The organism is Brachybacterium sp. GCM10030252 (assembly GCF_042666535.1).
GTDB lineage: Bacteria > Actinomycetota > Actinomycetes > Actinomycetales > Dermabacteraceae > Brachybacterium.
The window spans coordinates 1-54,294 of sequence record NZ_JBHTDM010000029.1; the positions used below are offsets into that span (position 1 = coordinate 1).

Sequence of the window (54,294 nt, forward strand, 5' to 3'; positions counted from 1 at the left end):
CTCGAGTACTCGACCCCGATCGAGGTTGAGGCCGCCTACGCTGAGTCCCGGGAGCCCTCACCGGCCCCCGCATAGAAAGCGGAACGGAAGCCAGGGCGCTTCACTTCCGTGCCTAAGAACACCGCCGCCACGTCCACGACTCCCGCCACGTCCACGACTCCCGCCACGTCCACGACTCCCGCCGCGTCCACGACGGCCGCCACGACCCGCGCTCCGGCTCCCGGAGAGACGCCCCAGCGCGCCCTGCGCCTGGGCGTGGCCGGCCCCGTCGGCACCGGCAAGAGCTCGCTGATCGCGACCATCTGCCGCGCCCTGGCCGATGAGATCCGCATCGGTGTGATCACCAATGACATCTACACCGACGAGGACGCCCGCTTCCTCCGCTCCGCCGGCGTCCTCGATCCCGACCGCATCCGGGCCGTGGAGACCGGCGCCTGCCCGCACACCGCGATCCGCGACGACGTCACCATGAACCTCACCGCCGTCGAGGACCTCGAACGCGACTTCGCCCCGCTCGACCTGGTTCTCGTCGAATCCGGCGGTGACAACCTCACCGCCACGTTCTCCCCGGCACTGGTCGACGCCCAGATCTTCGTGCTCGATGTGGCCGGAGGCGGCGACGTGGCCCGCAAGGGCGGTCCCGGCATCGGCCGCGCGGATCTGCTCGTGGTCAACAAAGTCGACCTCGCGCCGCACGTCGGCGTGGACGTCGAGCAGATGATCGCCGATGCCACCGAAGCCCGCGAGGGCGGGCCCGTTCTGGCCGTCTCCCGCCAGCTCGAGGACACCGTCGCCGCCCTGAAGGCGTGGGTCCTCGAGGTGCTCGCCGCCCAGCGCTCCGGCACCCACGAGCCGCAGGACCCGGGCCCGATGGCCCCGCACTTCCACGCCGATGCGGACGGCGGAGTGCTCCATTCGCATGAGGACGGCGATCACGACCATGCCCATGCAGGCGACAGCGCCGGCGGCGGGCACGACCACGCCCACCCGGCCGAGCGAGCCGGATATGACGGGGCTGTGACGAGCGAGGCGGAAGGCAGCGCACCGGCTCCGACTGCCTCCGCATGACGCGGATCTGTATCGAGCCCTCGGGTGGCGGAGCGGTCCGGCTCGACCTGGAAGCCGGCCTGTTGCAGCCGCGGCTCGTCACCCGGGGCCCGAACTCGGCGCATGTGGCCCTCGTCGCGGCCGGAGCGATGCTCCTCGGCGGCGATCATGTGACTGTGGACGTGCACGTCGGAGCTGGATGCGCCCTGGAAATCGAGGACGTCGGCGGCACCGTCGCCTACGAGAGCCGCGGTTCCCGCAGCCGTTTCGACGTGCGCATCGTCGTGGAGGACGGCGGCTCGCTGATCTGGCGGGCGCACCCCTTCGTCGTCACCGACAGCGCCGAGGTAGACCGCGACACCACCATCGCCCTGGGGGAGAACGCGTGGCTGCTGCTGCGCGAGACGCTCGTGCTGGGCCGCACGGGAGAGCAAGGTGGCGAGCTCGTGGCGCGCATGCACGCTCGCACTGCCCTGGGCGCGCCCCTGCTGCTCGAGGACCTGGCGCTGTCCGGGACAGAGCCGCGGGCCGGAGTGCTGGGCGAACATCGGGTGCTCGACAGCGCGATCCTGCTGGGGCGGCGGCCGGAGTCCGGAGCGCAGGGCAATGCAGCCGTAGCCGCGCCGACCATTCTCGAACTCGACGCGCCCGGCGCGATCGCGCGGGCGGTGGCGGACCGAGCGCACAGCACCGGGGTGGAGGCGCAGTTCGAGGCGTGGGCGCTGTGAGCCCTCTGGGGTCAGCTTGAATTCACGAGGCCCTCGCTGATCCGCAGCGCGTTCGCCAGGATCGTGAGCACGGGGTTCACCCCGCCGTTGGTCACGTGCGTCGACCCATCGGCGATCACGATGTTCTCGTGCCCCCATACTCGGCCTTCTGGCGTGACGACCGAAGTAGCCGGATCCGTGCCCATGCGACATGTGCCGGCCTGATGCTGACCGCCGCTCGGAGGAGTCGGGCCTTCGAGTGTCGGCATCGGGCGAACTTCGGCTGCGCCGGCCGAGCGCAACCACGCCGTGGCGCGGTCGCTCAAGAGATCACGACCGCGAAGATCTTCCGGGTGCAGGCTCCCCTCGAGTCGCACGATGGATCGTCCGATGCGATCCGTTCGCGCCCGATCGAGAGTCACCCGTGACTGGCTCATAGTGACCTCTTGGACAGGGCCCATGACTCGGGCGAACCGCAGCATGGCCCGTTCCATGGCGGGCGAGCCCAGCGCAGTGTCCGCATTTATCAGCCCGGTCTCGTAGAGATAGCGTTGTGTGCTCGCAGGCGTCGGGACGAACTCATTGGCGAGGATTCCGCCGCCGACGACGCCATCATTTCCGTGACGGAAATCAGATGTCGAGATGACAGGGCCGGGGCCGCGGAGATCGACGACCTCCTCGGCGAACAGGGCCGATGCCCCGCCGTAGGCGTGGCCCTGCAGATGCCGCCCTACCTGGTCGGAGTGATTACCCAGGCCCGTAGGGTGATAATCGTCAGCACTGTCCAGCAGCAGCCGTGCGGTCTCGATAGCCCCGGCCGCGAGCACGACCGATCCGGTGGCAATCGTTCGCCGCCAGATCCGACCGTCGCGCTCGCCGACGAGGTCGACGCCGTGCGCCTGCCCGTCGCGCCCGACGAGGATCCGGGATGCCTGGGTGTCAGGCAGGAGAATGGCGTTCCCGGTCTGGAGCGCCGCGGGCAGGGTGGTGTTATGGCTGCCGGCTCTCGCCCCGACCGGGCAGTCGAATCCGACGCACTGAGAGCACTGGATACAGGCCGCGCGCCCGCCGTACGGCCGAGTGTTGATCAACAGGGGCACCGGCTGGGTGCTGACACCGAGGCGTTGGGCAGCCCGTTCGAGCCGGGTACTGATCGGGGATGCGGGAAGCGGTCCCATCGGCAGAGGTGCGCTGCGCGGCCCGTCCCACGGATCCCGAGATGGGCCCCCACTGACGCCGAGCTCCTGTTCGATGCGGGTGTAGTAGGGCTCGAGGTCGCGGTAGGTGATCGGCCAGTCGGCCAGGCTGCTGCCGTCGGGGACGCCGTAAGTCGAGGCCATGGTGAAATCCCGAGGAGTGAAGCGCCAGGCTTGCGCGCCGTACACGCGGGTACCACCGCCGATGGTGATGGCGTTGTTGTTCCACAGCGGGTCCGAGGCGCGTACGGTGCGCAGCTGATCGGAGGGGAAGACCACCTGACGCTCCTCGGAGGTCCGCCCGGGGCCGGAATTGGGGAATTGACCGGATGCGGCCCGCGGCGTGTGCAGGTGCTCGGTCAGGAGCGAGGAACGCTCAGGCAGCGTCCCGCGCTCGATGATGAGAACGCGCCATCCGGCCTCAGCAAGCGTCTTCGCAGCTATTCCGCCCCCCGCGCCGGAGCCTACGACGATCACGTCGTACTGGTCCTCGAGATCCTCCGGGCCCGCGAGACTCCGTGGCGAGATCTGCAGCGGTTCGAGTTGGGCGGGACGGGGTGCGGTCCACTCTCGGACGTGGGGGGCCAGCGTCGGTCCGACACGCTCGATGCTGAGTCCGTGCTCGTACAGCGCATCGCCGATGGCCGCGCGCACGGCGGTTTCCGAGGTGCTGGGATCGCCGCCGGACGCGAGGATCGACTGCCGCATGGCCGGCGCATCCTCGGCGCCGAGGTCGAGGATGCGAGTGGCGAGGTGATCGATGAGCGAGTCGCGGGCGACCGCGGGGTCCAGGGCTCCTGCGACGAGGCGGCGTACGGCGGGGAAGAGGTCACTGTCCGGCAAGCGAGCCTCCGATGCCGCCGACGCTGAAGTAGCGATTCAGGAACGCGAAGACCAAGACCGGGGGAACCATCATCACCACGGCGCTAGCCATCACCGGTCCCCAGTCGGTGGCGTTCTGCTGGAAGAAGGTCTGCAGTCCGATGGGCAGGGTGAAGTTCTCATCGGAGCGGAGGAAGACCAGGGCGATTAGATAGTCGTTCCAGGCGAGTAGGAAGGAGTAGATAGCCGTGGAGAGTACCCCCGGTAGTGAATTGCGCAGGATGATCCGCACGAATCCTCCCAACACGGAGCAGCCATCGATCCAAGCCGCCTCCTCGAGGGAATCAGGAATCGAGTCGAAATATGCAGCCATCATCCACGTCGCCACAGTCAGCGACGAGGCCACGTAGATCACGGTGATCCCGGACAGTGAATCGACCATGCGCAACTGCGTGAACACCATGAACAGCGGGATCACGAAGATCACCACAGGCAGTGACTGGACGACGAAGATACCCAGGGAGAACACCGAGACGGCGCGGGATCGGCCTCGGGAGATGACGTACCCGGCCGGGGCGGCGACGACCACCGAGATCAGAGTCGCGGCCAACGTCGAGAGCAGGCTGTTACGGAGCCAGATCGGAAGGTTCGTTCCGGTCAGGACGTGGCGGAACGATTCCAGCGTGGGCCCTTGAGTGGCCGACGAGACCAGTGGGCGGAATGCCAGACCGACCACCACCAGGATGGGGATCAGACAGATCAGGGCGATGATCGCCAGGACGATCGGACGCCAAAGATCGGAGCGCCGGGTCGATGGCCGTACGTGCACGGCGGGGGAGACGGTGGCCATGGTCAATCGGCCTTTCGGATGCTGCGGAACAGAGCCAGGGAGATGCCGATCAGGGCGGCGGTCATGATGAATGCGACGGCGACGCCGTATCCGGGCTGGAAGGACTGGAACACGGACTGGTACGCGAGGACGACCAATGAGGTCGTCGCTCCGACGGGTCCTCCGCCGGTGAGCAGGAAGATCGTCGGGAAGTCGTTGATGGTGAACATCGACATCAGTACCCAGCTGATGTACGTCGACTTCGCCGTCAGCGGCAGCGTGATGTATCGCAGTGCGGAGACGCGTCCAGCGCCGTCGACCCGCGCCGCCTCGTAGACGGTCCCGTCGATCCCTTCGAGTGCGGCGGACATCATGAGAAACATGAAGGGAAAGCTGATCCAGATCTTGAACAGACAGACGATGATGACCGCCATCGTCGGATCAGCCAGGAAGAGCACGTCGGGCATGCCGAGCGCCGCGAAAAAACGGGGAAGCGGGCTCGAGGCGGTCGCGACGAGCCAGTTCCAGCTCATCGAGGTGACAACGACAGGCACCACCCACGGCAGGAGGAAGGCGACTTTGAGCGCGGTCCGGCCGCGGAACGGCCGGCGGAAGGCCAGAGCAAGGGCGTACCCCACCACCCAGCTGCCCAGCACGCCGCACAGTGTGAACAGGATCGTGAAGCGGACGGCCTTCCAGAAGGTCGCATCGCTCAGCACGGTCGCATAGTTCTTGAGGCCAACGAAGGGCCCCTGGGCGATCAGTGAGCCGTCGTGGAGGGACTGCTGCGCCGCGTAGAGCACGGGGTAGGCGTTGACGGCCACCATGAGGACCAGGGCGGGGGCGGCGAGGGCGGTCATCGTGAGGGCACGCTGGTGTCCTCTCATCGAGCGACTCCTGACATCGGTTCCGGGCACGACGTGGTCAGACGAGCTTCTCGAGCTCGCCCTGCAGCGTTTCGAGCATTTGCTTCGAGCTCTGCTCTCCCTGAACCACCCGCTGCACGAAGGCTGCGGCAGCTTCGCCGCCATCGACCGAGTTCAGCGCTCCGAACGCGGCAGGTGCCTTCGCGCCGAGCGTCTTGCCGACCGGCTGCCACTCCTCGATGGCGACCACCGCGTTCGGATTCGAGGCGATCTTCTCGTTCGCCGCGAGCCGCTCGGTCACGGGCAGATCGATCATGACGTCCTGCAGCCAGAACTCGTCGGTTTGCGTGGCCCACCAGGCGGCGAACTGATCACTGGAGGTCTGGTCGGGAGTGTTCTCGTACAGCATGATTGCGTTGATGTAATAGATGGTGCCCTGCGAGCCGTTGGTGCTCGTCAGAGGGCTCATCACCTTCAGGTCCGAGGAGACGGGGTCCTTCATGACCTTGTCGAAGCCGGTCTGTCCGAAGCCCATCGCGATGCGGCCGTCCGCCCAGTCGGAATCGAGATTGTCCGAGGTGTAGCTAGCGGCGCGGGGGTCGATGATCCCTTCGCCGACCATCTCGAGCACGAAGTCCAGGGCCTCGATGTTCTCGTCGCTGTCGGCATTCGGCTCGCCGTCCTCGGTGAACAGACCGCCGCCATTGTTGATGAAGAGTCCGAAGATGCTGTGCTGGGCGTCGGTGGCGCTACTGCTGGCGGCCATGCCGAAGCCGATCTTCCCTGCGGCCTTGAGCTTCTTGCCAGTGTCGAGGTATTCCTGCCAGGTCGTAGGGACGTCGGCTCCGGCCTCCTCGAGCATGGACTCCCGGTACCACAGCACTCGCAGGTCCAGGCCCCAGGGGATCCCGGCGTAGCCGTCGTCGGTCTTCATCGCCTCCAGCAGGCCCGGCAGGAAGTCGGCTTTACCCTGCTCATCAAGGATCGAGACCGCTCCATCGGCCGGGACGACGGCGCCGTCCTCCATGAAGTTGAAGGGCTGGAATGCTGCACCGGTCGAGACTGCGGGGCCGGTACCCGAGGCCACCGCGGAGGTGAAAGTCTGATACCAGTTGGCCCAGGGGATCGACTGGTACGTCGCCCCTAGAGCTTCCCCTTCCGGCGTGTAGCCGGCGGCGAGCTCCTTGGCGACGGCGGTGTAGTCGCTTCCGGTTCCCCAGACCATGTCCCAGAAGACCAAGTTCTCGCCGGATGACGTGGGGGACCCGCTTCCTGAGCCACAGGCGGCGAGTGCTGCGCCGGCGGTGAGGGCGGTGGTGCCGGTCAGCAGCGATCGGCGGGTGATGGGGTGGTGGCGGTGCGTGGACATGTTCGCTCGTCTCCTTTGATGGCGGAACACCGGGCGCTGCGAACGCTGCGCAACCGGTTGCGTAAACTGTAGGAGGCGTGGGTCACGTCATCAAGAGACGGCGGGGGATGGAGCCGAGACGGGGTGGATTCAGTCCGTCGAGGCGCGGGCGTGCAGGATGGGATCGGCCGGAGGAGTGGACGTGCCGGGCTCGTCGGAGTAGACCTTGGCGAGCAGCCCGCGCGTCCACAGACGGCCGAGCCCGGCGATGTCGTGCTGGAGCGACGTGAGGGTCGGATCGCTCAGCAGGCAGAGGTCCGAGCCGAGCCATGAGACCACCGAGACATCTCGGGGGACCGCGCGACCGGCAAGGCGCAGCTGGGCGATGGTCTCGATCGCGGCCAGCTCGTTGTCGACGACCACCGCGGTGAGGTCGTGGGCGTCCTGCATCGACACCGCTTCTTGTGCGATGTCCGTGGGACCGTGAGAGGTGCAGGCGGTGGTCACGGTGTCGAATCGGGTTCGCCAGGCGTCGAGCGCGTCCAGGCGACGCCGGGTGGCGACGAACTGAGCCGGCCCGCCGATCCAGCCGATCCGGCGGTGCCCCTTCTCCAGCAGGTGGCTCATGATCTCCCGGACCCCGGTCGACTCGTAGTCGGCCGCGCCGGCGGCCGCATTCGCGTCGGAGGGCTCAAAGTCGACCAGATCGGCCACCGTGGACATCGGGATGTCGCGCTCACGGAGAAAGGCGGTGCGGGGATCGTCGATCTCGAGATCGGGGAGCAGGATGCCGTCGACACGTCGCTCAGCGTGCCACTGCGAGTACACCTGCAGCTCGTCCTCCATGGTGTCTACGAGCTTGAGCACCAGGTTGTACGGCGTGCGGGACAGCTCCATCTGGACGCCGATCAACTGATCCATGGCGAACGGGTCCACGGTCGAGGACTTCGGGGTCCGCCGCATCACCCATCCGATCGCACCGGATTGGGCACGCGAGAGGGACCGGGCCGTGGAGTTCGGCCGCCATCCGAGTTCGTGGGCGAGATCGAGCACGCGGCTTCGCGTCTCCTCCGAGACACCCGGCTTCCCGGACAGAGCTCTGGAGACAGCTGACTTGTTGACACCCGCCTCCCGTGCGAGGTCGGCGATGGTGACGCGATTTTGCGGCATACCCCAGTATGTCTGTGCACACGGCATGGCCGACGCAGGCGTCGAAGGCAGCGGGGAGCGGCCGACAGTTACGCTTCGGGATGCCCTGACCACTCATGCGCACGTGCTGAGACAAAGGAGTCACCGATGACTGCCTCTTCCCCCGCCCCGGGCCACGACGGCCCGCCCCCGGCGCGGTTCGTCCGCGGCGACCCGTACCACCTCGATCACTCGGAGGTGAAGGATCCGCCGACGGGCTGGATCGCTTCCTCGAAGTTCTTCGGCCCGGGCCTGATCGTCTCGGCGTCCGTGGTCGGCGCCGGCGAGCTGATCACGGCCACCTCCCTCGGTGCCGAGGCCGGGTTCGTGCTGCTGTGGCTGGTATTCATCTCGACCATCGTCAAGGTGGCGGTGCAGGTGGAGATGGCTCGCTACGCGATCGTCACCGGTGAGGGCGCGATGGAGGGCTACAACCGCGTCCCGCCCCGGTTCGGCCGCATCAGCTGGGTCTTCGCGATGTGGGCGCTGATGGCGATCAGCAAACTGGTCCAGACCGGCGGACTCATCGGCGGCATGGCCGCGGCCCTGTCGATCCTGCTGCCGCTGGGCTTCGGCCCCCTCTCACCGGCGGCCATGACGATCTGGGGCATCGTGGTCACCGCCGCCGCGATCGCCACGTTGATCGCAAACCGCTACGGGCTGATCGAGAACGTCGCCACCTTCCTGACCATGGCGTTCGTGGTGGTCACGATCTTCGTGGTGATCGGCCTGCCCTTCAGCGAGTTCGCCTACAGCGGGGGCGACCTCGCCTCCGGCTTCAGCTTCCAGCTGCCGCTCGGCGCACTCGGCATCGCCATGACCATGTTCGGCCTGACCGGCGTCGCCTCCGAGGAGATCACCGCCTACACCTACTGGTGCCTGGAGAAGGGCTACGCCCGCTGGTCCGGCCCCAACGACGGCTCCGAGGCCTACCGCCGCCGCGCCAACGGCTGGATCGCCGTGATGCAGAAGGACGCCATCGTCTCCTGGGTCATCTACACCGTCTCCACGGCGGCGTTCTACATCCTCGGCGCGGCCGTGCTGAACCCGCAGGGCCTCGTGCCCGAGGGCAACGAGATGATCCGCACCCTCTCGGAGACGTTCAGCGGCGTCTTCGGCGAGACCGGCCGGATCGTCTTCCTCATCGGCGCCCTCGCGGCGCTCGGCTCGACGATCTGGGCGGCGATCCCCTCCTGGTCGCGGTCCTGGACCAACGCGCTGTCCATCGTGGGCGTCTTCGACTGGACCGACAGCCGACGACGCAACTGGTGGATGCGGTTCTTCATCGCCGCCCTGCCGACGGTGTGGCTGCTGACCTTCCTGTGGATCAACGAACCGCTGGTGATGATCATGGTCGGCGGTATCGCCGGGGGCATCTTCCTGGCCGCGGTGGCCGTCTCCGCGCTGTACCTGCGCGGACGCATCGAGCCCGTGCTGCGCGGTGGCGGGTTCATCAAGGTGGCCCTGATCGTCAGTGCGGTCGCGATCATCGCCCTGGGGATCTACTCCGCGGTGACCACGGTGGTGGGGTGAGCTGCGGACTGCTGAACCTGGCTGAGCCGGTCGACCACCTCGCGCAACGACGCGTCATCCCCGACATTGCCGGCGAAGACGACGAACGGCAGCCCTGCGATGTCGCCGTCGACGCTTTCCCACAGAGAGACGATGCCGGGCAGCATCGGTCCGCGAACCAGAGCGCGCTTGATACCGAGTCCCTGGGTGGCGACATCGGACGAGGTGATGCCGCCCTTGGCGATGATGAACGACGGGGGGCAGAGCTCCACGACGCGCTGCGTGAATCTCACGAGGGCGGCAGAAACTCGGCGCGCGATTCGCAGCGAATCATCCTCATCTATCCCGCGGATGACATCGCGGGACGTGCTCACCACCACGTGGCCTTGGTGCAATCCGTCTACGGCCGCGGCCACGGCGGCATCGACGGCGTCATCCAATGAGGAGGCGAGCAGGGCGCGCACATCGATCTCCACGTCCCGGCAATCACCTCGGGCTGTGAGCACGGCGAGCTGTCGCGTCGTCATGGGCACATGGGATCCGACAACTATCATCCCACCCCGCCCACTCGGTGCGTTGGCTGCCGTAATCTCTTCAAGCTCGGAAAGGCCGAGCGGCTCCGCGACGGGCTGCGCGATGAGCGCACGCACGAACGGGGGGCCGACTCGGTAGACGAAAGTAGCGCCGGCTGCGCGCCGCTTATGAAGCGCAGCAGCGAGAACCTGCATGTCGGCTTCAGTCACCACGTCGGCCGTGACCCATCGTCCACCAGTGAGATCAGCCAGGGCCTCGACAACCGCGGCCACTCCGTCCCGGATGGTCGGCAGGGAAAGGTGCACGACATCGTCCTCACGAATCGCTCCACCCGATTTCTCCTCCACCCAGGCGCGGAGCTCCGAGTTGCGGTATCCGAAGGTTGCGTCCTGCGCGAAGGGAGTGCTCGCCGCTGGAGTCGCTGACCCGTCGCTTGAGCAGACGTAATGGATCCCGTCGATGGTCACTCGTCCGGCATCGGGAAAGGCCGGCAGGACGATCACCGCATCGGGAGAGTGCGGTGAGGAGGCGGAGTCGGCGAGCGCCTCGTCGATCACATCGATATCCAGCGGAAAGTGCCCACGGAGAGTCGAGTCGGTTCGGGAGACCACTTCGATATCAAGGCCTGCCGCCGATGCGGTCGTCGCGGCAGTGGTGACGACGTCACGCATGACGGACGCCGCGGCGCGAGGTTCCAGGCTGCGCGCGTTCGTCTGCACGTAGATCGCGGGGCAGCCAGTCTCGAACGCCCAGAGGAAATCCTCGGCCTTCCACCTGGTGAGAACTGGGAGCCCTCGCACCGACTGGGTGCCGGTGGGATCGTCATCCAGGACGATCCACCGGATGGGGGGAGCGGACGTCAGCTCTCTGGCTACATCTCGTTCTGAGAGCGCAGCGGGAGCGGGCTTGTCGCGGACGAGGTCGTCGAGTGTGGTTGTCATATGCGTCTCCGAGAAGTTGTCGATACGGGGAGAAGAGCTCAGAAGATGAGGTCCAACACCAGGCAACTGACCAACCCGATGACGGACATGGTGGATTGAGCCAGGGTGTAAACCTGCAGCGCACCGCGGGTGGTAAGGCTGAGCATCTGCTTGAAGATCCAGAACGTGTTGTCGGTGACATGCCCGCCCAGACCGGCTCCCGTTCCCGCAGCGAAGAGTACGAGGATTAGCGGTGCCCCCATGGAGGCGACGATCGGTCCGACGAGCGCGGCCGCTGTGATGGCCGAGACGGAGCCCGAACCTTGTGCGAGTCGGAAGAGAGCCGCGATTATCCAGGTGAGCAGGATGGGCAAAGAAGCATTGGCCGAGAACAACGAGCTGAGCATGTCGCCGACGCCGACTTCCGAGATGATCAGCCCCAGGGACCCGGCAACGCCGTTGAACAACAGGATCGAGCCCGAGATCTGGGCACCTCGAGTGAGGATTCCGTCGACTTCGTGCCGTCCCATCTGTGGCCACACCATCACGATGCCCACAAGGAGACCGATCATCAGCGCCACCACGGGTTCCCCGAGGAAGGTGACGGCGTTGTCCTCCATGCCGGTGGCGACGGCAATGGTGCGAGTGATGATCAGGACGAGGGGAATGATCACCGGAAGCAGGGCCATGACGAGCGGGTATCGATGCTCGACGTGGTGGGATGACGAGGCGTCGGTGGCCCCGGAATCCTCATGCACGGTGCTGTCGTCGCCGCCAGGTGTATCCACGGAGATGGCACCGGACCCGTTCTTCGTCTGCGGCTCGCGTGAGGCGTCATCCGCCAACCCCGACTCGGAGCGGGAGCCGGAGGCCGGGTGCACGGCACCGACCCCGGCGGATTCTGCCCCGACGTGCGCCTCCGCGAAGCTCTCCATGTCTCGCGCCGGATTCCAGGTGTACGTCATGATCGTCGAGTGCAGCGCCACGCTCGTGCAGATCAGGAAGATCCCGTACGGGACGCCGAGAGCGATCACCATGCCCACGTCCAGTGAGAGCGAGCTCGCCATGGCGAGCGCGACCGCACCGGGAACCACCATGTGGAGACCGACCTGCAGCCCGATCGCCAGGGCCCCGGCAAGCGGAGCGACTGACTTCCCGGTCCGCTTTGCGATCGTGTCTGCGATGGGCGCAAGGATCACCAGAGCGACATCGAAATAGATCGACGGGAAGATGATTCCCGAGGACAGGCCGAGGACATATTTGGAGCCTCGGGGGCCGACAACGCTCAGTAGGGCGTCCACGACGCGGACCATGGTGCCGTTCGCGGTAAGGATCGTACCGATGAAAACGCCGAAACCGATGATGAGCCCGATCTCGGCCATGAGGTTCCCGAAACCGGTGTTGACGGCCGCAACGGTCTCGGAGAACCCGAGTCCGCCCGCGATCCCCAGATAGAGGGCGCCGACGATGAGGGAGACGACGGGATTGATCTTGGCTTTGGCGATGAGGACGATGATGCCGACAACGGCGATTACCAGGTGTACGAGGATGATGGTGTCCATGGGACAGTCCTGTCTTCGGACGACGATGTTCGAAAAGACGTGCGCAGAGGTCACGGCCTGCCCGGCGTACGGGCGGCCGCCTCGGCGGATCTAGTATTGGTCGCGCTTCGTTGCGCGAACGAGCTCAGGCCCGGCCGCGGAAGAAGTCGGAGATGTGGGCAACGACCAGGGCGGACGCCCGCTGCCCATCGCGGTCGCGAATCGCAGCGAGAATCGCCCGGTGCTCCTGCCGTACGTCCTCCGCGCGGTGTCGCCAATCTGGCAGCGCGTTATACGCATCAATGATCTGCGAGTGCACGGCGTGACGGAGGATCTGCATGAAGTCGCGAGTTAGGGAGTTGCCGGCCGAGCGGGCGATGGTCGCGTGGAACTCGACGTCGAGACGGTTGAACTCTCGAACCGCGATGTCGGGGACATCCATGGCCTGAAGGATGGCATCGAGTTCTTCGATCGTCTGCTCGTCAGTGACAGATGCGGCTCGGAGGCAACTCCAGGATTCCAGCGCCATTCGGGTCTCGACGATGTCGTCGTAGGAGTACTGGCCAAGCGCGAGCTGCAACTCGAGGACATCGCCCATCGAGCTGCGGGGGCTGCCCGTGATCACGGCACCACTGCCTCGCCCCCCACCGACCCGTACGTCGATGATGCCCTGCGACTCGAGAATCCGCAGTGCTTCCCGCAAAGAGGCCCGAGAGCAGCCGAGCTGTTCGGCGAAGTCCCGCTCATTCGGCAAGTGCATCCCTGCGGTGAGCCGGCCATCGAGGATCCGTTGGCGGATCTGGTCGACGACCTGTTCATAGGTGCGCGTGCGGGTGACGGAGGACCATCCTTCAGTCTCAGACATGAGTCCTCCTTACGGCGTAGGGGCGTCCGGGCCAGCGGATGACCGGCAAGAGACGTCGATCTAGGCTGCCATCGTACGGAACTCCCCTTCCAGCTCCCTGCGCAGGGTCACGGCAGCTGTGTTCTCGTCGACTTCTACGTCATCCCATGTGACGATGTCGCCCTGCGCGACCGGGCGCACCACCCTTGCTCCGTGTGAGAGGCCGAGCGGGAGTGCGCCTACCGCAAGAGAGCGACGAGCAGGGGCAAGCTTCCCGAAGACGGTGTATCCGCCTTCACCGTCCAGGGTGTCGCCAGGGGACACCGGTTTCTTCGTCGTCGTCACGACGTCCCCGCGAAAACCGGTGGGGTGGCCGGTCGGCTCGCCGCGCAGAACGGCGGAGGCGATGCTGACACCGAGTTCGAGCCCGATCATGTGGTACGGGCGGTAGAGCGAGCCGTATCGGCCTGATTCGTCCGTGTGAAGCCCATATTCTGCGAAGCACTGGACTGCGTAGTCGGTTCGTGCCTCGAACGTGACGTAGACACCCCACCGCAGGTGCCGCTCGATCTCTGTGCCGTCCCGATTCATCGATGAGGCGATCTCGACTGTGCCACGCCGCGAGAGGCTGCCGCCCCGTGCCCGTTCACGAAACACCGTCGGCAAGTCGTCGATACCGGCCGGAGGGAAGAGTAGGCCCTCATTTTGCGGTTCGAGGCCCGTGCCGTTGGCGACAGCGGCCATCTCGATTGCAGACTTCGTGCCATCGAGGAAGGAGTTGAACATCTTGGGGTTATAGTCGCCGCTGGCGAGCTGCTCCTCGGTAAAGCCGTAGTAATTCCATACGGTGTCAGGTGTTGACGCGTTGTACTCCGGCAGATACTTCGTGCCTTTCCCGGCAGCCACGATGTCGAAGCCGACGGTCCGGCCCCAGTCGACCATCTCGGCGATCAGAGCAGGTTGATCACCGTAGGCCATGGAATACACGACGCCTGCCGCCTCGGCGCGGCGCTGGAGGAGCGGACCGAGCATGCTGTCCGCCTCCACGTTGACCATGATGACGTGCTTGCCGTGATCGATGGCCGTCAGTGCGTGATGGGTTCCCACGAGGGGATTGCCCGTGATCTCCAGGATCACCTCCACTGAAGGATGGGCAATGAGGGCTTCGCTGGATTCGAGCAAGCAGGTGTTTCCCGCCTTCGCCGCGGCATCGAGCGTCGGCGCCCCGAACCGCTCTTCGTGCCATCCGGTGCGCACCATCGCCGCGCGCGCTTTCTCGAGGTCCAGATCCGCGACCCCGACGACATGGAATCCGTCGGAGGTCGCGGCTTGGGTGAGGAACATCGAGGCGAACTTGCCGGCGCCGATGACCCCGACCCGTATCGGACCGTCAACTTCCCGGCGTTTCTGTAGCAGCGTATAGAGGTTCATGATCAGGGCCTCCTGGGCGTCGTTGGCGGGAGATCGGTGGTCATATGGTCTGACCATCAGTCCGAAGGTACGGGCAGGTCGCGATGGCGTCAAGTACGAGGAAGGTTTCTCGTCGGGGTCAGGACCGCTTTCAGTCCAGGAGGTGGCCGGGTCCCCTTCGCGCGGCGCGCAACGCCCTATGGGCGAGTGCTGAGCCGGCCTGCATCGCGCTGGTCGAGCTCGAAATCCTCGAGCACGTCGAGGATGTGCGCGTTCATGCGCTTCTCGAGGTCGTCTGGGTTCTCCGCGACCAGATCGATGACCTCCTGGTGACGTGGAGCGGCTACGTTCCTACGAGCCCTCTCAGCGCCGGCGAACATGATCGACATTCGGACCACGCCAGAGATCTGCTCCCAGGACTGCAGCAACGATTCGTTCCCGGAGACCCGGCACAGCGTGCGGTGGAACTCGACGTCGGCCTCGAGGCTCGCATGCAGCGACTCGCCCTCAGCTGCGCGCATTGCCTCGAGGGCGCGTTCCAGCTCGGACAGCGCGGTGACCTTTTCCGAGCGGGGCAACTCGGCAGCCGTCCGGGCGGCAAGGGTTTCCAGCGCGGCGCGGACTCGGAAGGCGTCGCGCACGGTTCGGGCATCGAGCGAGCGGACGTGGAGTCTGCCGCGCCCGTCCGTTACAGCCAGGCCTTCCTGCTCCAGCTGACGCAGCGCCTCCCGGAGGGTGCCGCGACTGATCCCCAACTCCTTCGCGAGGCGCACCTCGGCGAGGTGCATGCCGGGTTCGAAAGTGCCCATCACGATCGCCTCGCGCAGCGCTACCAGCGCCTGCGAGCGGAGGTTGCTGACCTGGAGCGGGGGGAGCCCGGTTGAGTGGGAAGTCATCTCCGCATTGAACCGCGATTCAAGCAGATGTGGCAACTGTTGACAGTAGAACAGTAGGACCGTACCGTCCTCGTCACGGCGGATCGCCGCCGACGCACCCCGGACAGTGGAGTCCCCAGAGGAGTCAGAGTTGCCCCTTCATCCGCACGTGGTCTGTTCGACCATCAGCTTTCGCCGGCAGCCCTTGGATCGCGCGCTGTCCGTCATTAGCGAGCTCGGATTCGCGGAGGTCGATCTCGGAGCGCTACCGGGCGTGTGCGACCACGTGCCCTACGACCTCACGGGCGAAGCCGTCGGGAGGGTCGCCGAGACCTTTCAGCGCTTCGGGTCGACAGTCCGCTCGATCAACGCCGACATCGGGGATCTCAATCGTGCGCTCGACGAGGGAGAGCGCGCGGGTCGCGAGGCGCACCTGTGTCGTCTGCTCGAACTCGCCGACTCCGTCGGCGCGCAGGCGATCGTGCTGCCGTGCGGCTCTCAGGGCCAGGAACCCCTCGATGGCCTGAGGGCAGATGTCTCGCGCGTCGCCAGTGCCCTGCGGTGGGCGGCACAGATCGCCTACGGCCGTGGCGTCCAGATCTGGGTCGAGGCCCAGCACTCAGGCCGGCTCTGCCACAGCCGCGAGCGCGCCGACCTCCTTCTGACCGAGCTCGAGGACAGCGACGTCCGCACCGTTCTCGATGTCAGCCATGTTGTCGCCGCTGGGGATGACATTCCCAGCTGGATCGAGCGCTGGGGACACCGCATCGCCCACGTCCACCTCCGTGATGCACGCCCTGGAGACATCCACCTGACACCCGGCAACGGCGATGTGGATTTCCCTGCCGCGATCGCAGCGCTCAAGAGCGCCGGATACGCGGGCGCCTACTCCCTCGAACTGGAGACCGCCGACGTGGCGGAAGAAGACCGACCGGCGGCGGCCCTGCGCGCCGGCACTTTCATCTCCTCCCTTCTCTGACCGCACCCGCACGAACGGAACTGACTCCATGGATCTCTCACCTGCCACTCCGCGCACCGCCGTCGTCACCGGCGCCGGCTCTCCGCGAGGCCTCGGGCGAGCCGCAGCCCGCCGGTATGCCCGCGAAGGGTGGGCGGTCGTCGTCGCCGACCTCGACGCCGAAGCTGCCGCGGGCACAGCTGCCGACATCTCCGAAGAATTCGGGACGCCGGTTCTGGCGCACCAGGTGGATGTCGCTGCGGCCGACTCGGTCGATGCGCTGCACGCGGCAGTTCACGCTGCGGACCTGCCGCCTGTCGGCGCCGTGGCGACGATCGCCGGTGTCGCGTCCCCGACGCCCTTCCTCGAAGTCACTCCCGAACTGTGGGAACACGTCTTCGCTGTGAACTCGACCGGGACCTTCCTCACGGTGCGCGCATTCGTACCGGACATGATCGACGGTGGCTATGGCCGAGTGGTGACGATGTCCTCGGTCTCGGCTCAGCAGGGAGGCGGGGTCTTCTCGAAGACCCCGTACTCCGCTGCGAAAGCTGCGGTACTGGGCTTTACGCGGTCTCTCGCCCGCGAACTCGCTCCCTACGGGATCACCTGCAATGCCGTCTCACCCGGAGCAGCAGACACCGACATCCGCGCAGGAGCGACCGACGAGAACCGCGAAGCAGCGTTGTCCGCTTCGATCCCCCTGGGCCGGCAGGCCGCGCCCGACGACATCGCAGCCCTGATCGTCTTCCTCTCGAGCGAGGACGCCTCGTACATCACGGGCACCACCCAGAACATCAACGGCGGCGCGTACATCGCGTGAGTGCCCCCGCACGTCGTGCGTGGCGGAAACCGAAGGAGGTACCGGCATGGACCGCATCTTCAGGGTCGGGACGAAAACCCTCGACGTGGTCGAAAGGGTGGTGATGATCGCTGCCCTCGTCGCCCTGGGAGGGATCGTGCTCACGGTCTTCTGGCAGGTGGTCGCCCGATATCTGATCTCTCAGTCGACTGCCTGGGCGCCAGAGCTCGCCCAGACGGCCTTCGTCTGGACCGCGCTGCTCGCGATACCGCTGGGAGTGCGCCGTGGTCGGCACATGCTCGTGGACATCTGGCGCGGGCGCTCCGTACGAGTGCAGAAGATCGTCTCTGCCCTCGCGTCGGCGGTGGTGATCGGCATCTGCGCCACGCTCGTCCTCTACAGCCTGGAGATGCTCGCCACGTCGTTCCAGCGCGACCTGCCCAGCCTCGGCATCTCCTCGGGATGGCAGATGCTCGCCGTGCCCGTCGGCTTCGGTCTCTGCATCCCCTTCCAGCTCGAAGTCCTCCTACGCCAGCTCGTCACATCGGCCGCCAGCCCGGCGGACCGCCTCGAGCAGACTCTCTGAATCGGGAAGGAACAAAAGGCCATGGGTGGAATGCTTCTGGGCTCCTTCGGTACAGGAATCCTTGCCCGCGTACCAGTCGGCTTCGCATTGGCCGGAGCCTCACTGCTCACGCTGTACCTGATGACCGGTAACAACATGGCCATCGGTGCACAGCGCATCGTGGCCGGTATCACGCCATACCCTCTGTTGGCCGTGCCCCTGTTCATCCTCGCCGGCGGACTGATGAACGTGGGCGGGATCTCCAAGCGGCTGCTCGGACTCGCCGACGCCATCGTCGGTCGATTCACCGGCGGCCTGGCACAGACGAACGTGCTGTCCTCCGTGTTCTTCGGCGGACTCTCCGGCTCATCGGTCGCCGACGTCTCCTCTCTGGGCCGGATCCTCATCCCGGCGATGAAGGAACGCAACTACACCGGCGCGTACGCCGCCGGAGTGACGGCGGCCTCCGCCATCGTCGCCCCGATCCTTCCGCCCAGCATCACTCTCATCCTCTACGGAGTCGTCACCGGCACGTCGATCGGGCAGCTCTTCTTCGCGGGTCTGATCCCGGCTGTCATATACATGGCGGTGCTCATGACCACGGTGTACGTGACGGTGAAGCGGCGAGGATTCGATCTGGAGTCGAGCCGGACCATTGACCCGACCGAGATCGGCCGAACCCCGAAAGAGGACATCCCCGCCTTCTTCCCGGCGCTCTTGCATGCCATCCCCGCTCTGATGCTGCCCGTGCTGATTCTCGTCGGGATCCGCGGTGGCATCTTCACCCCGACGGAGGCGGCAGCGGTCGCGGTGGCCTATGCCCTGATTGTCGGCGCCTTCGTCTACCGCGAACTGACCCCCTCGAAGATCGTCCAGGCGATGAAGGACTCCATCGGCCTCATCGGACTGATCCTGCTCGTGATGGCCTCCGCCCAGCTGTACTCGTGGGCGCTGACCTCGGGAGGGGTGCCGCAAGCGGTAGCGGGTGCACTGCTGGAGCTCTCTGACAGCCCCATCGTCTTTCTCCTCCTGATCAACGTGCTCCTACTGGTCGTCGGGATGTTCATCGAGGCCAACGCCGCCATCATCATCCTGATCCCGATCCTGTACCCGGTCGCGATGGAGCTCGGCATCGACCCGTTGCACCTGGGGATCGTGATCGTCGTGAACATGGGGCTCGGGCTGGTGACGCCTCCGGTGGGCCTCAATCTCATGCTCGCCTCCGAAATCGCCGAGGTCGACATCTTCCAGGGCGCCAAGGGTGTCTGGCCCTTCTTCGCCTCCGGCGTGGTGTTCCTACTGCTTCTGACCTATGTCCCCGTACTGAGCACCTGGTTGCCCAGCGTCACGTTCTGACCCAGCGGCGGGCAATCCCGCCCGTCGCACCGCCTCCTATTCGATGGAGTGTTCAACGATGATTACTCGCCGACAGACTCTCAACGGCATGGCAGCGCTCGGAGCGTCCTCGCTCGCCCTCGCGGGGTGCTCTGGACTGCGCCCCAGCAATAGCAACGGTGGATCCGACGGCAGTGGGGCCGGATCCCAGACCCTCGTGCTCGGGCACGCCGGATCGGAGACGGACCCCCGCCAACAGGGTTCGGAGCAGATCAAGGAGCTGATCGAGGAACGAACCGACGGTCGGCTGACGGTGGAGATCCACGCGAACTCCACCCTGGGCTCCTGGGAGGACATGATCGAGGGCCTTCAGCTGGGCACGACCCACATCGTGATCGAGTCGATCCTTGCCCTGGAGTCGTATACGGAGCTCGCCGCCGTCGAGACCACGCCGTTCCTCTACGAGTCCGACGAGCAGTTCTTCGAGGTCTGGAACGGGGCGCTCGGCGATGAGATCAAGACGGCGCTCACAGAAGAGACGGGCTTCGAGCTCCTCGGGAACATGTTCCGCGGTGCACGGAACCTCACCGTGAATCAAGAGGTCTCCACACTCGATGACCTCGCGGGCCTCACGATCCGCACCCCCTCGACCCAGACCATGGTGGAGACGTGGGAGCTGCTCGGCGCACGCGCCGAGGCGATGCCCTGGGACGAGGTGTACTCCGCCCTCGAGCAGGGCGTCATCGACGGCCAGGAGAACCCTTTGGACGTCGCGACCTTCAACTCCCTCTACGAAGTGCAGTCCCACCTCACGCTGACTGAGCACATGTACGCCAACTATCACTTCCTGATGTGGGGCGATACCCTCGCCGGCTTCTCCGAGGAGGATCAGCAGATCATCCGGGAAGCAGCCGATGAGGTCGGCACCACCTACACCGAGCGCACTGTCACCAACCTCGAGGAGTACCGCACCACGCTGGAGGAGGAGGGGATGACGATCGTCGAGCTCGAGGACCGGGAGGCGTGGGTCGCCCAGGTCGAGCCGCTCATCGAGGGGATGCCCGATCAGGTCACCACCTGGGTGGAGCAGATCCGGAGCGGCGCGTGAGCACGTCGATCGACACGGGCCCACGCGCCGGCACGGACACTGAGATGAGCGTCGTCGTCGTCGGGCTCGGCGCCATGGGCCTGCCCATGGCGCAGAACCTGGCACTGGCCGGATTCGACGTCACCGGTGTCGAACCGTCCCCGTCCAAGCGGGAGGCGGCCCGTGAGTTCCCGGTCGTCGACACGCTCGCGGACGCTCCGGCCGCAGAGGCCGTTCTGGTCATGGTCGCCACCGCGGAGCAGCTCACGGACGTGGTGGATGACGTGGCGGGTACTGCCCTGTCGAAGAGCACCTGGATCATCGCCGCGACCGTCGGCCCCGATGCCGCCCGCGCCGAGGCCGAACGTCTCCGGTGTGCCGGCGTGCGCGTTGTCGACGCTCCGGTAACCGGGGGTGTCGCCGGGGCGCGGACCGGCACGCTGATGATCTTCGTATCTGGTGCCGACGAGGACGTGCGCCGCGTCAGGTCCGTTCTGTGCGCTCTCGGCACCCCGGAGCCAGTAGGGGCCCAGGTCGGGGACGGGCAGGTGACGAAGATGGTCAACCAGCATCTGTGCACGATCCACCTCGCCGCCGCCGCGGAGGCACTGTCCCTCGCTGGGCGGCTAGGGCTCGACCGGGCCCGGACGCTCGACCTGCTCGGCCGCGGCGGTGCCGCCTCCTGGATGCTTGCCGATCGAGGCCCCCGGATGCTCTCGCCCGCGTCGATCGCCAACTCGACCGTGGACATTTTCGTCAAGGATGCCCGACTGGTCCAGGAGACGGCGGCACGTGCCGGCGCGCCGGTTCCCCTGCTCGACAGCGCCGGGAGCCGCTTCACGGTGGCGGCCGAGCGGGGGCTCGGGTCGGCGGATGACGCACAGATCATCACGCTCTACGACGGCGACGGCGATCACGGGGTCGAGGACTGATGAGCGCGAAAGGAGGAGTTCGGAGCATTCCAGAGGCGCACGTGCCTCCCAATATTTCCGTACCGCCTTAGCCCGGTCCTCCCGCTTGATCTCACGGGGCCTCTCGGGCGGCGCCGAACAACGACATCCACTACTGATACAGAGCGCGCTCCACCTGGCAAGGGCGGACGCCTCGATCTGAAAGGCACACCTATGAATCTGCACGAACTCCTGCGCGGACGGCAGGATGCGGGCGATCCCATCAAGATCGGCCTCATCGGAGCAGGCCGCTTCGGCACCATGTTCCTCTCCCAGGTACGCAACACCCCGGGCATGCACGTGGTCGGCATCGCCGACATCAACACCGAGCGCGCCCACGGGGCACTGGACCTGGTGGACTGGCCGAGCGATGCCGTGGCAGGCAGCGTCGAGGAGGCCCTGTCCGGCGGCGGCACCGCCGTGGTCGGCGACGCGGGGGCACTCCTCGATGTCGATCTCGATGTCATCGTCGAAGCGACCGGAAACCCGATCGTCGGCACCGACCACGCGTTGCGGGCGATCCGCGGCGGCAAGCACATCATCATGGTGACGGTCGAAGCTGACGCTCTGTGCGGCCCTGCGCTGGCCGCTGAGGCCAAGAAGGCCGGTGTCGTCTATTCCCTCGCCTATGGCGACCAGCCGGCGTTGATCTGGGAACTCGTGGACTGGGCACGCACCTCCGGCTTCACCGTGACCGCCGCGGGCAAGGGCGCCAAGTACCTTCCGCACTACCACCAGATGAATCCGGACAACGTCTGGGAGAACTGGGAGTTCTCGAAGGAGCTCACGGACTCGGGCCAGTTGAATCCCTATATGCACACCTCCTTCCGCGACGGCACCAAGGCCGCGATCGAGATGGCGGCCGTCGCCAACGCCGCCTCCCTCTTCCCCTCCGACGACGGTTTGACCTTCACGCCCGGAGATGTCGAGCAGATCGCCACGATCTGTCGCCCCGAGGCCGATGGCGGGGTGCTCCGACGCAATGGCTCCGTGGACGTGATGAGCTCGGTGACCCGGGACGGAGAATGGATCGAGCACAACACGCAGGAGGGCGTTTTCGTAGTGGTCGAAGCGACCAACGACTACGTCTCGAGCTGCTTCACCGAGTATCCGTGGCATCCGGACCCCTCCGGCCGCTACGCGGCGCTCTACCGTCCGTACCACTACGTGGGCCTGGAGCTCGGAATCTCGATCGCCAACGCCGTGCTCCGCGGTGTCGCTACCGGCAGCCCAGCAGGATTCTGCGCCGACGTCGTCGCGACCGCCAAGAAGGACCTCACCGCCGGCGATGTGCTGGACGGTGAGGGAGGATATTGCGTGTACGGGAAGCTGATCTCCGCGGAGACCTCGGTCGCTCGAGGGGCGCTTCCCGTCGCCCTCGCCCACCATGTCCCGCTGACTCGAGACGTAGCGGCCGGCGAGACCGTCACCTGGGACGATGTGGAGATGCCCGCCGGCATGGAGACGATTCTCGAGATGCGGAAAGCAACCGTTGACCTGTTGAAGAAGGCGAGCGACCCCGCGCTCGTCTGACCAGAGACCGCTGGTATCGGGGAAGCCCGCCGGTGGGGCGCAGCGGCCGATTCGGCGGCTGCGCCCCGACCGGGCGAGGCGCGACCAATCACTGCGAGCCGTGGGCAGGAGGCTCTGTGAGGCTCACGAACTCCGCGCATGAGCGGCCAGGCGACGTCTCCGAAGGAGGAACCATGGAGCATCCGGACGTGTCCGTGGTCGGTCTCGGCCCGATGGGGCATCCGATCGCGCACAATCTCTTGGCCGCACACAGAACGGTGGCGGTGTGGAACCGCACCCAGAGTCGCGGGGACGACCTCGTCGCGGCCGGCGCTCAGCGGGCCAAGACCCTTGAGGAGGCCGCTGCTCCGGTCATTCTGTCGGTCCTGCCGGATGTCCATCACCTGCGTGGGCTGCTCACGCCGTCGGTCAAAGCCGCGTGGGCGCGAGCGGGGGCTCGTCTGGTCGTGCTCTCGACCACTGGGCCGGACCAGCTCACGGCGCTGGCGGCGGAGCTCGACGTCGACGGGATCCGTGTCGTCGACGCGCCTGTCTCGGGCGGCGTCGCTGGCGCCAAGGCGGGTCGACTGTCGATCATGGTCGGCGGCGCCGCGGACGATGTGACCGCCGTGCGTGGTGCACTGGAGAGCATCGGGGAAACAGTCGTGCACCTCGGGCCACTGGGCAGCGGGGCCACGGCGAAGCTGTGCAATCAGGTGGTGGTCGCCGGCACTCTTGCCTCACTCGGCGAGGCACTCGGGTTGGCTCGGCGCAGCGGGCTGGACGTCGAAGCACTGCTTCCCCTGCTCGAGGGCGGGCTGGCGCGGAGTGAGGTCCTCGCCCAGAAGAAGCACAACCTCATCGCCCGCGACTATCCCTTGGGCGGATCGACCGCGAACCAGGTCAAGGATCTGCTGTACGCCGCGGAGGCTGCGGGCAGCGTGGAGCTGCGGGCGCGGTTGATCCCGGTGCTGATGGGGATGTTCGAGGATGCCGTGCAGGCGGGGCACGGCGAAGCGGACCATGCCGCGGTCCAGGAGGTGTTCCTCAACGCGGACGAGTGACAGGGTGTCGCGATGCAGGGGCGCCCCGAGCCCAGGCGCACCTCGGCGGGAGCGACGGCGCACGGGCGGTGGGCCGGGCGCCGCGGCGGACTATCCGGCGTGCTGCACTCAGGCTCGGGTTCGGGAGGACTGGACCCAGGTCCGCCTCGCCTCTGGTCGGGGAGCAGGATCCGCTCAGCGCTGTTGAACCTGCACACCTCGCATCGCACTGTGTGCACCCTGCACATCGCCCGGCTCCTCGAGAGTTCCTAACGTGTCCGGCAACCCCACTCGAGGAGAGCTGATGGCACGATCGGAACACGTCGACGATTACGCGCTCTCGCGCGTCCCCACTGCGGCGCGAAAGCACTGGTTCGGTATCGCGGTCCAGCGCTTCGGGCAGGTCTCGGCCCTCTCGCAGTTCCTGCTCGGCGCGACGCTGGGCTACTCGATGACGTTCATGGACGCCTTCTGGTCGATCCTCTTCGGCTCGCTCGTCGTCGAGGTGATCATGGCGATGGTGGGCATCGTCGCCATGAAGGAGGGCCTGAACACGGCACTGCTGGCACGGTGGACGGGCTTCGGCGAGGTCGGTGCTTCCCTCGTGGGCCTCGCGGTGGGAATCAGCCTGATCGGCTGGTTCGGCATCCAGTCGGCGATCTCGGCGGATTCGCTGAACACCTTGATGCCCGACCTGCTGCCCGTGTGGATCTGGAGCGTGGTCGTGGGTCTCGCCGTCACGGCCATCTGCGCATTCGGCTTCGTGGGTATGCAGTGGATCGCCAATGTCACCGTGCCGCTGTTTCTGCTGCTGGTGGGCTGGTCCGTGACCTCCCAGCTGTGGAAGCACGATCTCGGTGAGCTCGTGACCGGCGCTCCGGCCGGGCCTTCGATGTCGGTCGTCTCCGGATCTGCCCTCGTCGCTGGCGGCATCATGGTCGGCGCCATCATCACCGGCGACATGACCCGCTTCAACCGCTCCGGCGCGGACGTCATCAAACAGACCGTCGTGGGCACCAGCGCTGGTGAGTTCGGTATCGGACTGGCCGGCGTGCTGCTGGCGCATGCCGCGCGCACCGGCGACGTGGTCGCGATAATCACGACCTCGGTGGGTTTCGTGGGCCTGCTGATCGTCATCACCGGCACGCTGAAGATCAATGACTGGAATCTCTACTCCTCCGCCCTGGGCTTGGTGAACTTCGTATCGACCACGTTCCGGGTGAAGTTGAATCGGATGTGGACGACGATCGTGCTCGGCGTCGTCGGCACGATCCTCGGTGCCGCCGGAATCCTCGGTCAGTTCGAGTCGTTCCTCAGCTTGCTGGGCGTGGCCTTTCCGCCGATCGCCGGGATCATGGTGGCCGAGTACTTCGTCGTGAAGAAGTGGCGACCGGAACTGGAGGCATCCCGCTCCAGCGGCCTTCTGCCCGAGTTCGCGCCTCGCATAGTGCCCGCCACGCTCGTCATCTGGGCGGTCTCGGCGGTGATCGGCTACGTCGCCACCTGGGGAATCCCACCCGTGCTCAGCCTGCTGCTGGCGATGGTGCTGTACAGCATCGCGGGCAGGTTCGGCTGGGTACGCGGGGTCGGCACCGTCAAGACCCCTGGCACCCAGCCCCAGACCGTCGCGCCCTGACGCCTCTCTCACCGGACTACCCGAAGGACGAATCCTTATGCACATCGGAATCGACGTCGGCGGTACGAACACCGACGCCGTCCTCATGGACGGCACCACCACGCTGGTGGGCGTCAAGCACTCGACCACGGCAGATGTCACCACCGGCATCGTCCAGGCCATCGAGGCGATCCGCGCGCAGCACGCTTTCGACGGCGCCGACATCGACGCGGTCATGATCGGCACTACGCACTTCATCAACGCCCTGGTCGAGGCCAAGCGCCTGGCGCCCACGGCCGTCCTGCGCCTGGGCCTGCCCGCCACCCGCGCCCTGCCGCCGCTGGTGGACTGGCCCGAGGAGTTGACCGACGCGCTTCACGCCCGCCCCTATCTCGCTCACGGCGGCTACGAGTTCGACGGGCGCCCCATCTCCCCGCTGGACCCGGAGGAGCTCGCCGCTCACGCCCGCGACATGGCCGCCCACGGCATTCGCTCGGTGGCGATCTCCAGCGTGTTCAGCCCCGTCAACCACGACCTCGAGGAGCGGGCCGCCGGGATCATCCGCCAGGAGCTCGGCGAGGACGTCGCCATCTCCCTCAGCCACGAGATCGGCCGCATCGGTCTGCTGGAGCGCGAGAACGCCACGATCATCAACGCCGCCCTGCGGGAGCTCGCCGGCGAGATCGTCGACGGACTCACCGCAGCGGTGCGGGCCAACGGCATCCAAGCCCCGATCTACCTCAGCCAGAACGACGGCACGCTCATGGACGAGGATTTCGTACGCCGCTACCCGGTGGCGACGTTCGCCTCCGGCCCCACCAACTCGATGCGCGGCGCCGCGGCTACCAGCGGCCTGACCACGTGCGCGGTCATCGACGTCGGCGGCACCACGGCCGACGTCGGGCTGCTGATCGGCGGCTTCCCCCGCGAGACCGCCAACGAGGTCAAGGTCGCCGGCATCCGCACCAACTTCCGCATGCCCGACGTGCTCTCGATCGGTATCGGCGGCGGCAGCATCGTCGACGTCGAGACCGCCGAGGTGGGGCCCGAATCGGTGGGCTACCGCCTCACCACGGAAGCGCTGGTGTTCGGCGGCTCCACCCTGACCGCGACGGACATCGCCGTGGCCGCAGGACGCGCCGAGGTCGGCGACCCCGCCCTGGTCGCGCACCTCGACCCGGCACTGGTCGAGCGCGTCCTGGCACGGATCGCCGAGCGCGTCGCCGAGGCGATCGACCGCATGCGCACCTCGCCCGCACCGCTCCCGGTCGTCGTGGTGGGAGGCGGCTCGGTACTGCTGCCGGATGAGCTGCCGATCTTCGGCGCCGTCCACCGGCCCGAGAACTTCTCCGTGGCCAACGCGATCGGCGCCTCCATCGCACAGGTCGGCGGCGAGATCGACTCGGTCACCTCCATCGCCGCGGGCACCCGCGAGGAGACCATAGCGGCGGTGAAGCAGGAGGCCACGGAGAAGGCGGTCGCCGCCGGGGCCCGCCCCGAGACCGTCTCGATCGTCGACTTCGACGAGGTTCCGATCCCGTACCTGCCCGGCAACGCCACTCGGCTGCGCGTCAAAGCCGTCGGCGACCTCGAGATGAGGGCTCGATGACCGGCAGCATCGCAATCGCGGACATCGACGACCTCGCGCGCGGCGCCGCGGTCCTCGGCGCCGGCGGCGGGGGTGACCCCTACATCGGCGCCCTACTGGCCAAGCAGGCCATCACACGCAACGGACCGGTCACCATGATCGCGCCCACGGACCTGCCCGACGATGCCGTCGTCGCGACCGTGGCCATGATGGGCGCCCCCACCGTGATGGTCGAGAAGCTGCCCAGTCTCGATGAAGTCATGGGTCCGCTGCGCGCTATGTCCGACTATCTCGGCAAGACGGTCACGCACGTGGCCTGCGCCGAGGTGGGCGGGGTCAACTCCACGATCCCCATCGCCGCCGCGGCCGCGCTGGACCTGCCGCTGTTGGACGCCGACGGGATGGGCCGTGCCTTCCCGGAACTGCAGATGGTGCTGCCGACCCTCTATGGCGTGGCCGCCTCCCCGCTGGCCTTCGCCGACGAGAAGGGCAACGTGGGGGTGCTGCAGACGGTCGACAACATCTGGACCGAACGTCTGGCGCGCGTAGCCGCTGTGGAGATGGGCAGCTCCATCATGATCGCCGGGTTCCCGATGCCTGGGCACACGGCCCGTGAGGCCATGGTGGCCGGCTCGCTGTCTCAGTGCCGCTCCGTCGGCGCCGCCATCCGCATCGCTCGCGACGAGAAGGCCGACCCGGTCGCCCGTGCCGCGGGGGTCCTCGGCGGCCGCGAGCTGTTCGCCGGCAAGGTCATCGACGTCGAGCGCGCCACCACCGCCGGCTTCGCCCGCGGCACCGCTCGTCTGGAGGGCGAGGGCACCCTGACTCTGCGCTTCCAGAACGAGCACCTCATCGCCGAGCTCGACGGCACCACGCTGGCCACCACCCCGGATCTGCTGATCGTGCTCGAGCACGACACCGGTGAACCGGTGACCACCGAGGCGTTGCGCTACGGCCAGCGGGTACGGGTGATCGCCGCTCCGGCTGACGAACGCTGGCACTCCGCGGAGGGTCTGGGGATGGTGGGCCCGGCCTACTTCGGCTACGACCTACCCGCCCACCGCTTCGACGGCACCATCTCGGAAGGATCGGAGGCAGTGGCATGAGCTGGACCCTGACCGCAGCGGACCTGCCCGACCTCGCCCGCGGCGCGACACTGCTGGGCACCGGAGGCGGCGGCGACCCCTACATCGGCTCCAAGCTGGTCGAGCGGGTCCTCGGCCACGGCGAGATCACAGTGCTGGACCCCGAGGACCTCGACGACGACGCCTTCGTCATCCCCACCGCTCAGATGGGCGCGCCCACCGTGATGGTCGAGAAGATCCCCGCCGGGACCGAGCCCACGCTGGCCCTGCGCACCCTCGAATCGCATCTGGACCGGACAGCGGATGCGACCATGCCGATCGAGTGCGGCGGAATAAACTCGATGATCCCCTTCGTCGTCGCCGCCGAGACCAGTCTGCCCGTGGTCGACGCCGACGGCATGGGGCGCGCCTTCCCCGAGCTGTCGATGGAGACCTTCGCGGTCTACGGTGTGCACGGCTCGCCGCTGGCCCTCGCGGGGGAGCGCGGCGAGACGGTCGTGATCGATACGGCTGAAGACGACCGGCAGATGGAGTGGCTGGCGCGTGGCGTCACGATTCGCCTGGGCGGCGTCGGACACATCGCCGAATACGCCATGTCCGGAGCTGACGTGCGCCGCACCGCCGTGCCCCGCACGATCTCCATGGCTCTCGCCCTGGGGCGCGCGATCCGGCAGGCGCGGGAGCAGAAACGCTCTCCGTTCGACGCGATCGCCGACGTCCTCGCGTCCACCCTCTATTCGCACGTGCGTGAACTCTTCGTCGGCAAGGTCACCGACGTCGAGCGTCGTACCACGGAGGGCTTCGCCCGTGGTCGCGCCCACATCGAGACTCTCGATGGGGCCGGTGAGCCGCTCGAGATCGCCTTCCAGAACGAGAATCTCACCGCCCATCGGGGCGCGGAACTGCTGGCGATCGTGCCGGATCTGATCTGCGTGGTCGACCACGAGTCGGCCGAGCCGATCACTACCGAGGGGCTGCGCTACGGCCGGCGGGTGCGGGTGCTGGGCATTTCCACGCCCGAGCTGATGCGCACCCCGGAGGCGCTGGCCGCCTTCGGCCCGTCGGCATTCGGGCTCGAGGAGGACTTCGCGCCGGTCGAACGGCTCTGAGGCCACGAGCCCGGGCGCCCGGCGCTCATAGACTGACGGTCATGGTCAGGCAGCTCGCGCATGCGGATATCGAGGCGCTCGCCCACGGGAGCGCGCTGCTCGGCTCGGCAGGGGGCGGCGCCACCACCTATCTTGAGCTGCTGGTGCAGGGTCTGCCCCTTCCCGTCGACCTCCACGACCCCGACCAGCTCGATCCGGAGACGCCCTGCGTGGCCGCGGCCTTCGCCGGATCCACGATGGTCCTGGCCGAACGTCTGCCCGGCGACCACGCGTTCGCACCGCTGATGGACGCCGTCGACCGGTGGACGGGGCGCCCGGCCACCGCCATCTGCTCGCTGGAGATCGGTGGCATGAACGGACTGACTGCGCTGGTCGCCGCTGATGGCCGCACGCTGGTCGACGCCGACTGCATGGGCCGCGCCCTGCCCGGGATCGACCAGCTCAGCCTCGCCGTGGACCGTCTGCCGGGGCTGGTGTTCGCCGCCGCGACCCGTTCCGGCGTGGTGGTGACACAGACCGGCGAGCCGGCCGAGGCCGAGGCGATCGTGCGCTCCGCTCTGGCCGAGGCCGGCGGCACCGGGCCCATTCTCGCCGGCGGCTTCACCGTCGGTGACCTGATCGAGCACGCCGTCCCGGGCGCGATCAGCGGAGCCCTCGATCTGGGCCGCGCGGCGCTGGAGGCGGCCGAGGAGCCACTGACCGAATACGCGCGGGCGCTCGGTGGGCGCCTGGTGGCCAGCGGCCGCATCCGACAGGTCGAATCCACCGAGGACCCCCAGGTGCAGTGCTTCGCCATCGAGGGCGACGCAGGCGAGGTCCACCGGCTGATCACCCGTACCGAGACGCTCGCGGTGACGACGGACGGGCAGCTGGTCGCCGGAGCCCCGGACGTGCTGGCCGTGATCGATGCCCGCACCCGTGCCGTGCGGGAGGTACCCCAGCTGGGCCTGCTGCAGCAGGTCGCGGTGATCGAACTGCCGATCGCCTCCTGGTGGCGTCACGACCCGGCTCGCCTGGCCCACGTCCTGCCCTCCCGGTACGGCGTTCCCCGACTGGATCGCTACGACACGGCGGGCAGCGCCGAGGACACAGGCAGTGCCTCCGGTGCGGAGTGCTCGCACGGTGCAGACCGACGGAACGACTCGGACCACGCCGCATGAATGCCCTCGACCTCGCCGGTCTTCTGGCCGAACCCGATAACGGGGGAGCGGTCCACGTCGCCGGGCCTGCGGTGGCAGAATGGCAGCGCGCAGAGATCGCGCAAGCGGCCGACGAGCTACGGCCCGGTGGGGGCCGTCTGGCGATCATCACCCATCCTCTGCCGCGGGAATCCTGGCGCGTGGACGCGCTGCTGCGGCGCGTCTGCGACCGCGGGTACTCCGGCCTCGCACTGCCGGGGGCCGAGGAGATCGACGAGAGCTCGCGGCGGCTCGCGGACCGGCTGGATCTGGTGGTGCTCGCGGCCCGGGAGCCCTTTGTCCTGGCCGAGGCGACCTGGCGGATCTCAGAGGCGCGCGGAGCTCTGTCGTTGGATCGCGTCGGCCGGTTGGCCACTGCGTTCCGCTACCCGGCCCGCGACCTGCGTGATCTGCTGGCACACTTGAGCGCCTCCGCCGGGTGCGGGATCGCCCTTCTGGATGCAGACGGCGTGCTGGAGGAAGCCGGCGGCACCCTCGGCAGGGCGAGCGAGGCGATCGACTGGAAGCCGTGGACAGATGTGCAGGTTACCGACGGGATGGCGGTCGCCAGCGTGCGTGTGGACCGGGCCTCGCGCGCCGGGCTGCGGTTGGCGTTCTTCGCCCCCGGGGTGAACCAGGCCCAGCGCAGCGCGATGGCCGTCGCCGCTCAGGTGGCGATGCCCGCCGTGGCCGCCCGGATCCTCATCGACGAGATCGACGCGGTCAGCGACGCCTCGGCCTCGGCCGAACTGCTGCGGGACTTCCTCGACCGTGCCGAGGGTGATCCCGGGGACGTCGCGCGGCGCATGGCCGAACGGGGTTGGCGCACCAGCGGGTACCACTTGGGGTTCCGAGTCGTGGGGCGATCACGCGTGATCACCAGCGACCTGCTGCGTCGGTCGATCGCGGCCCTGGGCGAGCTCGAGATCGAGAGCCACGTGACCACGATGGGCCAGGGGGTCACGGGCTGGCTGCGCTTCCCGACCCGGCCCGCGCCGGCCGAGGTGGACCATCAGGTGCGCGCGCTGCGCGCCGTCCATGGCCAGCTGCGGTCGACGTTCAACGTTGCCACCGGCGTGGGCTCGCTGCGGGCCGAGGAACCAGGGCTGGAGCTGACGTTGCGGGACGCGACGGAGGCCGCGCTGCTGGCTGCGGACCGCGAAGCCTCGGAGTGGTTCGTGCGCTTCGACGCCTTCGGCATCGAGCAGTTGCTGCTGGCCCGCACCGAGAGCGACACCTTCGTGCCGGCGGCCGAGGCGCTCCTGGCCCCTCTGCGGGAGGGTGATGATCAGCTTGTCGATACCCTGCACGCCTACCTCGAGCATGAATCAAACATCGCCGCCACCGCGGCGGCCCTTGGCCTGCACCGCAATACCGTGACCTCGCGGATGCGCCGCATCGAATCATTGATCGGGGCAGATCTCCACGACCCCTCGAGCCGGCTGGCGCTGCACCTGGCATGCCGAGCGGTGGCGCGGTGAGGACGTACTCTCGTGCGGGCCCGGCACGCTAGAACGAGACGCACCGGCCCCCCGCGCGGAGGCGCCGTACGGGCACCCCGCGCTCAGGGCTCCGTGACCAGCCCCTGCTCGACCATGTACTCGAAGGCCACGTCGGCCGGGAGCTCGCCGCCCTCGTCGACCCGCAGGTTCAGCTCGCGCAGCGCCTCGTCGGTGATGAAGGGCGTGACCTGGGCGTAGACGTCGGCGAGCTGTGGGTAGGTCTCCAGGGTGGTGGAGTTCAGGACCGGGGCGACGTTGTAGGCGGGGAAGAAGCCGAGGTCGTCCTCGAGCACGGTGAGGTCGAGGCTGTCGAGGCGGCCGTCGGTCGTGAAGACCTCGCCGAAGTTGCATGAGCCCCGGTCGGTCGCGGTGTACACGGCGCCGGTGTCGTAGATGCTGATGTTGTCCGCAGGCACCCCGTCGGCGTCGCCGCGGGGGATGCCGTAGGTCTCCAGCATCGGCAGCAGCCCGTCGGCCCGGGAGTTGAACTCGGCCTCGACGCAGAGGGTGCGTTCCTCGACGGGAAGCTCCGCGAGGTCGCTGAGCGTGCGCACTCCGCCGAGCTCCTCGATGGCCTCGGTGCGCACGGCGAAGGCGTAGGTGTTGTTCAGCGGTGCGGGCTCGAGCCAGGTCAGGTCGTTCTCGGCGTCCGCCTCGCGCACGGCCTCCCATTGCTCCTGCTTGTCCGGGATGCCCTCGGTCTCCCCGAGGTAGGTCAGCCAGGCCGTGCCCGTGTACTCCCAGGTCATGTCGGCGCTGCCGGAGGTCATCAGCTCACGCGCCGGGACGCTGCCGGGCACGTTGGTGAGGTCGTTGACGGTGAATCCGGCGGCCTGGGCGGCGAGCACGCCGATCTTGCCGAGGATCAGCTGCTCGGTGAAGTTCTTCCCGGTCACGGTGATGGTGGCGTCGTCCGGCAGGCCGTCGATGGGCTGGATCGAGCCGGGGGCGACCTCGGGCGTGTAGGCGGTGGCCGGGCGCAAGCCGCAGCCGGCCAGGGGGAGCAGGGCGAGGGCACCGAACTCGCGGCGTCCCAGGCGGGAGCGGGCGGCGGAGGTGGCCTTGGAGGGCGCGGAGGTGGTGCGGGGCAGCATGCTCGATCACAGTCCCTTCGGTCGGGCGATGTGCTCGACGACGCGTCCGAGCCAGTCGATGAACAGGGCGAGCAGCGCGACCAGCAGGGCGCCGGCGCTGAGGACGTCGAAGAGGTAGAGGTTCACGCCGGTGGTGATCAGCAGGCCGAGGCCGCCGCCGTTGACGAAGGCGGCCAGCGAGGCGGTGCCCACCAGCAGCACCAGTGCGGTGCGCACGCCGGAGAGCATGACGGGCACGGCCAGCGGCAGCTCCACGCGCAGCAGCACCGCGAGGGAGGTCATCCCCATGCCGCGGCCGGCCTCGACCAGGCGCTGGTCGACGCCTTGGATGCCGATCATCGTGTTGCGCAGCACCGGGAGGACGGCGTAGAGCACCAGCGCGATCACCGCGGCCCGGAAGCCGTTGGGGATGAGCGCCGCCAGCAGCACGATGAGGCCGACGGCGGGGGCCGCCTGGCCGACGTTCGCGATCGCGAGCACGGGTTCGGCCACGGCCCGCATCGGGCCTCGGGTGAGCAGGATGCCCAGGGGGATGGCGATGACCAGCACGATCACCGTGGCCACGAACGTGAGCGCGAGGTGCTGCCCGGTCAGCTCCAGCAGCGAGGACGGGTTCAGGGTGGTTCGCTCGGATTCCGACAGCGGCGCGAACGCGAGCCAGATCCCGAAACCGACGAGGATGGCCAGGAGCACGGCGATCTGCACGCCGAGCGCCCGCCAGCCCCGGATGGACTCGTCCGTGGCCGTGGAGGTTTCTGCTGGGGTCCCGACCTCAGTCATCGGCGGAAGCCTCCGCGTCCTCGGCGGGAACGGCCGCGACCGTGCCGGTGTTGGTGCCCACCGGCGCATCGGTCGAGCGCTCGGCGGCGGCTTCGCGGGCTGCGGTGATCGCGTCCATCACGGTCTCGACGTCCACGACGCCCTCGAAGACGCTGTTGCGGCCGGTGACGAGGCAGGCGCCGGCGCTGGAGACGAGCATGGTGTCCAGCGCATCGTTGAGGGTGGCGCCGGAGCCCACGGCCGGCAGCGCCGGGTCCAGCTCCGTGGGCAGCTGCTGCATGCGGGACAGGGCCCGACGGGAGGGCCAGGCAATCGGCCGGTCGCGCTTGTCGGTGACCACGACGTGGTTGTGTCCGATCTGCTTCGCGCGCTCCAGGGCCTCGGCCGCGTTTCCGCCGGCGGGGGCGACGACGGCTTCGATCGTCTCGACCTCGCGCACGCGGCGCAGGGCGAGCTGCTTCAGCGCCGCGCCGGAGCCGATGAAGTCCTCGACGAACTCGTCGGCGGGCTCGGCGAGGATCCGCTCGGGGGTGTCGTACTGGACGATCTGGGCGCTGTCGCGGAAGACGACGATCCAGTCGCCGAGCTTCACGGCCTCGTCGAAGTCGTGCGTGACGATGACCATCGTCTTGCGCACCTCCTGCTGGATCCGGATCAGCTCGTCCTGCAGGCGCTGGCGGGTGATCGGGTCGACCGCCCCGAAGGGCTCGTCCATCAGCAGCACCGGGGGATCGGCGGCGAGGGCGCGGGCCACGCCGACGCGCTGCTGCTGGCCGCCGGAGAGCTCCTTGGGGTACCGGTGGCGGTACACGTCGGGGTCCAGGCCCACCAGCTCGAGCAGTTCGTCGATACGGGCGGTGATGCGGGCCTTGTCCCAGCCGAGCATCTTGGGCACCAGCGCGATGTTCTGGGAGACGCTCATGTGGGGGAAGAGCCCGCCGGCCTGGATGACGTAGCCGATGCGGCGGCGCAGCTGGTCGCCGTCGATCGAGGTGACGTCCTCATCGCCCAGCATGATGCGGCCCTCGCTGGGCTCGATCAGGCGGTTGATCATCTTCAGCGTGGTGGTCTTGCCGCAGCCCGAGGGGCCCACGAGCATGACGACCTGGCCCTCGGGGATCTCGAGGGTCACGCCGTCCACGGCGGGGCGCGCCTGCCCGGGGTAGCGCTTGGTGACGTCCTCGAGGCGGATCGAGCGTCCGCTGATCTCGTGGTCCGCGGGTGCGGTGGTCTGGTCGGTGTCGGTCAACGGATGCCCTTCGAGGTCGTGAGCCTGCCGATGCCCAGCAGGATGAGGTCGAGGATCAGTGCCAGCAGCACCACGCCGACGATGCCGGTGATGACGGATTCGATCGCTCCCGCACCGCCCAGGCGCGAGAGCCCCTGGAAGATGAATCCACCCAGTCCCGGTCCGAGCACGTAGGCGGCGATGGCGGCGACGCCCATCACCATCTGCGCCGAGACCCGCACCCCGCTGAGGATGACGGGCCAGGCCAGCGGCAGTTCGACGCGGAAGAACGTGCCCAGGCGGCTCATGCCGACGCCGCGGGCGGATTCGATGACGGCGGGGTCGACGCCGGCGAGGCCGACGATCGCGTTGCGCAGGATCGGCAGGGTCGCGAAGAAGACGATGACGATCACGGCAGGGGCCACGCCGAACCCGAACGGCGCGACCATCAGTCCGATGAGGGCGAAGGAGGGGATCGTCAGCCCGATCGCGCTGACCGCGTTCGCGACGCCGCGACCGGTGGGACTGCGGTGGACCAGCGCGGCGATCGCCACGGCGATCAGCGTCGCGATGGCGACCGATTGGACGACGAGGCTGAAATGCTGGAACGAGGCGAAGATGATCTCACCGGAGCGAGAGCGGACGAATTCGCCGATGTTCACAGAAGCGCCTCAGATGTCGTCTCGGATGCAGGCCGGAATCTTGCATGCGGAAGCTCCCCGATGGTGTTCATGGGGCGCCCCGCTGGTCGTCGACGCTAGAGGGCGGGGCGGGGGAGGGCAAGCGAGCGGCGTCGATTCGGGATGCGGAAGGGGTCTGGCGCGGCAGGTCGAGTGAGTGGCCGGCGGGTTATCAGGGGAGGTCGCGGCGGGGATGCCGGCTCGACGGAGCGACGCAGATCACGAAGGGGTAACGGGTGCGCTGCCTCGGCCGCCGGCGACCCTTGCCAGATCCGTGGGCGGCTCGTGTTCGTCGGCCCACGCGCTCTTGTGCCGGGGCGGACCTAGTGACCCGGACACATGTACGTGTCGGCCGCACGTGAGCGCGATGGCGGCCAACCCGTCGTTCCTCCCCAGACATGCACGATCCACAGCGATGCCCATGTCGTGGCGCTCGCTCAGCGGTGCCACCACGCTCGGGGAATGACCATCGACTATGCGCACGGCACCGGTCCCGACGACCTCAGTGACATTCCCGAACCGCGCGTCCGGCAGGTCCCATGGTTCCTCGGGGACGCTCCGACGTCGACCACAGAACCGGCCGACGCAGCCCGACCGGCCGCTATGGCGGTGGGGCTCGACCAGTTACCGTTCTTCCGGACGATGCGACATCTGGTCGACTTCATCGGGGAGGGCCGACGGCTCACCAAACGGGGCGACCTGTTCGCGGTGGACCGCCGGCAGGTCGAAAGGTCTATCTTCGGCGACGCCCCGATCGATACGTGGTGGCGGCACCGCGGCGACTCACTCACGCAGTTCGTATGGAGCGTCTTGATCCGGCACGGTGTGCTTCTTCGCGCGGACGGATCGGTGCGTGTCTCCGAGGGGCACCGAGCATCCTCGATGGCCGGCACGGTCCCCGGTCTGGACGTCGATGAGGCACAGTCCATGATCGAGATCGGGCTCGAGCATGCCGACGTCGGCACCGGCCTGTGGTTCGGCGGGACGGGGGGAGTTCTCAGCGAGGACAGTCTCGTTGCCCTTCTGGTGGCGAGCGGACCGGACGGGCTGGTGCTCCCGGACCACCCCGGGGACGCGGAGCTCATCCATTGCTCCGAGACTGTGCACTTCCTGGTCGGCCTTCTGCGCCATCCGCATATCCGTGACGTGCCGATCGACCGTCGCACCGGGCATGTCGTAGCCGCCGAGCTGTGGCGGCTCGTTCGCGTCTCCCTGAGCATGGACAATCTGGTCAGCAGGGGGCTGGTGCTCGGAGGGGGTTGCGACGATGAGGCAGAGCGAGATCTCGGGAGAACCTATCGTGCACCTGTCGAGGTGCGTGGAGCAGTCGCCAGGATGCGCGAGCGGCGCGCCGCGACGGATCTCGGTGACGGCTCGTGACGTAGGCAATCAGGACAGGCGTTGCTGCGTGAGTCTTAGGCGGGGCCCGTGAGGACTGCCAACGCGCGTGAGCAATGTGCGCCCACGTCTCTGCGGGTCCGTTCCAGCTGCGCCGCACCCTCGGGGTCGACGGGGACTTCATCGCAGGCGATCCGGAATGCATCCGGGATCGCTCGGGCCGTTTGTATCGCCATTTCAAGGACGTCATCAACCAGAGCCTCGCCGAGCAGATCCGCGGCGAACTTCTCCACGTGGTGGCGACGTATCCGCGAAAATTCCTTCTCGCCGCCGATGCCCATCGCCACCTTCGGCCAGTCGGCGCCGTATCCCAGACCTGTGGAGACGTCGTACAGGGGAGCGAGCGCCACGTCATCCGGCGTCAGCAGCACCGAGTAGTTCTTGGCGTGCCCGTCGGGAGCTCCGATTAACCAGTTCGCGAGCACTGACCGCACGAACGTGATGATGTCCATGCCCGAGGCGCCGTGCAGGGTCAGAAGTTCCACCACATCTTTCGCGGTCACGTTGTACTTGGCGCCGGGAAGGGTGGATGTCGCCTGGCAGAGATCTTCCTGATGGGCGCGCAGCAGCTGGCCGTCCGGCGTGGGGACGCGGTCGAAGCGCGCCACGACGATCGCAGGCTCGCCGTCGAAGAGCATGTACTGCGAGGGTGCGGTGGGCATGCCCAGAATCTGGAAGGTTCGCAGCGAGACGTGCTCGATCAGCGCCTGCTTGTTGAGTCCGCGAACCCCTGGCTTGACGATGTGAGTGGTCGGCTCGGCGCCGTGCGCCACGAACCACCTCTCGTCTTTCCGGCGAAGCGTGAACTTGGACTGTGCTCCGGCCAGGGACCAGTGTTCATGTCCTCCCAGCCACGGTTGGTCAGAGTTCTCTCTGAGGGCTCTGATGCGTTGGCCGATGTCTTGTTCTGACACAGGCTCCAGGCCACCGGCGCCCAGGTCAGCCATCACCTCGTCCGAGAGGAACTGGATCGCGCCGGGGCAGTCCCGGCCGATGACCGACAGCAGTGCGAAGGGGTTGTTGGCGGAGACGTGGAACTGGGTGGCGATGGCTCTGCGTGCATCTTCTGAATCTGGCAGCAGTCCCTCGATGTAGGCGCGCGCCTTGCGCCGCTGGACTGGCTTTGTGCTCGGCGCGAAGGCCAGAGAGACGCGCGCGGTGTCCTCCAGGGGCGGGGTGACGAGTTCGAGCGCTCCTCCGCGGATCTCGTCGAGATACCCGATCACTCTCCCGTTGGTGACCATGTGCAGACGTTTGATCACGCGTCAGCTTCGTTCTCGTGGTCGTCGTGCTGCGCTTCGCTGCGGGGCCCGCGCGCTAACGAGGCTGCCATGGAGGCTCGACTGGCTTCGATGGCTCTGAGCAGAGACTCCGTGGACCGGGGGGAGGCGGCCTTCATCGCTGCCGCGAGGGCGGGGGCAGTGTTCTTCTGCATGATCCTGGCGATCGCGTCCGGTCGCGTCTGTCGGATGGCGTCGATAGCCGCTTGCGTGATCGCGTTCGTGGAGACCTGAGGGATTACGGGCATCTGAACCTGTGGCATCGGCACCGTGATCTGCCGGGTCGTCGTCTCGTGGGGGCCGTCGTCGCTGGTGAGTTGGACGTCCAGAGTCTCGAGGACGGAGAGGATCTTGGTGAGTTCCGCGCGGGGCCGGGTTCCTTGTTCGACGCCGATCAACCAGTCGCGAGAGACCCCGGCTGCGCGGGCGAGGTCGGCCTGGGTGAGGTTCTGAGTAGTGCGGGCGTCTCGGATGGCGGCCCCGATGTCCTGGGGCGTGCGCAGTCGACGGCTGGTCATACAGCGATAGTAGGCGCGCCGACCGCTAATGTCGAGGTACTACGACAAGCGCAGTTGTCGACAAATGTCGACATTGCGCAGTCTGGAAGGAGTGCCTGCTTGTCACGCTGTGTCGACGTACGGCGACGTGGCGAAACGTCGACGTAGGACGACATAGGAGACTTCGTGCCCCGACCTGCACCCATGTCGCCCGCTTCGGTCGGCTCATGAGCAGCCAGACGACGACGGTACTGCTGGGAACCTCAGGTGGTGCGAATCAACTCGACGCCGACACCTCGACCGAGGCCGTCACAGGCTCATCCCGCGCCTCCTGCCGCCGGTGCACGAGATACGACCAACCGGCGATCCCCAGCCCCAGGACCGCGAGCACGACGCCCGTCCACGCCGGGGCGACCAGGCCCCAGCCCGCGGCGAGCACGGCGGCGCCGAGCGCGGCCCCGAGGGAGTTGCCGATGTTCAGCGCCGAGTGGTGCAGCGCGGCGGCGAGCGAGGGGGCGTCGGGAGAGGCGTCGAGCAGGAACAGCTGCAGCGAGGGGCCCATCAGCTGGGACGTCACGGCGATCGCGAGCAGCAGGACCATGCCGGCGATCGCCTGGTGGGCGACGAGGGCGAACACCGCGAGGCTGAGCATCATCCCGGCCAGGCCCAGGAAGATGGTGCCGTAGATGCTGCGGTCGGCGAGGCGACCGGCGAGCAGATTCCCCGCCGTCATGCCGATCCCGAACACGAACAGCGCGAGGGGCACCGCCCGCTCGCCGAGACCCATCACGCCCGGCACGATCTCGCCGATGTAGCTGTAGACGGCGAACATGCCGCCGAAGCCGATGGAGCCGATGCCGAGCCCGAACCACACCTGGGCGCGCCGCAGGGCCCGCAGCTCGCCGCGGATCGACGCAGCCGCACCGGTGCCCTCGGGCTCCGGCACCAGGCGCCAGACGGCGACCGTGCTGGCCGCGGCGATCACCACCACGATCACGTAGGCGGAGCGCCAGCCGATGCTCTGGCCGAGCGCCGTGGAGGCCGGGACGCCGAGCATCGTGGCGATGGTCAGGCCCAGCATCACCAGCGAGACGGAGCGGGCCCGTCGGCCGACGGGGGAGAGTCGCGCGGCCACCAGGGAGGCGACGCCGAAGTAGGCGCCGTGGGGGAGCCCGGCGAGGAAGCGCGCCGCGGCGAGGACCGTGAAGTCCGGCGCCAGGGCCGAGAGCAGGTTGCCCGCGCCGATCAGTCCGATCAGCAGCACCAGCAGGCGGGCGCGCGGGGTCCTCACGGCGGCGATCGTCACCAGCGGTGCGCCGACGACCACCCCGAGGGCGTAGAGGCTGATGGGCATGCCGGCCTGGGAGATGCTCACCTCGAGCGAGTCCGCGATCTGCGGCAGCAGCCCCATGCTGGCGAACTCGGTGGTGCCGATCGCGAAGGCGCCCAGGGACAGCGCCAGGATGACCAGCCGCAGGCGACCGGCGGGCAGCGGGGCGGGGGAGTGCGAGGGGTTCGAGGACACGGTGCTCCAGCACGGATCGGCGGGGATTCGCTGCCGACGCTGGAAGCGGTGAGTACCCATCGAGTCTATCGGCGCGGGCGGTGATGGTGGTGGCTGGAGGACGGCCGGCCGACAGGGCGGGCCGCGGCCCGCTGCACGACGAGGTGCGGACCGTTGCGTGCCCCGCGCGCGGACGGCGGTACTGTGCTGACGTGCCGGCCGCAGCCGCCCGGCAGCGCGCGCCCGAGGATGCCGCGCGCTGATCCTCGATTCGTTGGGACGCACCTTGGAACACATCACGATCGCCGGTTACTCCGAGCCCTTCCCGGCTTCCGAAGTCGCCGTCGCCCTGCTCCATGACCGGCTCGAGACCGCCCGCGAGAAGCGCGGCCCCGAGGCAGCCCAGAGACTGGAGAAACTGGTGGGGGAGCGGATCGGTCTGGAGCTCGCAGAGGGCAAGCCCAGCATCGACCTGGCGACCATGCGCTCGATCGTCGACTTCGTCGAGCTGCCCGAGGAGGAGGACAACGTCTCGGGCCTCGGGCGTGCGGTCCGGGGCATCCGGGAGAAGCTCGCCCAGCGGGGCGGGCCCGTGGAGGGCTGACGGTCCGCTCCCTACTCCTGAACGGGACCCGACTCTCCCAAGCACGCCGCGAGCTGTTGGAAGTAGTTGTACTTCGACCACGCAGCCCTGTCGCCGATCACGTAGAGCCTACGCTTCGCGCGGCTCGCTGCGACGTTGACGAGGTTGACGGTCTCCGATGCCCACGACTTCGCGCCGGGGGCCGAAGGATCCCCGCCCAGCACGAGGAAGACTACGTCGGCTTCCCGGCCTTGGGCAGTGTGAATGGTTCCGGCTGTGAGATCCGGATGTCGGCTCGTGAGGTCGGCAAGCCGGTCCGCGATGGTGCGGAACGGGGAGATCGCGATGACCTCCGAGGCTTCGACGCCTTCGGCCCGGAGCTGTTCGAGCTCGCGCAGGAGACGGCTGATCTGGTTCTCCTGCAGGTGGGTCCCAGTGGTGCGTGCAGGCTCATCGAGCCAGCTGCTGGGCGTGATCCGCGGCCCGTCCGGAGTGTCGAAGAGGTCTGAATGCTTGAGACTATCGAGCGTACGAGGCACGCCGCTGACCATGATCCCGTCGTAGGCGATCTCGTTGCACAGGCGGAACATCGGGTCATCGCAGCGCCGGTGGACGGTGAGTGGCGCGCTCACCCACACCGCCTGATCCCCCCGCCCCAGCGTGGTGCCGTAGGGCGAGACGCGGTCGGCGAGAGTCTGCACCGATGCCTGCGGCGGAATCCACTCGGAGCTGATGCCGAATGCTGTAGCGATGTCCCGTTGCGCCTTCTGCGGCATGGTCACGACAGGTTGGAGCTGCAGGGGATCGCCCACAGCGACGACCCGTTGCGTGCGCCAGATCGCCCCCGCGGCGTATTGCGGGCTCGCTTGCCCTGCTTCGTCGATGAAGAGCCAACCCAGCGCCTCTCGGCCGAGACCGGCGAACATGCGCGCGTAGGACGCGAAGGTCGTCGAGACCATGGGCACTACGAGGAAGAACGTCTGCCAAGCGGCGAGGACCTTCTCCGGCTCGAGGTCGCGGGGAGCGCTCCCCGCGACGACGTCCATAGCTGCACGGAGCCCTTTCAGCATGTCGTCGGCGGCATCGGCCAGAAAATCCTCGTGCAGTCGAAGCGCCGCGAGGAACAGTTCAGAGCGAGCCCAATCCAGCTCCGCGTCGAGCCATGGGGCGTGGAGCTCGCGCTGCTCGCCCGTCCACCCTTCCCCCGGGTATCCGGGGCCGACGGCATCGCTGTCCGCAGCGATCTGCCGGCGCAGCTCGCTCACCTTCGCCTCGGCGCGCCGCCGGTTCATGCTCGCGTCGGCTGCGTCGGTCTGGAGAGTTCGTGCCTGATGATCGAGACGCTGTGCGAGCGCGCGAGCCTGCCCGAGGGAGTTCTCGGCAGTGTCTCGTCGTTCCTCGAGGGGTTCGAGCTTCGCTCGCCACGTCCGGGCCGCCCCGCCGAGTGAGAAGAGAGTCTCGAGCCAGCCGGGCTTGGTCGCCAGGTGACGGTCCCATGCTGCCGATACCTCCGCGAAGTCGGCCTCGGCCTGTTCAGTGACGCCCGCGTGGTCGCGAACGGCGTCGCGGGCGAGGCGAAGATCGTCACTGCGCTGCGCGGCGCGACGGGCGAGCTCCTCCGCGTGCGCGAGCGCCGAGCCCAAGCCCTTCCGTCGCTCTTGCGCTGCGCGGCGCTGCCCCATGATCGCGTCGACCCGCTTCTCGGCGGTGTGGAACGCGGTCCGGGCTTCCGCCCAGGTCCGGTGCGGCGCCTTTCCGTCCTTCCAGTCCTTGAGCCGAGATTGCATGCGCGGCTCTGTGCGTTGGGTGCGTTCTCGGGTGTCCCAGGTGGTCTTGTCGAACCAGAACTCGCTTCGGAATGCGCTGCGATTGTTCTTGTTCCCCAGTCGAGCTGCCACAAGACCCCAGGCACGGGGGATGTCGTCGCTTCCCTCCCCGCCCTGCCGGGTGGAGCCCAGCGTCGCCGAAGCGATGTCGGCGAAATACTCAGCCTTCCCTCGCCAGGGCTTCGCGATGGCGTCCTGCGCGGGGACCTCAGTGCTCACGTTTTCGACCGCCGCGTTGTTCGCCGAGGCGACGACCATCTCGAAACCTGTGAGCTCGGGACGGAGCTGACGGATCGTTCGAGGGAAATCGCCGGAGCGCCACGTGTGCGTGGTCGCCGTGAATGCCGCCTCAGGGCGAGAGAGTGCGGCCAATCGTCGCGCACGTTCAACCACGTTCCCGGCGAGGACGTCGCGCAGCATTGTCGTCTTCCCGGTGCCCGGGGGACCGTTGACGCCCATGAGGCCGGCTCCCTTCCCGAGGTCTTGGAGCGCGCGGTTGACGGCGAACTGCTGGCGGAGCGCGAGGGTGTGCTCGGGTGCTGACGGCCAGCGCCCCTTCGGCAGGCGGTCGACGCCGGCACCGTCATCGACGGTGGTGTGGGCGGTCATGACGTCGACCCTGCGATCAGCCTCGACGGCGGTGGGGCTGAGGTACTCGGCCAGTGCACGGGGGCAGCCCCCGCTCCGCGTCGCCGTCTGGACCGTCGCCAGATCCTCGAGGAAGAAGCTGTTGAGGAAATCGCTGTCGAACGCCTCGTCCCCGTCCCGGTCCTGGCGGACCACCGAGTCGATGACGATGCGCGAGGTGGCGAGGTCGTCGATCCCCGTGATCCCGGCGGCGGCGTGCGTCGTCCGAAGCAGAGCCTGCAGCGACTCCTGGTCCTGCGGGAGCTGGCGGTCCGCTGAGGAGAGATCACGACGCGCGCCTTCGACCTCGTCCACTTTGTCGACGAAGTCGCGGGCCGCGCGGGGGAACTCCGCCGTCCACCGGGGGCTGCGCGTCGTGGAGCCTGTGATGAGACGGGCCACGGCCCACAGCGCGGAGGATAGAACCGCGGAGTCAGGCACGAGCACACCGTGCTGGTCTAGCACGACGCCGGCGCATGCGCTGCGCCCGGCACGGCGCTCGTCGTACGCGTCGCGGTCCTCACCGAAAGCCCGATGAAGATGCTGATATGTGTCCTCGAGCTGATAGACGCCGAGGTAGACGGTATGACGCCAGGAATTCGGCTTCTTCCCCGATGGCGCGGGCGGGGCCAGCGTCTGCCACGGCAGCGGGTCTCCGAACCGCCATTCGACGGTTTGCCGGTCGCTCGGGCGTGTCGAGCGCTTGGTCAGCTTCGGCACCGGTTGCGGACTGAAGAGCTCCAGCATCGACCAGTACTGAAGGATTCGCTGACGTTCGTCTGTTTGGTTCCCCATCCCCATAGGTCGATTGTGCCGCCGATCGCAGATGTCTGCGGGCTGCGTCACAAACTGGTCGGGTGCAGTGATCCTCCGGCACCGCCGCATGCGTGGACCGCGATGGGACGAGCCAGGTGGCCCAGTGTGTCCCCACGTCCGCTGCTGCGAGAGGTGGTGCCCACCCATCCGCGTCCCGAGAGCGGGGTACGCCACCGTGACCTCGCGCCCCTAGACTCGATCGCCAGAGGCGGGAATCGTCCCTGATGACGCGCGACCGCATGGCCGCGCGATCCGAGTACGGGAGGCCATCGATGACGTCGATACCGCAGACGATGAGCGCGGTCCAGCTCGTGGGCCACGGCGGGCTCGAGCAGCTCGTCTATTCCAGTGATGTCCCCACGCCCAGCCCTGCCGCCGGCGAAGTGCTGATCGATGTGCACGCGTGCGGGATGAACAACACCGACGTGTGGGTGCGCGAGGGCGCCTACGGCAGCGACACGGAGCCGCAGGAGGTCTCCTCGTGGCGGCGCGGCCGCTCCACGCTGGAGTTCCCCCGCATCCAGGGCACCGATATCGTCGGCCGGATCGCCGCAGTGGGCGAGGCCGTCGACGAGGGCCGCATCGGCCAGCGCGTGATGGTCGACTTCAGCATCTACAACCGGCCCGAGGGCGATGAGTCCCTGGCCGATATCGACTACATCGGTCACGGCCGCGACGGCGGCTACGCCGAGTACGTCGCGGTCCCCTCGGAGAACGCCTACGAGATGAGCGCCCAGATCACCGACGCGGAGCTGGCCACCTTCTGCTGCGCCTACCTCACCGCCGAGCAGATGCTGGTGCGCAGCCGACTGGCCGAGGGAGAGCGGGTGCTGGTCACCGGCGCCTCCGGCGGCGTCGGCTCCGCCATCATCCAATTGGCGCGGGCGCGCGGCGCGATCCCCTACGCCGTCACCAGCCCCGGCAAGGAGGACGCGCTGCGCGAGATCGGCGCCGAGGACGTCATCCTCCGCGGCGCGGGAGACCTGGTCGCCGAGGTCGAGCACGTCGTCGACGCCCCCGTGGACGTGGTCGCCGACCTCGTCGCCGGCCCCATGTTCAATGACCTGCTGCGGATCCTGCGCCCCGAGGGTCGCTACTCCACCGCCGGCGCCATCGGCGGACCGGTGGTGGACCTGGACCTGCGCACGATGTACCTCAAGCAGCTCGAGCTGCACGGCTCCTCGCAGGGCACCCGCACCGCGTTCCGGCGCCTGGCGGGCTACATCAACGACGGTACGATCCGGCCGCTGCTGGATCGCACCTTCCGCCTCTCCGACTTCCACGACGCCCAGCGCACCTTCATGGGCAAGACGTACATCGGCAACCTGGTCGTCGTGCCCGACCGGCACTGGGAGAACGTGGGAGCACCGCATGCATCGTGAACGCGTGATCGAACTGATCGACACCCAGGCGGGCGGAGACGTCAGCCGCATCGTCACCTCCGGCATCGAGCCGTTGCCGGGACGCACCGCCCTGGAGAAGGCGCGCTTCCTCCAGCAGGAGGGCGACGGGCTGCGCCGGCTGCTGCTCTCGGAACCCTACGGTGACCCGGCGATGTCGGTCGACCTCATCGTCGAACCCGGCCACCCCGAGGCCCAGGCCGGCTACATCATCATGGAGGCCATGGGGTACCCGATGTACTCCGGCTCCAACACCCTCTGCGCCGCCACCGCTCTGCTCCAGAGCGGCATCATCCCGATGACCGAGGGCCTGCAGCAGGTGGTGCTGGAATCCCCCGCGGGGCTGGCCCGGATCACCGCCCGCAACGTCGACGGGCGCGTCGAGTCGGTCACCACCCAGGGCGAGCCCGCCTACGTCGCCGAACGCGGCCTGTCGGTCAACGTCCCCCACTACGGCCGGGTCGAGTTCGACCTGGTCTGGAGCGGCGCCTACTTCGCCATGGTCGACGCCGGCGCCCACGGCTTCGAGCTCACGGCCGACGAACAGATCGCGCTGGCCGCCTTCGGCGACGCGTTCGTGCGCAAGGCCCGCCCCGGCCTCCGCCAGGAGCATCCGACGCTGGGGGACGTGGGCCCGCTGCCGTTCGTCCACTTCATGGGGCGGGTGCGCACGCTGGAGAGCGGCAAGGTCGAGTCCCGCTCGGCGACGTACGTGCATCCGGGCGTGATCTGCCGCAGCCCGACGGGGACCGGCACCTCGGCGCGGCTGGCGCTCATGGCCGGGCAGGGAGACCTCGCCCCCGGGGACACGCTGGAGACGATCTCCCCGCGCGGCAACCGCTTCGTGGGCGCCGTGATGGGCGAGACCACCGTGGGCGATTTCCCGGCGTGGGACTCGACGATCACCGGGCGGGCTCGGCTCATGGCGCACTCGCGGATCACCGTGGACCTAGATGATCCGCTGGTGGACACGTCGGACTTGGAGAGCCTGCTGACGCCGTGAGCAGCGGGACGGAGAGGACCGGCCGACGGGACGGCGCGAACCGGCCGACGGGTGGAGAGCCGCCCGTCGGCGCGGTGGTGCCCTCGGTGGCGCGATGAATGAGCCTGAGGCGACGGTGCCGGTGGTGCACGGGCCCACGGCGGATGCGCAGACACGGTGCATTCATTACGGGACGGCGCTGGACGTGATCGCCATCCGCTTCGCGTGCTGCGGCGAGTACTACCCGTGCCATCTGTGTCACGAGGAGACCGCGGGCCACGCCTCCTTCCCGTGGCCCGCCGGGTCTCGGGGGGAACAGGCCATTCTGTGCGGGGTGTGCTGGAGCGAGCTGACGATCGATGAGTACGTCGAGTCGTCGAATCGGTGCCCGCGATGCGGAGCCGGTTCCAATCCGGGGTGCGCGCTGCACCATCACATGTACTTCGAGTAGCTCGCGGGGGCGGATCGCACGCAGGCACGCGCCGCTCCGTGGGGGCCAGCTCCGGCCCGCCACGTTCTGTCCACATCAGGTAAGTACTAGAAGTAGTAGCAACGGCTAGGATGGTCTCATGGCCGACGTGACGCGCACCGAACTGAACCAGCAGACCGCCCGGGTCCTCGCGCGCGTTCAGGCCGGTGAGGACGTCACCGTGACGGACCGGGGGGCCCCGATCGCGCGCATATCACCGGTCGAGTCCGACCGGCGTGCTCGACGAGCGGCAAGCGGCGCCCTCCGTCCTGCGGCTCAGCGGGGCGTTCCCGAGATCTCCTCCCCGATCCGTGGGTGGAGCGCGCAGCAGATGATCGAGGACATGCGCGGAGAGCGGCTGTGATCTACATGGACACCTCTGCGGCTTACACGCTGCTGAGTCGAGAGCCCGGGGTCGCGGAGGTCGAGGAGCTCTTCCGCGGCGGAACGGCCTTGATCTCCTCGCGGCTGCTCGAGGTCGAGCTGCACGTAGCTGTCGATCGCCGAGGCGGCTCCCACGCGGATGTCGAGGCGATCGTCAGCAGGGTCGACCTCGACGCCGTCGACGACGAGGTCATCGACCATGCCCTCTCGCTCCGCTCCGGCCTGCGGGCGATGGATGCTCTGCACCTGTCCACGGCACTGCTCTATGGGGAGGCGATGGCGGCGATGGCCACGTTCGACAGGGAGCTGGCGGCCGCGGCGGAGCGGTTCGGGTTGGAGTTGAGCCTCGAGTGTGGGTAGAGCGGGACGGGTGTCTGGCCGGTGTGGCGAGTTCTGGGTCGCACCGTCCGTACCAGGCATCATGGCCCCATGCCGAAGAAGAAGCGACGTCGCGGTCCGAAGCGCACGGGAAACCACGTACGGAGCGGCCACCACATCTCCGCGAGGCGCGCTGAGCGAGATCGCCCGGCGCTGCTGGCCCAGTTCGTCACGTGGCGCGCCGAGTACGTCCCGGAGAACCTCGCTGAGGACGAGGCCTCGCATGTGCAGACGCTGCTGGAGCTCAAGGCCGACCAGCTCGAGAGCCCCGACCCCACCTTCTGGACCCAGGAGCTGATCGAGGTGCTGCTCACCCAGGTGGTGCCCCGCAAGGTCATCCAGCCGCGGGAGCTCGCCATGGAGCAGGTGCCGGCGCTGGGGGAGTACTTCGGGTTCCTGGAATCGGCGGGGCGCTGGAACCGAAAAGGGCTCACCGTGGGTGAGGCGCAGGATGCGCTGGCCGATCTCGAATTCGATGTGCTCGAGGCGGCCGACGACCCGGGCCGACGCTCGTTCAGCGGAAACATCCTCACCTATGCGGCGAGGCAGGGCGTCACGCTCGAGGACCCGGACGGGATCGCCGACTTCATGGAGTGGTACAACACCGCACTCACGAAGGAGGAGCGCCAGCAGCTCTCCGACACCGGACAGCTGCGGCACCCGTCCACGCCCTATGCCCCCGGTGCCCGCGGTGGCGCGCCGACGTCCGGCGCGGGCGCGGGGGCGGGAGCGCCGGCGCCCGGGAGCGGCTCGGCCTTCTTCCCGCCCGCGGCGGGCGGCGCCGACCCGTTCGACGAGTTCGATGAGGGAACCATCCCGGACGACGACATGGCGGAGTGGCCCTGGTTCCTGCCGGATCGGGACGGGCAGGACCTTGCCGGCTTGGAGCGGCTGCGAGAAGCACTCGGCGATCCGCGTGCGCTCGGCGCACTGCACCACCAGATCCCGCTCATAAGTCGGGCGGCGAGCCTGCTGGAGTTCGTCGGCGAGGGCCGACAGGTGACCTCGACGGGAGCGCTGCGCCGGGCCGACGTGAACACCCTCGTGGGGGACTGGGGCGTCGACACCGGTCCGCGTCCGGTGACGACGATGTGGCAGATCCCTGAGCTCGCCGGTCCCTGGGTCGCGCTGGTCACTGGCGGCTGGATCACTGTGACCAGCACGCGGGTGCGCCCCGGCGCCCAGGGAACGGTGCCGTACGTGCCCCTCGACGAGGATGCGGAGGCCTTCGCCGAGTTCGGCCGCTCCGTGATCTCGCTGCTGCTGCTCAGCCTGGCCATGGAGGACGACGAGGAGATGACGCTGCGCGGCGGCCCCGATACGTTCGCGGCCCTGATGCTCGCGGCAGATCCCGACGGACTCGACCTGCCGGGATTCATGACCGTGCCCTCGGGTGATCGCAGCATCGACGAGCTCATGCGCCTGCGGCGCACCGAGAGCGACCTCGAACGGCTCGTCGGCTACGGACTGCTGGACGGGCGCCCGGCCGAGGACGGTCACGAGAGGCACTACGAAGGAAACCTCGCCCTGTTCCTCGCGGTCACCAGCGTGATCGGCATCCTGGACGACGAGTTCGGCTCGGGGTGACGTGGTCCTCGCGAGTCTCGCCTCTGCGGCCTGTACGGCGTCGGGCACGCAGATCATCCGAGCGCAACCGGAGCCGGCCTGCCCTGCAGGATGAGTTCACGCAAGCGGGACTGCCGCGCGTGACGGGAGGCGAGGCCGGTCGCGCCGACCGGTCACCGGACTCGAAGCTACTCGAACAAATTGAGAGTAGTTGCGAGTAGCTTCGAGTTGACGTCGGCGTCACCCCTCAACCCGGAAGTGACCGCTTGCCACCTGGGCCGCGAGTTGATCTGCCGGCACCCCGCGACCCTACCGGGCTGTGCGCTGGGTGCTCTCGCGGACGACCAGCCGGAATTCCGCCTGCTCCCGGATGGCCTTGCTCCGCGACCCGCCATCGATCTGATCGGCCAGCAGATCGACCGCGCGGGAGGCGATGGCCTCGCGATCCGGTGCGATCGTGGTCAAGGACGGATTGAACGACGGAGAGTAGGGGATGTCATCGAATCCGATCACGCAGACATCGTCGGGGACCCGCAATCCATGGTGGTCCAGAGCTCTCATCGCCCCGAAGGCCACCCAGTCCGTGACCGCGAAGATGCCGTCCGGTGGCTCGTCGATCTCGGCCAGGAGCTCCGTGGTCGCCCGTTCGCCTTCCTCCCCGGAGTTGCCCGCGATCGGGCGCATGAGCTCCGGCAGCAGCGCCAGTTCGGCATCCAGCAGCCCTTCGAAGAACCCCTGGGCGCGCAGATTGCGATGGGTCATGCCCGAGCCGATCATGGCTATCCGGCGGCAGCCTGACTCCACGAGGTGCCGCACAGCGAGCTTGCCGGCGCCGATGTTGTCGATCCCGACGTGGGGGACATCGGGACCGAGGCCCCGGTCCCCGAGTGCCACCAAGGGTATGGAGGATCTGCGCCGTGCGACGTCCTCGGCGCCGAGGCTGTGGAGGCTGACGATGAGGCCGTCGACGCGTTGGGGAAACTGACCTTCCAACGCATCGCGCTCGGCGCGCGAGTCCCCGTCGGTCTGATGTATCAGGACGAACCAGCCGAGCGCCTCGGCCGCCGAGATCACGCGCGCCGCGAGCACGGCGAAGTAGGGCATATCGAGTCTCGGGACCACCAGGGCGATGAAGCCGGAACGTCCTCGTGCGAGACTCCGCGCGGAGAGATTGGGGCGGTAACCGGTTCGCTCGATCGCCGTCAGCACCCGGTCCCGGGTGTCCTCCGAGACGTAGGCGTAGCCGTTGATGACGTTCGATACCGTCTTCATCGAGACCCCGGCGAGCTCGGCGACGTCGACGAGCCGTGGGCGATCCGGAGGGGTGGGGGACACGGTCCCCAGTGTATTGGCGCGCACTGGGCGAGCACGTGTCACCCGTTCAGAGCCGTCCGCGCGAACTCGTGGAATTCTGCCGCAGCCTGGGCCGGTGTGCTCGAACCGAACGCGACGGCCTCATTGAACCTGGGGAACTCGGAGCCCTGGAGCGCCCCGTACCCCGTCGGCCACGGCGCGGGCGGAGGGCCGGTGCGCCCGCGCACGGACTCGACATACGCGATCGCCTTGCCCTCGGCGGAGTCGTCGGGGAGCTCCAGCGCGTCGCGGGCGGCCTGCGACGGGGGCACTCCCAGGGTGACGCCGATGGACGTCGCGGCAGCCGGCTCGTTCAGGAGAAAGTCGATCAGCTCGGCGGCTCCGTCAGGGTTCTTCGCAGAGCTGAGCACACACCACAGATCGAGAGCTTTCAGGAACTGCCCGTCCAGTGCGCCCGCCGTCAGACCGGGCACATCGGTGACCTCCAGCGGATGATCGGGCATCACGGGCTGATAGAAGGTCGCCTGCTGGACCCAGCCGGAGGTGATCACCGCGTTGAGCGTGGCGAACTGTGACTGCTCGAATCCGGAGCTCTCGAGGGTCACTTCGGGTGGCGGAACCGCTCCGTCATCGCGCAGCTCCTGCCACATCGCCCACCACTCCTCGATCACGTCGGCCTCGACCGCCAGGTCCTGCCCATCGAAGAGATCCGTCCCGTGCTGCCGTGCCCAGACTCCGAAGAGCTGCATGTCACCGCCGGAGTCGGTGGCTCCGTACTTGCCGGGGCCCGCGGTCTCTGCGAACTCGCGGCAGAACTCCGTGAAGTCAGTCCACGCCCAGGTCTCGGGCAGGTCGAGCCCGTACTCAGCGGCGAGCTGTGGATTGCGGAAGGTCGCCTGCGTGATCGAGGACTGCCCGACGCCGAACAGTCCGTCATCGGTGCGCCCGCTCTCCCCGGCCTCCTCATCGAGGGCGGTCAGATCGATGGCATCGCCCGCGTACGACTCGAGATCGAGAAGTGCCCCGCGTTCCGCGTACTCCAGGAACCAGCTCATCGACATACGGATCAGGTCGGGGCCCTCGCCGCCGGCCACCTGCGTGGCCAGCTTGTCCCAATAGTCGTCGAACGGCGCCTTCTCCGTCGTCATCTGTAGGTCCGGATGGTCCTGGGAGAAGGCATCGAGTGCCCCTTCCATGCCCTCGTGGACGGGCTGCCCGCCGTACCAGGAGATTCGCAGATCCTGGCTCGAGCCACCGCCCTGGTTCGGGTTGCAGCCCGCGAGCCCAGCGGCGGTGGCGGCGGCTGCGAACGTGCCGAGAAGGGCTCGGCGGGGGAGCGTGGTCATCGTGGACCTCCATTGGTCTTCATCGAAGTCCGAGCGCGGCGGGATCGTCCGGTGCTCGTCGGACGGCAATCTACAGCGCTGTAGATCGGGCGAGCAAGGTGTATCTGGAGGAAGTTTTGCGACCAACCACGGTGCTGCGGTTGCTGTGATGCGTACTGTGAAATGTTGACCTGCGAGTACGGTCTCGTCTCAAGCTGGTTAAGCTCGCATGCTCGTTGCACGATGCGGAGACGACGGGATCTCCTTCTTGCCAGCCGGGCCTACAGCGCTGTAACGTCGCGCCGAGCAAATGCCCCGCCGCACATCGGCGGGGCGCGTCGTGAGCAATGAGGCCTTGATGAAGCACCGCGCGTCCCCGAACATCGTCGTCCTGATGACCGACCAGCAGCGCGTCGGCTATACCGCCGGCGAGGGCGGCCCCGACACCATGCCGCGCCTGGACGCTCTCATGGCGGACGGCTGTCGCTTCGAGCGCGCCTACACCAGTTCACCTCTCTGTGTTCCGGCTCGCACGAGCATGTTGACCGGGAGATTCCCCACTGCCCATCGGGTCCGCCAGAACAGCAATGCGAAGCACGCGACGTATGAGCAGGATCTTCTGGACGTCCTCGGCGACGCAGGGTATTCACTGCACTTCAGCGGAAAGCCGCATATGCATGCCGAGCCGTCGAGGTTCGAGAGCTACTCCGGCCCGTACTTCCACGACGGCGGGCCACGAGATACCGCCGTGCACGAGCAGTTCGATGCCTGGCTGCACGAACTGGACCACGGTGTCGCCGAGGAGCCCACGCCGTTCCCCGTGAGCGCGCAGCTGCCGCACCGCATCGTCGACAGCGCGATCGCCTCCCTCGACGCAGCGCCGGAGGACAAGCCCTTCTTCCTGTTCGCCTCCTTCCCGGAGCCGCACAACCCCTACCAGGTCCCCGAACCGTATTTCGGCATGTTCGATTCCGAGGTCCCAGAGCGCATCGCGGACGCCGACGATCTTCATCTGCTGGATTGGCGGTTCCGCTGGCTACGTCATCTCATCGAGGAGAAGCGACCCGGATACGACGATCTATGGCGGCGGTACCGCTCGAACTACATGGGCATGCTGCGCCTGATCGACGATCAGATCGGCCGGCTCGTGGATCATCTGGCGCCCGTGGCCGAGGACACGATATTCGTGTTCCTCACCGATCACGGGGACTTCGTCGGCGATTACGGCCTGCAGCGAAAAGGCGCCGCTATGCCTGAGGCCCTCATGCGTATCCCGTTCGCGTTCACCGGGCCGGGAGTGGCCCGGCAGACACGCAGTGAACCGGTCTCCATCGTCGACCTGCTGCCGACTCTTGCGGAGTGCGTGACGGGGCAGATCCCGGTCGGAGTGCAGGGCAGGTCGCTCGCTCCTCTGCTGCGTGGCGACGAGGCGCCCCGCGACGAGTTCGGGAGCATCTTCGGCGAACTCGGCTACGGCGGGATCTCTTACGACGAGGACTCCAGGCCGCCGTTGCACTTCCCCTACAGCGGACGGAGATTCGACGAGCTCAACAGCGTGACGATGGGCGGAGAGATGCGGATGCTCGTCGAGGGGCGCCACAAACTCGTCGTCGACGATCGAGGACGGCATTGGCTGTATGACCTGGAGGCGGATCCGGCCGAGCTCCACGACCTCAGCGAGGACGCGCAGTGCCGAGAGCTGCTGTCTGCCATGGATCGGCAACTGGTGCGATGGATGATGCGCGTGGCCGACGATCTGCCGACCGGCAGCTACACCCCACGAACCCGGCCCCACAACTGGCGCTGGGCGTAGGTCGAACTGCGGTAGGAGAGGAGGCCACTCATGAGCGCTGTGGGAGAGCTGACGCAGTTGGCGTCGCGGCGCCGCCAGAAGGGTGGTGTCAAGGAGAAGCACCCCGACAACAAGCCGGCGATGCTGTTCATGCTGCCGTGGTTGCTGGGGTTCCTCGGGATCACGCTGATCCCGATGATCGCCTCGTTCGCCCTGGCTTTCACCGATTACAGCTTGCTGGCTCCGCCGGAGTTCGTGGGGCTGGCGAACATCAAGGAGATGATCGGTGATTCGCGGTTGCACAACTCGCTGGTGGTCACGTTCATCTACGTGTTCGTCGGTACGCCTTTGCAGCTGCTGGCGGCGCTGCTGCTGGCGGTGGTGCTGAACCAGGGCATGAAGG

The 54,294-nt window shown here is 67.9% G+C and carries 46 protein-coding genes and 1 pseudogene; 27 read left to right on the forward strand and 20 right to left on the reverse strand.

Translation table 11 applies throughout. The annotated features are described in order from the left end of the window. Nucleotides 1-243: 243 nt before the first annotated feature. Nucleotides 244-1,068, forward strand: a complete 825-nt coding sequence (ureG, locus tag ACFQRJ_RS13320; RefSeq protein WP_377019698.1) for an urease accessory protein UreG — start codon at nucleotides 244-246, stop codon at nucleotides 1,066-1,068. Next, a complete protein-coding gene (locus tag ACFQRJ_RS13325; protein WP_377019652.1) occupies nucleotides 1,065-1,775 on the forward strand; it encodes an urease accessory protein UreD in 711 nt (236 codons plus the stop codon). Before ureG ends, ACFQRJ_RS13325 begins: the two co-directional genes overlap by 4 nt. A gap of 11 nt (nucleotides 1,776-1,786) precedes the next feature. Here the strand turns inward: ACFQRJ_RS13325 and ACFQRJ_RS13330 are convergent, their stop codons facing one another. The 5 genes from ACFQRJ_RS13330 to ACFQRJ_RS13350 all read right to left on the reverse strand — a co-directional run bounded on the left by ACFQRJ_RS13330 (nucleotide 1,787) and on the right by ACFQRJ_RS13350 (nucleotide 8,012). After that, entirely contained in the window at nucleotides 1,787-3,658 is a 1,872-nt protein-coding gene (locus ACFQRJ_RS13330; RefSeq protein WP_377019653.1) for a GMC oxidoreductase, read from the reverse strand. A gap of 121 nt (nucleotides 3,659-3,779) precedes the next feature. Further along, a complete protein-coding gene (locus ACFQRJ_RS13335) occupies nucleotides 3,780-4,622 on the reverse strand; it encodes a carbohydrate ABC transporter permease (protein ID WP_377019654.1) in 843 nt (280 codons plus the stop codon). 2 nt (nucleotides 4,623-4,624) lie between these two features. After that, complete coding sequence (locus ACFQRJ_RS13340; protein WP_377019655.1) at nucleotides 4,625-5,488, reverse strand: carbohydrate ABC transporter permease; 864 nt, start codon at nucleotides 5,486-5,488, stop codon at nucleotides 4,625-4,627. A gap of 37 nt (nucleotides 5,489-5,525) precedes the next feature. Further along, the gene (locus ACFQRJ_RS13345) at nucleotides 5,526-6,836 is read right to left on the reverse strand and encodes an ABC transporter substrate-binding protein (RefSeq protein ID WP_377019656.1); all 1,311 of its coding nucleotides are present in this window, start codon (nucleotides 6,834-6,836) and stop codon (nucleotides 5,526-5,528) included. Nucleotides 6,837-6,965: 129 nt separating this feature from the next. Then, entirely contained in the window at nucleotides 6,966-8,012 is a 1,047-nt protein-coding gene (locus ACFQRJ_RS13350; protein ID WP_377019657.1) for a LacI family DNA-binding transcriptional regulator, read from the reverse strand. Nucleotides 8,013-8,111: 99 nt separating this feature from the next. On the opposite strand from ACFQRJ_RS13350, the gene ACFQRJ_RS13355 reads away from it, so the two are divergent. Then, nucleotides 8,112-9,536, forward strand: a complete 1,425-nt coding sequence (locus tag ACFQRJ_RS13355; protein ID WP_377019658.1) for an Nramp family divalent metal transporter — start codon at nucleotides 8,112-8,114, stop codon at nucleotides 9,534-9,536. Here the strand turns inward: ACFQRJ_RS13355 and ACFQRJ_RS13360 are convergent. The 5 genes from ACFQRJ_RS13360 to ACFQRJ_RS13380 form a co-directional block, all read right to left on the reverse strand. Then, nucleotides 9,506-10,990 (reverse strand): four-carbon acid sugar kinase family protein, encoded by a 1,485-nt coding sequence (locus ACFQRJ_RS13360; protein ID WP_377019659.1) that lies wholly within the window; start codon nucleotides 10,988-10,990, stop codon nucleotides 9,506-9,508. The genes ACFQRJ_RS13355 and ACFQRJ_RS13360 overlap by 31 nt on opposite strands. Nucleotides 10,991-11,028: 38 nt before the next feature. Next, on the reverse strand, nucleotides 11,029-12,531 hold the full coding sequence (locus tag ACFQRJ_RS13365) for a GntP family permease (RefSeq protein ID WP_377019660.1): 1,503 nt from the start codon (nucleotides 12,529-12,531) through the stop codon (nucleotides 11,029-11,031). 124 nt (nucleotides 12,532-12,655) lie between these two features. After that, nucleotides 12,656-13,375, reverse strand: coding sequence for a FadR/GntR family transcriptional regulator (locus tag ACFQRJ_RS13370; RefSeq protein WP_377019661.1), 720 nt, complete (start codon nucleotides 13,373-13,375; stop codon nucleotides 12,656-12,658). Between the two features lie 60 nt (nucleotides 13,376-13,435). Next, nucleotides 13,436-14,785 carry an NAD(P)H-dependent oxidoreductase gene (locus tag ACFQRJ_RS13375; protein ID WP_377019662.1) on the reverse strand — a complete coding sequence of 450 codons (1,350 nt, stop codon included), beginning with the start codon at nucleotides 14,783-14,785 and terminating at the stop codon, nucleotides 13,436-13,438. Nucleotides 14,786-14,961: 176 nt separating this feature from the next. Then, a complete protein-coding gene (locus tag ACFQRJ_RS13380) occupies nucleotides 14,962-15,660 on the reverse strand; it encodes a GntR family transcriptional regulator (protein WP_377019663.1) in 699 nt (232 codons plus the stop codon). Nucleotides 15,661-15,790: 130 nt separating this feature from the next. Here ACFQRJ_RS13380 and ACFQRJ_RS13385 point away from each other — a divergent pair, with 130 nt between their 5' ends. From ACFQRJ_RS13385 to ACFQRJ_RS13450, 14 genes are all read left to right on the forward strand, one after another. Then, complete coding sequence (locus tag ACFQRJ_RS13385; RefSeq protein WP_377019664.1) at nucleotides 15,791-16,618, forward strand: sugar phosphate isomerase/epimerase family protein; 828 nt, start codon at nucleotides 15,791-15,793, stop codon at nucleotides 16,616-16,618. Between the two features lie 28 nt (nucleotides 16,619-16,646). Next, nucleotides 16,647-17,420 carry an SDR family NAD(P)-dependent oxidoreductase gene (locus tag ACFQRJ_RS13390; RefSeq protein WP_377019665.1) on the forward strand — a complete coding sequence of 258 codons (774 nt, stop codon included), beginning with the start codon at nucleotides 16,647-16,649 and terminating at the stop codon, nucleotides 17,418-17,420. Nucleotides 17,421-17,466: 46 nt separating this feature from the next. Further along, nucleotides 17,467-17,985: a TRAP transporter small permease gene (locus ACFQRJ_RS13395; protein WP_377019666.1), complete on the forward strand. Its 519-nt coding sequence runs from the start codon at nucleotides 17,467-17,469 to the stop codon at nucleotides 17,983-17,985. Nucleotides 17,986-18,006: 21 nt separating this feature from the next. Next, a complete protein-coding gene (locus tag ACFQRJ_RS13400; RefSeq protein ID WP_377019667.1) occupies nucleotides 18,007-19,320 on the forward strand; it encodes a TRAP transporter large permease in 1,314 nt (437 codons plus the stop codon). 58 nt (nucleotides 19,321-19,378) lie between these two features. Next, nucleotides 19,379-20,407: a TRAP transporter substrate-binding protein gene (locus ACFQRJ_RS13405; protein ID WP_377019668.1), complete on the forward strand. Its 1,029-nt coding sequence runs from the start codon at nucleotides 19,379-19,381 to the stop codon at nucleotides 20,405-20,407. Nucleotides 20,408-20,451: 44 nt separating this feature from the next. After that, on the forward strand, nucleotides 20,452-21,318 hold the full coding sequence (locus ACFQRJ_RS13410; protein WP_377019669.1) for an NAD(P)-dependent oxidoreductase: 867 nt from the start codon (nucleotides 20,452-20,454) through the stop codon (nucleotides 21,316-21,318). A 192-nt stretch (nucleotides 21,319-21,510) separates the two neighbouring features. After that, the gene (locus tag ACFQRJ_RS13415; protein ID WP_377019670.1) at nucleotides 21,511-22,869 is read left to right on the forward strand and encodes an NAD(P)H-dependent oxidoreductase; all 1,359 of its coding nucleotides are present in this window, start codon (nucleotides 21,511-21,513) and stop codon (nucleotides 22,867-22,869) included. A gap of 173 nt (nucleotides 22,870-23,042) precedes the next feature. Further along, a complete protein-coding gene (locus tag ACFQRJ_RS13420; protein ID WP_377019671.1) occupies nucleotides 23,043-23,912 on the forward strand; it encodes an NAD(P)-dependent oxidoreductase in 870 nt (289 codons plus the stop codon). Nucleotides 23,913-24,195: 283 nt separating this feature from the next. Next, nucleotides 24,196-25,527, forward strand: coding sequence for a purine-cytosine permease family protein (locus tag ACFQRJ_RS13425; protein WP_377019672.1), 1,332 nt, complete (start codon nucleotides 24,196-24,198; stop codon nucleotides 25,525-25,527). A 37-nt stretch (nucleotides 25,528-25,564) separates the two neighbouring features. Then, nucleotides 25,565-27,115 carry a hydantoinase/oxoprolinase N-terminal domain-containing protein gene (locus ACFQRJ_RS13430; RefSeq protein WP_377019674.1) on the forward strand — a complete coding sequence of 517 codons (1,551 nt, stop codon included), beginning with the start codon at nucleotides 25,565-25,567 and terminating at the stop codon, nucleotides 27,113-27,115. Beyond that, nucleotides 27,112-28,200 (forward strand): DUF917 domain-containing protein, encoded by a 1,089-nt coding sequence (locus ACFQRJ_RS13435; RefSeq protein ID WP_377019676.1) that lies wholly within the window; start codon nucleotides 27,112-27,114, stop codon nucleotides 28,198-28,200. Before ACFQRJ_RS13430 ends, ACFQRJ_RS13435 begins: the two co-directional genes overlap by 4 nt. Then, entirely contained in the window at nucleotides 28,197-29,288 is a 1,092-nt protein-coding gene (locus ACFQRJ_RS13440) for a DUF917 domain-containing protein (protein ID WP_377019677.1), read from the forward strand. Before ACFQRJ_RS13435 ends, ACFQRJ_RS13440 begins: the two co-directional genes overlap by 4 nt. Before the next feature lie 41 nt (nucleotides 29,289-29,329). Continuing rightward, a complete protein-coding gene (locus tag ACFQRJ_RS13445; RefSeq protein WP_377019679.1) occupies nucleotides 29,330-30,448 on the forward strand; it encodes a DUF917 family protein in 1,119 nt (372 codons plus the stop codon). Then, nucleotides 30,445-31,947 carry a PucR family transcriptional regulator gene (locus ACFQRJ_RS13450; RefSeq protein WP_377019680.1) on the forward strand — a complete coding sequence of 501 codons (1,503 nt, stop codon included), beginning with the start codon at nucleotides 30,445-30,447 and terminating at the stop codon, nucleotides 31,945-31,947. Before ACFQRJ_RS13445 ends, ACFQRJ_RS13450 begins: the two co-directional genes overlap by 4 nt. An 83-nt stretch (nucleotides 31,948-32,030) precedes the next feature. Here the strand turns inward: ACFQRJ_RS13450 and ACFQRJ_RS13455 are convergent, their stop codons facing one another. From ACFQRJ_RS13455 to ACFQRJ_RS13470, 4 genes are read right to left on the reverse strand one after another with little or no spacing between them, the layout of a single operon-like run. Next, nucleotides 32,031-33,062: a glycine betaine ABC transporter substrate-binding protein gene (locus ACFQRJ_RS13455; protein ID WP_377019681.1), complete on the reverse strand. Its 1,032-nt coding sequence runs from the start codon at nucleotides 33,060-33,062 to the stop codon at nucleotides 32,031-32,033. Nucleotides 33,063-33,068: 6 nt separating this feature from the next. Then, the gene (locus tag ACFQRJ_RS13460; protein WP_377019682.1) at nucleotides 33,069-33,842 is read right to left on the reverse strand and encodes an ABC transporter permease; all 774 of its coding nucleotides are present in this window, start codon (nucleotides 33,840-33,842) and stop codon (nucleotides 33,069-33,071) included. Next, nucleotides 33,835-35,091 (reverse strand): ATP-binding cassette domain-containing protein, encoded by a 1,257-nt coding sequence (locus ACFQRJ_RS13465; RefSeq protein ID WP_377019683.1) that lies wholly within the window; start codon nucleotides 35,089-35,091, stop codon nucleotides 33,835-33,837. The genes ACFQRJ_RS13460 and ACFQRJ_RS13465 overlap by 8 nt, the downstream gene beginning before the upstream one ends. After that, nucleotides 35,088-35,726, reverse strand: coding sequence for an ABC transporter permease (locus ACFQRJ_RS13470; RefSeq protein ID WP_377019700.1), 639 nt, complete (start codon nucleotides 35,724-35,726; stop codon nucleotides 35,088-35,090). The genes ACFQRJ_RS13465 and ACFQRJ_RS13470 overlap by 4 nt, the downstream gene beginning before the upstream one ends. A gap of 486 nt (nucleotides 35,727-36,212) precedes the next feature. Between ACFQRJ_RS13470 and ACFQRJ_RS13475 the strand changes: the two genes are divergently transcribed. After that, the gene (locus ACFQRJ_RS13475) at nucleotides 36,213-37,130 is read left to right on the forward strand and encodes a hypothetical protein (RefSeq protein WP_377019684.1); all 918 of its coding nucleotides are present in this window, start codon (nucleotides 36,213-36,215) and stop codon (nucleotides 37,128-37,130) included. Nucleotides 37,131-37,165: 35 nt separating this feature from the next. Here the strand turns inward: ACFQRJ_RS13475 and ACFQRJ_RS13480 are convergent, their stop codons facing one another. The 3 genes from ACFQRJ_RS13480 to ACFQRJ_RS13490 form a co-directional block, all read right to left on the reverse strand. Continuing rightward, nucleotides 37,166-38,410: a HipA domain-containing protein gene (locus tag ACFQRJ_RS13480; RefSeq protein ID WP_377019685.1), complete on the reverse strand. Its 1,245-nt coding sequence runs from the start codon at nucleotides 38,408-38,410 to the stop codon at nucleotides 37,166-37,168. Beyond that, nucleotides 38,407-38,946, reverse strand: coding sequence for a helix-turn-helix domain-containing protein (locus ACFQRJ_RS13485; RefSeq protein ID WP_377019686.1), 540 nt, complete (start codon nucleotides 38,944-38,946; stop codon nucleotides 38,407-38,409). Before ACFQRJ_RS13485 ends, ACFQRJ_RS13480 begins: the two co-directional genes overlap by 4 nt. Nucleotides 38,947-39,202: 256 nt before the next feature. Beyond that, nucleotides 39,203-40,450: an MFS transporter gene (locus ACFQRJ_RS13490; RefSeq protein WP_377019687.1), complete on the reverse strand. Its 1,248-nt coding sequence runs from the start codon at nucleotides 40,448-40,450 to the stop codon at nucleotides 39,203-39,205. Between the two features lie 253 nt (nucleotides 40,451-40,703). Between ACFQRJ_RS13490 and ACFQRJ_RS13495 the strand changes: the two genes are divergently transcribed. Then, nucleotides 40,704-41,033, forward strand: a complete 330-nt coding sequence (locus ACFQRJ_RS13495) for a hypothetical protein (RefSeq protein WP_377019688.1) — start codon at nucleotides 40,704-40,706, stop codon at nucleotides 41,031-41,033. An 11-nt stretch (nucleotides 41,034-41,044) separates the two neighbouring features. Here the strand turns inward: ACFQRJ_RS13495 and ACFQRJ_RS13500 are convergent, their stop codons facing one another. Next, a complete protein-coding gene (locus ACFQRJ_RS13500) occupies nucleotides 41,045-44,266 on the reverse strand; it encodes a DEAD/DEAH box helicase (protein WP_377019689.1) in 3,222 nt (1,073 codons plus the stop codon). 287 nt (nucleotides 44,267-44,553) lie between these two features. Here ACFQRJ_RS13500 and ACFQRJ_RS13505 point away from each other — a divergent pair, with 287 nt between their 5' ends. The 6 genes from ACFQRJ_RS13505 (at nucleotide 44,554) to ACFQRJ_RS13530 (ending at nucleotide 49,481) form a co-directional block, all read left to right on the forward strand. Continuing rightward, complete coding sequence (locus tag ACFQRJ_RS13505) at nucleotides 44,554-45,663, forward strand: alcohol dehydrogenase family protein (protein WP_377019690.1); 1,110 nt, start codon at nucleotides 44,554-44,556, stop codon at nucleotides 45,661-45,663. Beyond that, a complete protein-coding gene (locus tag ACFQRJ_RS13510) occupies nucleotides 45,653-46,684 on the forward strand; it encodes a proline racemase family protein (protein ID WP_377019691.1) in 1,032 nt (343 codons plus the stop codon). The genes ACFQRJ_RS13505 and ACFQRJ_RS13510 overlap by 11 nt, the downstream gene beginning before the upstream one ends. 94 nt (nucleotides 46,685-46,778) lie before the next feature. Continuing rightward, nucleotides 46,779-47,114, forward strand: coding sequence for a CHY zinc finger protein (locus tag ACFQRJ_RS13515; protein WP_377019692.1), 336 nt, complete (start codon nucleotides 46,779-46,781; stop codon nucleotides 47,112-47,114). A gap of 118 nt (nucleotides 47,115-47,232) precedes the next feature. Beyond that, entirely contained in the window at nucleotides 47,233-47,496 is a 264-nt protein-coding gene (locus ACFQRJ_RS13520) for a type II toxin-antitoxin system Phd/YefM family antitoxin (RefSeq protein WP_377019693.1), read from the forward strand. A 5-nt stretch (nucleotides 47,497-47,501) separates the two neighbouring features. Beyond that, on the forward strand, nucleotides 47,502-47,876 hold the full coding sequence (locus ACFQRJ_RS13525) for a type II toxin-antitoxin system VapC family toxin (protein ID WP_377019701.1): 375 nt from the start codon (nucleotides 47,502-47,504) through the stop codon (nucleotides 47,874-47,876). A gap of 69 nt (nucleotides 47,877-47,945) precedes the next feature. Next, nucleotides 47,946-49,481, forward strand: a complete 1,536-nt coding sequence (locus tag ACFQRJ_RS13530) for a hypothetical protein (protein ID WP_377019694.1) — start codon at nucleotides 47,946-47,948, stop codon at nucleotides 49,479-49,481. 288 nt (nucleotides 49,482-49,769) lie between these two features. Here the strand turns inward: ACFQRJ_RS13530 and ACFQRJ_RS13535 are convergent, their stop codons facing one another. Both ACFQRJ_RS13535 and ACFQRJ_RS13540 read right to left on the reverse strand, forming a co-directional pair. Further along, nucleotides 49,770-50,795 carry a LacI family DNA-binding transcriptional regulator gene (locus ACFQRJ_RS13535; RefSeq protein ID WP_377019695.1) on the reverse strand — a complete coding sequence of 342 codons (1,026 nt, stop codon included), beginning with the start codon at nucleotides 50,793-50,795 and terminating at the stop codon, nucleotides 49,770-49,772. Nucleotides 50,796-50,833: 38 nt separating this feature from the next. Continuing rightward, entirely contained in the window at nucleotides 50,834-52,120 is a 1,287-nt protein-coding gene (locus ACFQRJ_RS13540; protein WP_377019696.1) for an extracellular solute-binding protein, read from the reverse strand. Nucleotides 52,121-52,457: 337 nt separating this feature from the next. On the opposite strand from ACFQRJ_RS13540, the gene ACFQRJ_RS13545 reads away from it, so the two are divergent. Together ACFQRJ_RS13545 and ACFQRJ_RS13550 are read left to right on the forward strand one after the other, a co-directional pair. Further along, entirely contained in the window at nucleotides 52,458-53,912 is a 1,455-nt protein-coding gene (locus ACFQRJ_RS13545; RefSeq protein ID WP_377019697.1) for a sulfatase-like hydrolase/transferase, read from the forward strand. 30 nt (nucleotides 53,913-53,942) lie between these two features. Further along, nucleotides 53,943-54,294: pseudogene (locus tag ACFQRJ_RS13550) on the forward strand (ABC transporter permease); the annotation flags it as partial.

What these genes read in the sequence shown, in the direction of transcription:
- ACFQRJ_RS13325 (WP_377019652.1), top strand. Translation starts at nt 1,065, where the DNA reads ATGACGCGGATCTGTATCGAGCCCTCGGGTGGCGGAGCGGTCCGGCTC.
- ACFQRJ_RS13330 (WP_377019653.1), bottom strand. Translation starts at nt 3,658, where the DNA reads ATGCGGCAGTCGATCCTCGCGTCCGGCGGCGATCCCAGCACCTCGGAA.
- ACFQRJ_RS13335 (WP_377019654.1), bottom strand. Translation starts at nt 4,622, where the DNA reads ATGGCCACCGTCTCCCCCGCCGTGCACGTACGGCCATCGACCCGGCGC.
- ACFQRJ_RS13340 (WP_377019655.1), bottom strand. Translation starts at nt 5,488, where the DNA reads ATGAGAGGACACCAGCGTGCCCTCACGATGACCGCCCTCGCCGCCCCC.
- ACFQRJ_RS13345 (WP_377019656.1), bottom strand. Translation starts at nt 6,836, where the DNA reads ATGTCCACGCACCGCCACCACCCCATCACCCGCCGATCGCTGCTGACC.
- ACFQRJ_RS13350 (WP_377019657.1), bottom strand. Translation starts at nt 8,012, where the DNA reads ATGCCGTGTGCACAGACATACTGGGGTATGCCGCAAAATCGCGTCACC.
- ACFQRJ_RS13355 (WP_377019658.1), top strand. Translation starts at nt 8,112, where the DNA reads ATGACTGCCTCTTCCCCCGCCCCGGGCCACGACGGCCCGCCCCCGGCG.
- ACFQRJ_RS13360 (WP_377019659.1), bottom strand. Translation starts at nt 10,990, where the DNA reads ATGACAACCACACTCGACGACCTCGTCCGCGACAAGCCCGCTCCCGCT.
- ACFQRJ_RS13365 (WP_377019660.1), bottom strand. Translation starts at nt 12,531, where the DNA reads ATGGACACCATCATCCTCGTACACCTGGTAATCGCCGTTGTCGGCATC.
- ACFQRJ_RS13370 (WP_377019661.1), bottom strand. Translation starts at nt 13,375, where the DNA reads ATGTCTGAGACTGAAGGATGGTCCTCCGTCACCCGCACGCGCACCTAT.
- ACFQRJ_RS13375 (WP_377019662.1), bottom strand. Translation starts at nt 14,785, where the DNA reads ATGAACCTCTATACGCTGCTACAGAAACGCCGGGAAGTTGACGGTCCG.
- ACFQRJ_RS13380 (WP_377019663.1), bottom strand. Translation starts at nt 15,660, where the DNA reads ATGACTTCCCACTCAACCGGGCTCCCCCCGCTCCAGGTCAGCAACCTC.
- ACFQRJ_RS13390 (WP_377019665.1), top strand. Translation starts at nt 16,647, where the DNA reads ATGGATCTCTCACCTGCCACTCCGCGCACCGCCGTCGTCACCGGCGCC.
- ACFQRJ_RS13395 (WP_377019666.1), top strand. Translation starts at nt 17,467, where the DNA reads ATGGACCGCATCTTCAGGGTCGGGACGAAAACCCTCGACGTGGTCGAA.
- ACFQRJ_RS13400 (WP_377019667.1), top strand. Translation starts at nt 18,007, where the DNA reads ATGGGTGGAATGCTTCTGGGCTCCTTCGGTACAGGAATCCTTGCCCGC.
- ACFQRJ_RS13405 (WP_377019668.1), top strand. Translation starts at nt 19,379, where the DNA reads ATGATTACTCGCCGACAGACTCTCAACGGCATGGCAGCGCTCGGAGCG.
- ACFQRJ_RS13410 (WP_377019669.1), top strand. Translation starts at nt 20,452, where the DNA reads ATGAGCGTCGTCGTCGTCGGGCTCGGCGCCATGGGCCTGCCCATGGCG.
- ACFQRJ_RS13415 (WP_377019670.1), top strand. Translation starts at nt 21,511, where the DNA reads ATGAATCTGCACGAACTCCTGCGCGGACGGCAGGATGCGGGCGATCCC.
- ACFQRJ_RS13420 (WP_377019671.1), top strand. Translation starts at nt 23,043, where the DNA reads ATGGAGCATCCGGACGTGTCCGTGGTCGGTCTCGGCCCGATGGGGCAT.
- ACFQRJ_RS13425 (WP_377019672.1), top strand. Translation starts at nt 24,196, where the DNA reads ATGGCACGATCGGAACACGTCGACGATTACGCGCTCTCGCGCGTCCCC.
- ACFQRJ_RS13430 (WP_377019674.1), top strand. Translation starts at nt 25,565, where the DNA reads ATGCACATCGGAATCGACGTCGGCGGTACGAACACCGACGCCGTCCTC.
- ACFQRJ_RS13435 (WP_377019676.1), top strand. Translation starts at nt 27,112, where the DNA reads ATGACCGGCAGCATCGCAATCGCGGACATCGACGACCTCGCGCGCGGC.
- ACFQRJ_RS13440 (WP_377019677.1), top strand. Translation starts at nt 28,197, where the DNA reads ATGAGCTGGACCCTGACCGCAGCGGACCTGCCCGACCTCGCCCGCGGC.
- ACFQRJ_RS13445 (WP_377019679.1), top strand. Translation starts at nt 29,330, where the DNA reads ATGGTCAGGCAGCTCGCGCATGCGGATATCGAGGCGCTCGCCCACGGG.
- ACFQRJ_RS13450 (WP_377019680.1), top strand. Translation starts at nt 30,445, where the DNA reads ATGAATGCCCTCGACCTCGCCGGTCTTCTGGCCGAACCCGATAACGGG.
- ACFQRJ_RS13455 (WP_377019681.1), bottom strand. Translation starts at nt 33,062, where the DNA reads ATGCTGCCCCGCACCACCTCCGCGCCCTCCAAGGCCACCTCCGCCGCC.
- ACFQRJ_RS13460 (WP_377019682.1), bottom strand. Translation starts at nt 33,842, where the DNA reads ATGACTGAGGTCGGGACCCCAGCAGAAACCTCCACGGCCACGGACGAG.
- ACFQRJ_RS13475 (WP_377019684.1), top strand. Translation starts at nt 36,213, where the DNA reads ATGACCATCGACTATGCGCACGGCACCGGTCCCGACGACCTCAGTGAC.
- ACFQRJ_RS13485 (WP_377019686.1), bottom strand. Translation starts at nt 38,946, where the DNA reads ATGACCAGCCGTCGACTGCGCACGCCCCAGGACATCGGGGCCGCCATC.
- ACFQRJ_RS13500 (WP_377019689.1), bottom strand. Translation starts at nt 44,266, where the DNA reads ATGGGGATGGGGAACCAAACAGACGAACGTCAGCGAATCCTTCAGTAC.
- ACFQRJ_RS13505 (WP_377019690.1), top strand. Translation starts at nt 44,554, where the DNA reads ATGACGTCGATACCGCAGACGATGAGCGCGGTCCAGCTCGTGGGCCAC.
- ACFQRJ_RS13510 (WP_377019691.1), top strand. Translation starts at nt 45,653, where the DNA reads ATGCATCGTGAACGCGTGATCGAACTGATCGACACCCAGGCGGGCGGA.
- ACFQRJ_RS13515 (WP_377019692.1), top strand. Translation starts at nt 46,779, where the DNA reads ATGAATGAGCCTGAGGCGACGGTGCCGGTGGTGCACGGGCCCACGGCG.
- ACFQRJ_RS13520 (WP_377019693.1), top strand. Translation starts at nt 47,233, where the DNA reads ATGGCCGACGTGACGCGCACCGAACTGAACCAGCAGACCGCCCGGGTC.
- ACFQRJ_RS13525 (WP_377019701.1), top strand. Translation starts at nt 47,502, where the DNA reads ATGGACACCTCTGCGGCTTACACGCTGCTGAGTCGAGAGCCCGGGGTC.
- ACFQRJ_RS13530 (WP_377019694.1), top strand. Translation starts at nt 47,946, where the DNA reads ATGCCGAAGAAGAAGCGACGTCGCGGTCCGAAGCGCACGGGAAACCAC.
- ACFQRJ_RS13540 (WP_377019696.1), bottom strand. Translation starts at nt 52,120, where the DNA reads ATGACCACGCTCCCCCGCCGAGCCCTTCTCGGCACGTTCGCAGCCGCC.
- ACFQRJ_RS13545 (WP_377019697.1), top strand. Translation starts at nt 52,458, where the DNA reads ATGAAGCACCGCGCGTCCCCGAACATCGTCGTCCTGATGACCGACCAG.